Source organism: Bacillus cihuensis, assembly GCF_000504145.1.
GTDB lineage: Bacteria > Bacillota > Bacilli > Bacillales > DSM-1321 > Peribacillus > Peribacillus huizhouensis.
In genome coordinates this window covers 1,179-58,849 of record NZ_KI632499.1, presented here as the reverse complement: position 1 = coordinate 58,849, position 57,671 = coordinate 1,179, and the positions used below count along the sequence as shown (strand labels likewise).

Below are 57,671 nucleotides of genomic sequence, written 5' to 3'. Positions count from 1 at the left end.
GATACGGTTCACCCTAACGCATCTAAATGAGGTTTAACATATTATTATTATTAAAATGAATTTACTAGAAATTCAATACAGAACAATACTGATAAAAATGCTATTACCCTTTAAAGGTATTTCCAACATTCAGAAACCTTTATCTTTTCTGGGTATGCGAAAATAAGAGGGAACTGGGAACTGGCCAAACTCAAAATTATTTAGGTTTTAACTGGCACTGCTCATGGGAAGAATAAGCATAATCTCTCTTGTAAACCTTCTAAGACTTCTTCTGGCACTTCCCTGACCTTGATATCCCCACCTAGGAAGAGTAGCCAATTTGTTATTTCGGTCAATTCTTCGGGATTATTAACATTGATAAAAGTCTTTAGAATGGCTGTGGTTTGGTAAGGATTCGTATAGGAAATTGAAACTTTTAAAGGATGGTATTTTTTGAACTGGGCAATCGCCTTTGGACCAAGTTCAAGGACAAGGTTAATTACTTCTTCCTGCTTACTTAGTTTTTCTAAAATCTGTTTCTTATTTAATCTTTTTTTCGTAGGGTATGGTTTGACATTGGTGAGATTATCGACAGGGAAAATCTGCCTCTTTTCATCCTTTAAGACAAAGCCTTCAATTAGCCAAAGGCCTTTTTCATGATAAAGGTGCAAGAGATAAATTGAATAAGACCTTATTACCTTCTCTTCTTTGATGGTAATCAATAAATAGCTATCCAAAAGAAGGATTTGGATGAGTTTTTCTAACATAGGATGGGGTAGGTCTGATAAATCAAGTAGGTCGGGATTATTGGGGTTGGTACCTTCAAAAAGCAAGATTTGATTTAAAAGAACAAGGTCATCTTGCTGGTTTTCTGAGATAAGGCCAAGTAATTTTTCAGCTAAAGACTGACGACTCTTTAGATAAGGGAGTTGTTTATTTCTTGTGGCCATGAAAGCAATAAAAAGAGCTTTAATCTCATTATCGGTAAATCGAACAGTAGGTAGGACAGAATTGCTCATGACAAAATAACCCCCATCCCTTCCAACTTCAGCGACAAGTGGCATACCCATGACTTCAATTTCTCTGATATCTCTAATTGCTGTCGAACGAGAGATGTTAAATTCTCGCATGATTTCGGAAATAGTAAAGTGGGCGCGGTTGTTGATATACCGCATGATGATATTAATCCGTTCAACTTTTTTCATCGGGACCTCCTAAACAGTATCATTTTTTGACATGATTTAAGGCTATTATAAACTCATCAAGTGAAAAGAAAAACCATTTGATTAATTTAAAAAGAGGAAGGTTTTGAATATGGCAGATTATATTCTAGAAGAAAAAGACAGCTTTACCGTTTTAGGTATTGGAACTGAGCTTAAGAGTGATTACACAGACTTTGCTGGCATAACCAAGGAAAAGGCAGACTTTTGGCAAGCCATCAGTCAAGATGGAAGGCTTGATACTTTAAAAGACCTAGCCACCAATGACTACATTTTTGCTGTGAACGAAGCGGTGAATAACAAGATGATGCATTATGCTGGAGTCATGACAGAGGAATCGATACCAGAAGCAACGAGAATGATCCAATTTCCTAAAGGGGAATACCTAGTAATTAAAGGGGAAGGAAAGACAGCTGATGAGTTGAGTAATAAGCTTGCCGGCATTGCTTTTGGACAAGTCTTGCCAGAAGCAAAGAATTTTGCCTATGTTGGTGGGCCCAATGCAGCGGTTGAGATGGAGCAGCGAAACGGCTTAGTATTTGGTGAAATGTGGATTCCTGTTGTTAGGAAATAAAGAGAAAAAAGGAGGAGTGAAATTGTCCTATATCGTTGATTTTAAAAATGTGTCTACTGTTGGTTTAGAGTCTTCACCTGTTGCAGAAGCGCTTGCTGGTTTACGTGCTAATGAGGCCCGTTACTTTATGAACAAATACAAGCATGAATTTACGGTTGTACCAGCTAACGAAAGTGGGGAGACCCTTGATTATGTGAACCGAATTTTGAAAGAAGAACGTGATATTGAATTTGCGGCCAAACCTTTAGAAACGTCACGTTTTCAAGTGGAAAATATCAAATTTGCCTACGTTTTTTATGAGGATGGTCTTGCAATCAACGTCATGTATACGGTTGATGACCCTAAGCCAAAGCGGGCCGTTGGTTTTAAGCTTTCTGAGGGGATGGAGGTACCAAAAGAATTAGAAGGGAAGTTTAAGTTTGCTAGGCAGAAGTCTAAACTTGCTGGAACAATTCGGGGCTCGTTTTTTGTAATTAAAGGAGAATATTAAAGTAAGCAAAAATGACAAGTGGAGGAATTCAGTCATTTTCTGTATATGATCATTCTTTTTCTTCATTTGGATAAGAAAATCCTGATTGAGCAAAAACAACCATCCATTCAACATATGTTCATCTAGGCATTCAAATAACAAAACAGCACCTCTCCATCAAAAAGAGGGTGCTGTTACTTTTTTCGTAAAAATATCATTTACTTATGATACGGTTCACCGTGATATAGCTAAATGCATTTTTTATTTGATTGATTTTGAAGAAACACCTTAAAAGGATACAACTCTACATATCACTTTTTAAGGTCTTTTTTGCTGCATCATGTGTCTAAATCATTTCATTGATTTAACATTTAATTTTTATATTTTTCTATCCAGTGAAACTTCAATTAGTAGTGATTATCTTCATCCCCCACTGATTGTTCATCCCGTTCTACTATCGCTAAAGCAACACTACGAACTAAGGTTCAATGAATCACAGACTAAGTACGCCACTCCCTTTAGTCTTTCGTCTGTGTGACCAACATCTTGTGAGCGCAAACTTTACTACCTATGCGTAACTCTCGGTAAGTTCAACTGTATCTCCAATCAGGCTCTCACGGGTAGTTCCCCCCACCTACGCTTTTTCTGTTCCTCTAAGCCTTGAGGTGGGGGCGTTATGTCAGTTAATGCGGATTAAACTGACACCTTAGTTTTAGGCTAAATTGACACTTTTAAATATACCAATCCTTTGCTAAGGTTATCAGTAAATGCGAATACAGCCGCTTGTACAAGTTGGGACCGGGTTCGCTGATTATTTCTAGTTCTCGATAATGGTTTCTATGGTGAAGGATTCATATGATTTATCAGAATGTTCTTTCTATAGTAGAAACCCATTTGTACTATCATAAAGGTACTCCTGTTGAAGATGTATGCGATTTAGGTTCAAAGGAAACGACAACCTGACGCTACTATTCCTTGATACCTATATAGAAAAAATAAGGAAGGTTTATGAACATGCAAAAAACAACAAGTTATTCAAACACACGCACTTTTGATTTAATTCTAACATCCATGTTAATTGCACTCGTATTCGTTGCCACAGTCTTGTTAAATATCAAACTACCGATCACGGCAAATGGAGGTTTAGTTCATCTTGGAACAGCTATGCTATTTATCGCATCCATCTTATTTGGGCCTAAAAAAGGCGCCATCGCTGGTGCGGTTGGGATGGGGTTATTTGACTTAATCTCCGGTTGGACATTGTGGGCACCGTTCACCATTTTAACTCGCGGATTACAAGGGTATCTAGTTGGGAAAATTGCCTGGTCGAATGGCCGCAACGGAAGAAGTATTGGTTTCAATCTATTCGCTACAATCATTTCGGTTCCTTTTATGTTAGCGGGTTATTATATTTGTGAAAGGGTGATTTTTGGTAGTTGGATTGTACCAGCGGCCTCAATTCCCGGAAACATCATTCAAAATGTTGTAGGGATCTGTGTAGCCATTCCAGTTTGTGCTGTATTGAAAAAAATTCCACTTTTTAAATAGCTATTATTTAAAGATGCGCATAAACACAACTAGTTTCTTATAAACATTATTTTACATTACAAAAAAAGGAGAACGCTTTGTCTATCAAGCATTCTCCTTTTTTTGTTTTCATTAAACCTCAGATTTATATGCCCCCATATATTTACTTATGATACGCCGTGATAAATCTAAATGAGTTTTTTATATTTGGATTTCCATATATTCTTACTATTATCCAAAGTCAGATTTCAATATCTGTTTATTCAAGGAAAAAATCAGCAATAATGCACCGGTTTATTCATTTATATAAAATTATTTAGTTTCTCATAAATGCTTAATAAATGTTGTCTTTCCTCCTCTGTTAACTTTTCGAATAGATTTCTACGCAGTGTATTTCCTTCTTCGTGAGCTTTATTGATCATATCGATTCCCTTGTCAGTAATCGCTAAGTATATAATTCTACGATCGTCATCATCAATAAGTCGAACAGCTAATTTTTTTTGTACGAGTTTTTCAGATAAGTGAGTTAGAGAAGGAGGGGTCAAGCCTAAAGCTCTTGCGATATCTGATGGGCGACTTTTTCCGTTCCTCTTTAAGTGGCTGAGAACAAGAATATGAGAGATACCTAGGCTTTCTTTGAACATTTTATTCCACTGAATAATTAAATTGTTCGTGACCTGGTCCATGGAATGAATTAGTTCAAAAATTGTTTGCTCTTTCATGTATTTATATCCCTGCTTTCTATAATAGTAATTGCCCCCTAAAGACAATAGGGGGCCCTCACAGTATATTAATATTCTATTGAGCAGAAAACCCTCCGTCAATAACTAATTCTGAACCAGTGATGTAAGATGATTCATCTGATGCTAAGAACAATGCAGCATTTGCAATATCTTCAGGTTTACCTAAACGTTGCAGAGGAGTTGCTTGAATTAAACTCCCAAGAAGCTCTTTTGATGTGCTTAGAGATTGAGTCATCGGTGTTTCAATAATACCAGGGAAAAGAGTATTTACACGTACTCCCTGACGGCCAAAGGTCGTTGCGGCTGCTTTAGATAGCGCACGAACTGCCCCTTTTGATGCAGAATAATGATTAAAGCCTTGGCCGATCTGAGCAGTATAAGAAGAAATATTAATAATTGAACCTTCCTTTTGAGCTGCCATATATGGAGCAACATATTTAATACCAGCAAATGGACCATAACCATTAATAGATAACATCTTTTGCCAATCATCCAAATCAATATCTTGGTATGGTTTTTCTGATGAAATCCCAGCGTTGTTTACAAGAATATCAATTTTCCCGAAGCGATCGCTCACTTCCTTGGCTAATACTTCCCAATCCTCATCTAAAGCAACATTTAATTTCATTCCATATACATTTTCTTTTTGGCTTACATGTTCGAATGCTGCCTCGTTAATATCTGCAGCGATAACGATAGCACCTTCTTGACTGAAAAGATCAACCATACGTTCACCTATACCTGAAGCTCCACCAGTAATAATTGCAACCTTATTATCTAAGCGTCCCATTGTGTTTTCCTCCCTAACGTAATTTATTTGTTCCACCATCAACCATAATTGTTTGACCAGTAATATAATCCGAATCACTGCTTGCTATGAAGACAGCTGTTCTACCTTTACCAGAAGCACTACCTGTTACAATCCTAACGTTCCCTTGTATTCTCATTTACATTACTTTTTTTGTATATATTTAGACATCTAAATATTTAACATCTAAATAATAACATGCCGATTTATCGGATGCAACAAAAGTGAATTTTGAGTACAAAAATAAACACATGATATTTCTCTTTAAAAGTACGTGAAAGAGAGACAATTGGTAAACCGGCCAGCACATCCATCTTCATTGGAGTTGTCTTCTAACTCCTATTAAATTCTGTTCCTTAATCAAAATTCTTCCCCTTGTCACTCATTACCGTTCCTCCCTATAGGTATTTATTATGTAAAAACCTTACATTATTTCGTACCCAAGTAAGAGTTAGAGCAAACGGGATTTCGCAGACATTTCCTAAGTACTGCCCACATCCCTAAATTGTTTATCATTATTAAAAAAAGAATAGTGACCATAAATCGGTCACTATTCTTTATATAAATTACTTTTTCTACGATTCCGTTTTAACTTTTTAAACCTCATTTAGATTAGTTACGGTTCACCGTAACTAATCTAAATGAGATTTTTTTATTTAACAAATTCATAGTCTGTTAGTAGTATGTAAAAGCGCCTCCATAATTACTATGAAATTGAATAATGAAAAACTATAGTTAGGTATTATGTCTTATTATTCGGAATTTTCAGATAAATATTCCGAATAATAGATTTAATAGCTTATAATTATATTGTTTATATTTTACATACCATAAGGGGGAAATTAAATGAAGAAGAAACTAGCAATTCTATCTATTTGTTCGGCTTTATCATTTTCTTTACTCGTTGGGTTCCCAACAAATAAAACAAAGGCTGCACCTGAAAAGGAGCATTATGTATTAGCATATAAAGGGAAGATACCTGGTAATTTCTCAGAAACAATCTCTAAGGCGGGTGGGGCTGTTGAAAGAGTTATACCTGATATCGGGATTATTCAGGTAGCATCAGTAGATCCAACCTTCCTTTCAAAGGTGAAACAAGATACAAACATTCAATCAGCTGGAAGAGAACTTGAAGCATACTTAGAAACTGATCCGGATGACGCCGTGAATTTTACTCCAGGTACCCCAAATGGGCAGAAAGTCACTTTGGATTCAAACGTAGCAAGCTATTGGGATAAACAATGGGACATGCAGCGGATAACACATGAAGGTGATTCTTATAAGTTAAATAAAGGTAATCATGATACGGTTGTAGCAGTTATTGATACAGGAATTGACTTTAGCCATCCGGATTTGAAGGAAAATGTCGATTTCGCGGGTTCGAAAACCTTCGTACCAGGCACAAAAGATGCTTGGGACCAAAATGGCCACGGTACACATGTCGCTGGATCCATTGCAGCTAATGGGAAGGTTAAAGGTGTAGGTCCAGATTTATCGGTCAGAGCATACCGTGTTTTTGGAGCAACCGGAGGAGCACAACAATCATGGATTACCGATGCCATTGTAGCAGCAGCAAACGATGGAGTAGCAGTGATAAATATGTCAATTGGGGGCTGGAGTTGGATGGCTCAAAACTTAGATGAGAAAGGTGATTCTGCTTCAATGGTAGCCTATCACCGTGCCATTCAGTATGCTATCCAAAAAGGAGTTACTGTTGTAGTGTCTGCTGGTAATGACTCAAAAAACCTGAGTGATTTACATGATATGCAGGCATATTGGAAACAAACTTACGGTATAGACATTAAAGGTCCATCTCGTGTCGTTCCAGCCCAAATTCCAGGGGTGATTACTGTATCTTCCTCAAATGAATGGGCCAATAAGAGCATTGCCTTCTACTCTAATTACGGAAATGTCATCGACGTGGCTGGTCCTGGTGGGGATAATGGTCCATTATATGATAGTTTATACCGTCAGAACCCAGCCGGAAACTATTTAGATAAACGCGATTACACTTATCGAACATTGTCTACTTACCCTACTTATCCGGTCGCAGGTGGGAATGCAACTACACAATTCAGTGACGGACAATGGCATGGCTATTCCTATTTACATGGAACTTCTATGGCAGCACCGAAAGTCGCTGGTATAGCTGGAGTCATTAAAGCCGCCCACCCTGAGTATAATCCTTCCCAAGTGGCAGCCGCTATCAGACAAAGTTCCATTGATTTTGGCAAAGTCGGGAAAGATCCACTATACGGGGCAGGCGAATCCAACATTTATAACTTCTTATCAAAGGATAGATCTAAAAAATAATAGTAAGGCCGCTGAGTATAAACTCAGCGGTTTTATTAATGAGTTAGACTATGAATACTTCCTATTTATAGTCATATCCATTATGAAGTCAATTCTCATAACTTTACTAAGATTATCATTTTACTATAAAACCTCATTTACTTATGATACGGTTCACCGCAGTGTATCTATATGAGGTTTTTATTAAACTGGTTACTATCCCAGTAGAAACCTACTCCTATTAATAAGTTCTGGATATTTTTCGTTAATTCTAACGCAAAATAAACAGATGTGAGTATGAGTTTTTTAAAGCTTTATTAAATAGTTTTTTCAATTTAGGAGCTGTATACCCAGTACTAATCCTTATTCTGATTATTGATGTAATTAATACTTTCAAGAGAAAAAAAAGAATAAGCCTAATCTATAGCTGATAAAACCGATAATTTTACTTCCACTTGGGTCAAGTATTCCCAGATAAAAAAAGGAAGCTAGACATGACATATAACGATCAAAGGTCTATCTGTCTAGCTACTTTCTTTTCAAATTTTATATAATTCTAGTCTACTTGTAATCATTTATTGGTCCTTTATCCATTATAACTTCTACCATATTTGAAGACCCCATCCTAAGTTTAGGTCTACGCTCTGAGTCCGGTGTACTATAAAGCTCTAATGGACTTATAATAATTCCATCGTGCGTATTATGAAGGATTCCGGGCACACAGGAATAAATTCTATCATTATTATTTGCATTCTTGGCGACTATGGTAACGGAGGTTCCATTATGATTATCTATACTCATGGACACCTTGTATCTGTAGAAGGAGCCCGTTCCATTTGACTGAGCAGAATAAACCACAGGAACAACTGCAAGAATGTCATTATTTAATCTTAATTTGATTACTTCTGTCTTAGTTGAAAGACTATTTCCCCTAATATCCCCCATATGTTCCACTGCCCCGTTGCCAAAACTTCTGAGGGGAGGTGTTCCTTTCGCCCCAAACATAGCTACATCTATCTGTTTTCCATCCTTTGTATAGACTAAGGCATATATATCATAATCTGTCCCAGTCTCCCAAGATACCGTAGCAGTAATTTCTGGTGTTTTATCAATGATAACTGGCTTTTGACCTTTGTCGAGACTTATCTTCCCCTTTACCTTTTCAAGGCTTATCGATGACAACGTGTTTTGTTTATATTTATTTTCAGAAACAGTTAGAGTTTTATCAGGTTCTATTGGCGTTTGTTTTTGAATAGTTTTAGGTTCAAAAGGCTTGTTTTGCTCATCATTTTCAACCTCAACTCCGTAATTTTTACATAACCCTTCAAGCCCAGAATCAAATCCACGCCAGATTGATCTTGCCTTTGTCTGACCATTCCTTAGATATAATTCTAATACTACGATTCCATTTTCATTTGTGAAACTAGATGGGGTTAACTGGATAATCGTATTATCGGTACTTATCTCGGCCTTTAAATTCTTTACATTTGAAAATCCCGTGCTATTATCCTCTGTAAGAGTGATCGCTATTTTAGTAATACCTTCTGGGACTTTACTCATATCAAAATTAATTTTATGTACTTTTGTATTACCTACTTGCTCAGATGGTATAAGTGTAGCTACACCAGAAGAGCTCTTTGGTTGATTATAAAATATAATCCCGCTATCTCCTTGTACCTTGTCTGAATCAGTCAAAAGGAAAGCTGTTAAGGAAATATCTATCGAATTAGAAATTTCGTAGCTAACAGTAACATTACCTTTTTGGGAACTTAAAACTGCATTTGCTCCCATCTGAAGAAATTGATTCATTTAAACCACTCCCTACTCCTTTATCCATTTATCACCTAACAATTTTTTATAAATCACTACAAAATCTCTTATAGCCTTTTGCTAACCTTCTGCAAATCAAGATTATCTTGTTCTTCATATTTGATACATATTTTTTCACGTTCTACTTCTAAACTTAATTCTTCAATACTTATAATATCAAGGTCCATTAGTATATCCCCCTCAAAAAACATTACATCTATTAATAGTATATTTTAGAAAAAATAAACAGTCTAATCTTTTTAAAATTAGACTGTTCTTAAATTCCTATTTAAACCTCATTTACTTATGATACGGTTCCCCCCGATTGATCCGATAAGCCCGATAAACTTGCTCGACCAAGATTAATCTCATTAATTGGTGCGGGAAGGTCATTTTTGAAAAAGAAAGGGCTTCGTCAGCACGTTGCATCACTTCTTTGCTTAGACCTAACGATCCGCCAATTATAAAAGTAATTTTACTTTTTCCATAAGTAGCAAGCTTATCTAGTGTCTCCGCGAGTTCCTCAGAAGTTTTCATTTTCCCTTCGATTGCAAGGGCAATGACATGTGCATCGGGATTGACTTTAGCTAGAATTCTTTGTCCTTCTTTTTCTTTAATTTGCAGCATTTCAATCTCACTTAATGTTTCTGGCGCTTTTTCATCTGGAAGTTCAATAATTTCCATTTTGGCATAGGCAGACATTCTCTTCATATATTCATCAATGCCTTGTTTCAGATATTTTTCTTTTAGCTTCCCTACAGTTATAATTGATATATTCATGTTATCCTCACTTTACAAACAGCTTACAAACACGTTATCCACATAAGTTATCCACATATCCACATTTACTATCCACATCTTGTATAGGAATATTAGTTCCCTACCATATATACTGCCTTGTTTCGACAATATTCACAGATTGTTGATAACTTTTCACTAGGTACCACATCTAGGGTCGGATACGTTTCTTTCTCTACTACCACTGTATCCAGTGCCATATCAACATGATCATTACAGCAATAAATCATTTTTTTCACTCCTTTAAATCGACAAAATACATGCTTATCTTCCTCGTTAGCTTATATAAATAGTTATCCACAAATCTAATCATGGGATTCATCTTATCGCTTCTTTTCCGCTTATCCACATGCTATCTTAACAAAAAACTGAGAAAACGCAACAAAAACGAGGGTGTCCCAAAAACAAAGTGTCAGAGCCCGCAACAACTAAATACGTATAGGATGAGTGTACAAACACTATATACCTGATTTAGAATGCGAGGTCAAACCCTTATGAGGTCCCCTCGTTTTTTATCCTGCATGAATGGGCAGTAAGCCCACACTGATTGAAGTTTCTCTTTATTACATTTGCTGTTCTACTGACAAATCCATCGTTGTTTTTAATTGTTTACCGTTACGATAATAGGTTACTTCCAACTTGTCGCCAATTTTCTTTTCGCTATATAAATATTTACGTAAATCAACGACATCGGCAACTTCCTTCCCATCCAATGCAACAATAACGTCAAATTCCTCTAAACCAGCCTTTGTTGCTGGTGAATTAGATTGAACTCCGGTAATAGCTACACCACTTGTTACGTTTGGAGGCAGCTTCAATGTATTTTGTTGATGATATTGTGAAATTTCTTCGACTGAAGCTAGGCTTACTCCCATAAATGGTCGCTTTACCTCACCAAACTTTTCAAGGTCTTGAATGATTGGGATTGCTGAATCAATCGGAATAGAAAGACCAATCCCCTCCACTGCACTCTCTGCAATTTTCATTGAGTTAATTCCAATAACTTGTCCTTGCACATTAATGAGAGCACCGCCGCTATTTCCAGGGTTAATGGCTGCATCGGTTTGGATAACCTCTGCATTCCAATCAACCTGACCATCTTCATTAATATCCACTTCAATCGTACGCTCTAGTCCTGAAATAATTCCTTGTGTTACAGACCCTGAAAACTGCAGACCCAATGGATTTCCAATCGCAACGACTGGTTCACCTGGTTTTAAAGAAGATGAAGTCCCAAAGGTAGCAACCGTCGGAACGTTCGTACCATCGACTTCTACGACAGCTAAATCCATCCATGGGTCGCTTCCTTTCAACATTGCTGGAAGTTTTGTTCCATCCACTAACGTTACCTCTAATTCCGTTGCATTTTCAATAACATGATTATTCGTTACTATGTATGCTTTTCCATTTTCTTTTTTGTACACAACGCCTGATCCCGTTCCTGCTTCACGATTTTCTTGATTTCCCCAAAATTTTGATTGCTGGATATTTGTAATTCCTACAACCGCTGCACCAACCTTTTCAACCACACCTGTCACAGCTGAAGTGACATTAACTGATACTTGCTGCTGAATTTGTTCAGATTGCCCTAGTCCATTCATTTTTCCATTTTGATTCTGTACATTAGAATTTTGAAAACCTTGTAACACGAAGAAAACAAGTAATGCTCCGACAATTACACCTGCGAGCGCTGATAAAAAATATCCCCCTGAACGCCCTTTCCTTTTTTGGTTTCTGTTTTCATACATATGATCATCATAGTATCCCAAATTGTTCAATCCTCTCTTCCTTTAGAGATTAGATAAATGCATATATTAGTCTTTGTTTATACCCTCCATTATACTCATTTAAGACTAAAGGTAAAAAATATTTTCCTTCATTACCATATTGCTTTCATTTTCAACATTTCTTGTACAGCTTATACGATAGTTTTTAATCAAAAAAAGGAATGAAAGGAGTTTCCCATTTCATTCCTAAACAAGTACTAATTCAGTTGGCTTTTTTGGATCCGTATCATAGAGAGAAAATTGTTCTCCTACAACAATTCCTTTTGTTTGCAACGTTTGCTCAACAGACATACGTGCGAGGTCTTTCATATTGTTATCGAGGCTTAAATGCGCGAGATAAATTCGTTTCGTCCGATTTCCCGCTACATCACTCATGGCAAGTGCAGCATCCTCGTTTGATACATGTCCAAAATCGCTCAAAATTCGCCGCTTAATACTCCAAGGATATTTACCCATTCTAAGCATTGATACATCATGATTGCTTTCAAACACGTACATATCGGCATTTTCGATGATGCCTTTCATTCTATCACTCACATAGCCTGTATCAGTAATGATGACAAGCTTCTTCTCACCTTGATGGAACACATAAAACATTGGTTCAGCAGCATCATGGGATACACCAAATGATTCAATATTTAAATTCCCGAATGTTTTAATCTGTTCCATTTCGAATGTAAACTTTTGCTCAACCGGTACTTCACCGATTATTCTTTCCATCGCATTCCAAGTATTCATATTCGCATAAATGGGTAATTTATATTTACGTGCTAACACCCCAAGGCCTTTAACATGGTCGCTATGTTCATGCGTAACAAGAATACCAGACAGCTTAGACATATCGCGGTCGATTTCACTGAATAATGCTTCCATCGCCTTGCCGCTCAAACCGGCATCAACAAGAAAGGAGTGCTCCTCTGTCTCGACGAAAATAGCATTTCCCGTACTCCCGCTTGCGAGAACACTAAAATGCATACTCATACCTCTCACTCCATTAATATTTTGTCCTCCGTATTCATTTCAATTACTTCCCCATCAAATGCGTTTACGAACAAATCCTTTTTGTCATCTACAACGATGCGCCAAGTAGGTACTAGCAAAAACGACGAAGAGGAAGAATTGGATTGTAATGAATTATAATACCCGTGTTTCGCGGTTATTTTACTATCAGGCGGAATGTCTCCTTTTAAATAGAGAGCTTCAATGGCCTTTATCGGAGGAATCATTTCTTTCGGTTCATTAAATTCTTCTATATCTTCTAAATACGTTTGCTCGTAAGAAGTGATTTCCTTATTTTCATTTAAAAATAGAGTAACCTTACCCTTACTATTATTATAAAATAGTTTACTATTAAATGCTTGATAATAAATAATTGAATTGCTTGTTTTGTCGTGTGTCCAGTAGCGATAATCTTCTCCATGATAGATATTTTCTTTCATGAAAAGATCGATTTCACTTGATTGCAGCTTTTCACTAATTTTGGTTTTCGTTTTAAATGTGCCTACTACTTTCGTTCGATCTACATCTACAATCGTGATATCTTGATCTTTCAAAGACTTCAGATCGTCCTTTTTAAAAACTTTCGTTTTAGCCACTAAATAGTTCTCTTTCTGCTTTTGTTTCGTCATGGGAGTATATTCTATATTTTCTTCCTTTAGGAGCTCATCGATAGAGGCTTGAGCCATGTAATCATACTTATTATCACTTTTCTTCCCCATAAATTGGTCTAAAAGAAAAATATCAAGAATGAGAAATACCATGATAAATATGGTCTTCGTTCGATTCCAGTCCATTATCGATCCTCCCCTTCATGCTCAAAAGGCAAGATGATCCATGTCCCTGCATATCGGTAATACCAAGTAGGCACCAAATTGACAGATTTCGAATTAATTGTGGTCATTCGATAACCAATTTCAAGATCTTCAATCGCTTCAGGGTTGAGATTCTTGACATTTTTCAAAGCCTCTATTACTTCTTCACCAGAAGGCAGCAATTTAAATTTTGAAGGATAAGGATAAGCAAATTCCAAATAAAAATACGGACGCTGATATTGGTAGATTTCCTCATTGCCCCAAACCAGTTCAATTTCAGCCATCCCTTCTTCATTAAATACCGGAAGTCCATTGACAAATAAACGGAAGATTACTCTTTGCTCTTCTTGCGATATCCCAGAAAGTCGAAATGGACTTTTACCGCCTGTCCTTTTGTCCCAACCTGCATGGTCATTTACAGAGTTAATGCTTTGCTGCAATAAATCACTTGTACTACTAAATGCTTCTTTCTTTTGTGAAGGGTTGATGAAATTAATCATCGCCGAATCACGATCAACAGACAATAGTCTGGTCCCATCGGTAAATTCTTCAACATCGGAGTCATACTCATGACGCACAGATGTCGGATCACTAAATAAGGCATTCTTGAAGGTATTAATATTCATATATCCAAGTTGATAACTAAACTGATCCATAGAAGGAGGATCTTTTAAAAGATAGATATCCTTTCTCTTATTGACCTGATACTTTACATATTCGGGATACTCATCAGCATTTTTATAATACATTCCATAGAATCTACGAATACTTTCTCCATTGACGATCGTTTGAATAATTGTCCTATTCTCTGTTGAAATAAAGTACATCTTCGCTTCTTCCAAATTACTGTTTGAGGAATTAAATATGATTTTATCAAAAGAAAACTCAGGTATTTCATTCATTTCAACATTAAATACAGACTTATAAAGCTTGAATGGTATTTGATCAGTAAAGTTAATTTCTGTATTCGATTTTGAATGGATAAATGTCAGAAATTCTACTTCATTCACTTGATGAGAAATATCTTCCAAGCTGTATATCGACCATTTTGAGAATGCTTGCTGGATATTATTCATTTCCGTTTCACCATTCAATTGATAATGCCGCTCTCCCACATGTAAAAGCACACTCTTTGGTTTCACAACATCTGCGATAGTTTTAATATCACTTGCTACTTTAAAATACTCACTCTGATCTGAATTTTCATAGGTTGGTTGATAGGTCCAAATTTGCCAAGTTAAATAACCACTCGTAAGAACTAATATCATTAGAACAATACTTTTTATTCTCTCAAAACTCATGACCAATCATCCTCTTGCTCCAGCTCGTAAGGAAGAGTGAAATAGACAGTTGTCCCTTTTCCTTCCACACTCTCAGCCCAGATTTTCCCGCCATGTGCGACAATCATTTCCTTTGCAATCGCCAAGCCAAGTCCAGTTCCACCAAGATTCCTGGATCTAGCTTTATCTACTCGATAAAACCGCTCAAAAATCTTTTCTAAATTATTCTTCGGAATCCCGACACCTTCATCGCTAATACTAATGATAATGGACTTTTCTTCTCCTTTAACCCTAAATGTAATCTGTCCACCTTCAGGAGAGTACTTGGTCGCGTTTGAAATAATATTATAAAGAACTTGGGTTATTTTATCTTCATCAATATCAACAAAGAATGATTCTTTAGGAATATATCGTTTAAATGTAATCGTCTCTTTTTTCGACATTTCAAGTCGATCAATCAGGTGATTAAAGAAATCATTAAAATTTACCCAGCCACTTTTTAATTTATAATCCCGGCTGTCCATTTTCGATAACTGTAATAGGTCATTTACTAGCCTAATCATACGCTCTGTTTCATTTTGTGTTACATTCAGAAAGGAAGGAGCGATAGCTTCATCTTTCCATGCCCCTTCTGCTAATGCTTCCAAATAACTGCGCATCGTCGTCAACGGTGTTCGCAATTCATGGGAAACGTTTGCCACGAATTCACGACGTTCTTCCTCAATCTTTTCCTGCTCAGTAATGTCATGAAGCACTGTAATAAGACCATTGACAAAACCTGTTTCTTTTTGAATAACAGAAAAATTAGCCCGGAGAACGTAAGGCTGTTTTGGCTTACTATAGTCTAAAATGACAGAATCTCGCTCTTCTAATAAGTCCTCAAATGTGTAGTCTTCTCCAAGATCTAATAATTCAATGATGGGTTGATTTAATACTGTTTCACGTGAAACATCCAATAACTTTGCAGCAGGCTCATTAATCAAAATGACTCGCCCACGGCGATCCGTCGATATGACACCATCTGTCATATAGGAAAGAATGGAAGATAATTTTCTCCGTTCACCTTCCGTACTTGATTGGGATTCCTGTAGCCTTTTCGTTAAATTATTAAATGTAACAGCCAACTGGCCAATTTCATCATCGCCATATACTTTAACTTTTCTTGAAAAATTCCCTTTTGACATAGCAATAGCTTGTTTACGCATATCAGTCATCGGTCTCGTAATTGTTTTTGCTAACCAAACACCTAATAATGCAGTGATGCTTAATGCAATAGCTGTCCCGGTGATGAAAATATGATTGATTTCATCTAATTGATCAAAAACATTCTCCATATCAGCAATAACAAAAACTGCACCAATAACCTTTTCATTATAGTCTACTGGTACAGCTAAAACCCAGACACGCCTATTTGTTTTCTGATCAACACGTACCTCCTGATCCACTGCTCCTAAGACAAGCGTCCGTTTAATGATGTCCTCTGTTGTTTTCTTGCCAACAATGGTCTGATTTCCAGGATCAGATGACCCAAGCACACGTCGACTACGGAGATCTATAACTTGAACTTCAGTTATATTATTTGAGGATTTGTCGCGATCTTTTAAGATTGTGTTAATTGCATCTTTAAGTGTCGGGTCATCACCGTCTCTTTCCTTAACCATTTCCTCACTTATACTATACGTTAGAAGATTCACATGCCCACGGATAGATTTCTGAAAATTATTCACAAGATTATCTTCTAATTTTCCAATAAAATAAACACCAATAATTTGCATAGCAACAAAAATGAGTAGCAGATAAATCACTACAAATTTCACATGAATCGAACGGAGTAAACCAACCTTTTTCATGATCTTACTCCTGTTCAGGGTTACGAAGGTAATAGCCTACCCCTCTTCTTGTTACAATCCAACCTGGGTGGCTTGGGTTATCTTCAATTTTTTCACGTAGACGTCTAACCGTAACATCGACAGTACGCACATCGCCAAAATAATCATATCCCCATACCGTCTGTAACAAATGCTCACGCGTCATCACTTGACCAATATGTTTTGCTAAGTAATGTAGCAATTCAAATTCACGATGTGTTAATTCAATCGTATCACCGCGTTTGGAAACTACATAAGCATCTGGGTGAATAATAAGTGTACCAACCGAAATCTCTTTCGATTGTTCTTCAGTATTTGAAACCGGAGTTGATTGCTGGCGTCTTAAATTTGCCTTCACTCGGGCAATAATCTCCCGTGTACTAAAGGGCTTCGTCACATAGTCATCTGCCCCTAACTCCAGCCCTAATACTTTATCGATTTCCGAGTCCTTTGCTGTAAGCATGATGATGGGTGTTTCATATTTCTTACGTACTTCTCGGCAAACTTCCATGCCATCTCGCTGAGGTAACATAATATCTAATAAGATTAAATCAGGCTGAAGATCTTCTACCATTGTAAGAGCTTCATTACCGTCATATGCACAATAAACTTCAAATCCCTCTTTTTTTAAGTTAAATTGAAGAATGTCTGCAATTGGTTTTTCATCATCCACAACAAGAATTTTCTTTTCCATAAACATATCCCCTTTATCTACAAATCATCACGCACAATATTTACATGTATCTTTAATAAACAATTAATTTAAATTCATTCTATTTTGAAGGAATCTATTAAATTTCTCTCTACTCTACTTTATCATTTTGTGATGCTGAAATCATCCTATTCCTACTATCACCCCTTATTTACCAGACATTAGCATTCTTTTCTACATAAAAAATCTTCGAACCTAATCCGAAGACTTGTAAAAAGTGAAAGTATTGATTTACTGTTTAATAAAGCACTTCTTTAAGACTGACAGCCCTTCACTTATCAATCAGCAGGGTTTTCTTCATCCCCCGCTGATGGTTCGTCTCGTTCTAGTGTCACTAATACCTCTGCTTTCTGCCTGTTAATGCGTGATAAATTCTAACGGGTTCACAAGACGACCATTTTTCCAAATCTCAAAATGTAGATGTTCACCATTTGATTGGCCTGTCGAACCCATAATACCAATTTCTGAGCCTCCGTAAACGATATCACCAATCTTCACATCAATTGATTCAAGATGGGCATAAATTGTTTCGTACCCATTATTATGATCTATTCTAATTTTATTACCATAACCACCTGATATCCCAGCTTCAACCACAGTCCCTTGATCAGCTGCATAGATCGTTCTTGTAGTTGATTCGGCAATATCAACACCTTTATGCATTTTCCCCCAACGGCGGCCTTGTTCACTAGAAATATAACCGCCATCTGCAGGCCAGATAAAAGAACCTGTACCCTGGGATGGGACTTCGTTTGTTCTTTTATTAATCTGCTCATTCACAGCATTTTTGGTTATGTTTCCAGAATTAATTTCTTGATACTCAACTCCACTGCCAATTCTACCATCTTGTTCCGATTTGGTTCTACTTGTAAACAAGGTTTCATTTTCTTTAACCTTAGTCTCGAATGGGATATCAAATTCCTGAGGAAGTACTCTCTCAACTGCTACTTGAATATAAGGTATAATCTTAGAAATGACCACGACATCTCCCTTTTTCAGCACATCATCTGTTGATAAATGAGAGTTTAATTGTAGCATTTCTTCAATTGTTGGATGATTCGTATCAGCTATCTCCTGCAAACTTTTCTCATTTTCAACCATATAATCTGTTAAGATTAATTTTCCTTCTTTAATGATTGTTAAAGTTTCTTCAACTGAGTGTAATTGATCTGGATGAACGGAATTATATTCATACGTAATAGGCTCAGATAACTGAACATTCATGATTTTTCCCTTTTCTAAAAAACCCTTGGGGCCATAAAACTCCTCTTCTGACATATACTGAAGCATGATATTCTTCGTTACTTCCTCAGCCTCTTTTTTTGAAGACAAATACGCAATCACTTCTCCACCGATAACATATGCATACGCTTCCTCTTTGCCTTCGAATTGATTGTTTATTCCCCATATGACCTTATCGCTTACCTTGTCGGTACTAACTATTTGCTCCTCTATTAATTGATTCTTGTATAAGAAATTTTCCATATTACTGCCGACTTCATTATGCCTATATTCTTGATTAATCAGGAATGTCTCATCCGCATCTATAGCAGCTACTGAACCTTTTGGAATAATGGTCATCACAATAAGAATGATATTAGCCATTAATAATAAAGCGGAACATACATCTTTCCTACTTAACATACCCTTTATCCTCCCTATTGCCACGCAACTTAATTCATTAAAAATTAGCTCAGTTAAACTTGCCTGTTGATTGCAACGAAAGGCGTTCGCTTACCGCTCCAATCAACATAGTGCCAAAATCAACAACAAGGTTTTAACATAGCCAAAAATTTAAGAGATAAATCTAGATAAAGTGAAACTTCCCTCAGCGGGGGTTTGTTTATCTCCACTGAGGGTTAGTTGCACCAATCGGGGATTTACAGGCTGTTTATCCCTCACCTATCTATTTCGTGATTCTCTCAAAAAATTGAGGTAAGGGTATTATGGCCTGCTAAACCGGGAAAAATTGGACTAGATTCATTTTCAATTACTCTACCATAATAAAAAAAGAAACATGACATAGACGCAGTAATGTAATACAAATGTATAATTTCTGACATAGTGTTACAAAAGGATAAAATGAGTTGATACAAGTTCATAAAGTAGAACTTGTATCAGCAGGTTTTTTCACCCACGCCACCTATTCTCTTCAGATTCTCTAAACAATAATTGAGTTGAAGGGATACAGCCCATTAAACGATAAAAAAAAGACGCAAAAAAACACTCCATAAGGAGTGTTATGAAGTGGCTCAGGACGGAATCGAACCGCCGACACAAGGATTTTCAGTCCTTTGCTCTACCGACTGAGCTACTGAGCCATATAAAATTTACTTCCTAAATAAGAGACCGCTTGTCCTTTGTCCCCCAACTCAGAAGGTTCAATCAAGATGCAACTCGTTGGTTACAACTCGGAGTCAATTCAATGATGATTATGCTCGTTGCTCTACCGACTGAGCTACTGAGCCATACTAAATTCAATGTCTAAACTCTATGTATATCTCCATTTCTTATTTTCAAAAAAAGTAAATGAAGTGGCGGTCCCGACGGGAATCGAACCCGCGATCTCCTGCGTGACAGGCAGGCATGTTAACCGCTACACCACGGGACCATATTAAATATTAAGCGTACTTTTTTAAGACTTACAAATGTGTCAGCAATGTAATTTACTTCAATGTTGCTGATGACCCCTACGGGATTCGAACCCGTGTTACCGCCGTGAAAGGGCGGTGTCTTAACCGCTTGACCAAGGGGCCATATTTATAAATGGTGAGCCATGCAGGATTCGAACCTGCGACCCTCTGATTAAAAGTCAGATGCTCTACCAACTGAGCTAATGGCTCGTAAAATTTAACTCATTTATGACGACGCTTTTGATATTATCATAGTTACACTAGTTAACGCAATAGTATTTTAAAATAAAACGTTTATTTTTTAAAAAAAGACCCTTAACGTATTACATATCATAATTAAAACATTAGTATCAAGCTGATTAAACAAAAGGCTATATTAAAGCTCATTGTTGATTGTGGCACTATGTTGATTGGAGCAGAAGGCGTGTGACTCCTGCGGGAAGCGAGCGCCGTACGTTTCAATCAACAGGCAAGTTTAACAGAGCCAAACAAAAAAAGGATTGTCCAAAGGATCCGCCTCGCACTCTATACACAGTCAAATATAAACGATGTAAAGAATATGTGAGAACTGACCCTTTTGTTATGGAACAACCCCTTTAGGAGACTATTCTAACCGCCATGGGCTTCTAACAATATTGGTTTGCGTCCGGTCAGGACCTACCGAGAAAGTAGTTAACGGAATACCCGTTAGTTGAGAAATACGTTCTACATAATGTCGAGCATTTAGTGGGAGTTCATCCAAGGATCTGCAGCCTGTGATGTCTTCAGGCCAACCTGGTAGTTCTTCATAAACAGGCTCACATTCCCCAATCATTTTCAGGCTAGCTGGAAATTCATGAATGATCTGGTCTTTATATTTGTAGGCTATACAGATTTTTACTGTTTCAATCCCTGACAATACATCAATTGAATTAAGTGAAAGATCGGTAATGCCACTGACACGCCGAGCGTGACGGACGACTACTGAGTCAAACCAACCTACACGGCGCGGCCTACCTGTTGTTGTTCCGTATTCACGGCCTACTTCCCGAATTTGGTGACCGATTTCATTATCCAATTCAGTTGGGAAAGGGCCATCTCCCACACGGCTTGTATAAGCTTTACATACTCCAACCACATGGTTGATTTTTGTTGGTCCAACACCTGACCCGATTGTTACTCCTCCCGCTACCGGGTTTGATGAAGTAACGAACGGGTAAGTTCCTTGGTCTATATCAAGCATTACCCCTTGCGCACCTTCAAATAATACGCGTTTTCCTTCATCTAACGCATCATTCAGGACTACGGAAGTATCGCAAACATATTGCTTAATTTGTTGACCATATTCATAATACTCCTCAAATATATCTTCTAGTTTGAAGCCTTCTGTTTCATAAAAACGCTCAAGCATACGGTTTTTTTCCTCAAGATTAGAAATAAGTTTTTCTTCAAACACTTCTCTGTCAAGTAAATCTGCCATACGGATTCCAATCCTTGCTGCTTTGTCCATATAAGCAGGGCCGATGCCTTTTTTCGTTGTACCAATTTTATTCGCACCTTTGCGCTCTTCTTCCACTTCGTCTAATCTCAAATGATAAGGAAGAATGACATGAGCACGGTTAGAAATACGTAGATTATCTGTTGTAACTCCGTGATCATGCAAGTATGCTAATTCTGCTACAAGTGCTTTTGGGTCCACAACCATCCCATTGCCAATTACACAAATTTTTTCACTATAGAAAATCCCCGAAGGAATTAAGTGAAGTTTATACGTTTGACCATTAAATTTGATCGTATGGCCTGCATTATTCCCACCCTGATATCGAGCGATGGCTTCTGCATTTTGAGATAGAAAGTCTGTGATTTTTCCTTTTCCTTCGTCGCCCCATTGCGTTCCAACTACTACCACTGATGACATATTAGAAAAGCACCTCCGTAGGTTCACGTATTCCTGAATTATACACCGTTCTCTTATTCAACAAACCTATTTTAACAGTAAGCTGATACCACAGTCAATTATAACGCGAACATTAATCAACATTTATCAATTATCATTCGTATTATCTCAAGAATATCATCTTATTTTTCTCATTAATTGTTTAATTATACAATTTTCAAGAAAAATGATAGAGGCTATTTCACAACTATTTCGTACAGTGCAGAATAGCGATGAACACAAATACATAATATAAAGTACATAACCGCAATCTTATAAACCATCCCTATGCCCCTGGAGGCATGCCGGCATCATCAAAACGCCTTTCTAGATTTACGAACTTATTGTATTCCTTCACAAAAGCAAGAGAGACGGTCCCTACTGGACCATTACGCTGTTTAGCAATGATAATTTCAATGATATTTTTGTTTTCCGATTCTTTGTCATAATAGTCATCTCGGTATAGGAAAGCGACAATATCAGCATCCTGCTCAATACTTCCTGATTCCCGAATATCAGACATCATCGGTCGCTTGTCTTGGCGTTGTTCAACTCCACGTGAGAGCTGGGAAAGTGCAATAACTGGTACCTGAAGCTCACGAGCAAGTGACTTGAGGGAACGAGAAATTTCAGATACTTCTTGTTGACGGTTCTCACCTGAGCGACCATTTCCTTGAATTAATTGAAGATAATCAATCATGATCATCCCAAGGCCATTCTCTTGTTTAAGACGTCGGCACTTCGAGCGGATTTCACCAATCCGGACACCAGGTGTATCATCGATATAGATTCCAGCATTGGATAAGCTCCCCATCGCCATTGTCAGCTTACGCCAATCTTCATCTGTTAGTGCTCCTGTACGTAAATTCTGGGCATTGATATTTCCTTCGGCACAGAGCATACGCATTACGAGCTGTTCAGCACCCATCTCCAAACTGAAGATCGCAACATTTTCTTCTGTTTTCGTTGCTACATTCTGAGCGATATTCAAAGCAAATGCAGTCTTACCAACCGATGGACGAGCTGCAACAATAATTAAATCGTTACGCTGAAACCCAGCAGTCATCCGATCAAGCTCATCAAACCCTGTCGGAATACCTGTAACATCTCCTTTACGATTGGTCAGTTCTTCAATATTATCATATGCTCTGACAAGCACATCTTTAATGTTTTGGAAGGCACCTGAATTTTTTCTCTGAGCGACCTCCATAATACTCTTCTCAGCCTCGCCTAACAGACTTTCAACTTCATCTTCTCGGCTGTATCCTTCTTGAGCAATATTGGTTGCCGTACGAATTAATCTTCTCAATAATGATTTTTCTTCCACAATTTTCGCGTAGTATTCAACATTGGCTGCAGTAGGGACAGACGCTGCCAATTCACTTAAATAAGAAACGCCTCCGACCTCTTCTAAGATCTTTACAGCTGCTAGCTCTTCTGTAACTGTCACTAAATCGACAGCCTTTCCCATATCATTAAGCTTGAGCATGGCGTTAAATACTTTTTGATGTGAAGATCGATAAAAATCTTCAGGTATTAAAATCTCCGAAGAAACCGTTAATGACGAAGGCTCCAAAAATATGGCCCCCAAAACAGCCTGTTCCGCTTCGACATTTTGTGGCGGTATCCGATCTTGAAATGTCTCATTCATATTTTGGCCTCCTTTATACAAAGTTGCTTTACTTATTTATCCCACATTAACGGGCATTCCCCCTACCTTAAGGCTTCGAGGAATCAAAGAAGCAAAGATGGGTATAAGCCCGATCGGTCCAACTAACAATCAGCGGGTGATCACCCACTATTTGTAATACTTTATTTAAATAGTATAGATATCATACAATCAGAATAATTTCATCAAAAAAAGAAGATTGAACGTATAAGCCCGATCTCCTTTTTTATCTATACTCTATTTTATCAATTTTTTATCGATATGACAGTGCTAAAATTAGTTAATTTCTTTTACAGAAACCGTTAGTGTCGCCGTTACTTCATGGTGTAGCTTAACTGGAAGTTTCGTGTGGCCTAAAGAACGAATCCCTTCATTAAGATCCATTTTTCGTTTATCAATTTTGATGCCATGTTTCTTCTGAAGTTCTTCAGCAATTTGTTTGGTTGTAATTGAACCGAATAATCTGCCGCCATCTCCAGCTTTTGCGTGTAGCTCAACCGTTAGGTTTTCGATTTTTTCTTTCAATTCTCTTGCTTGCTGTAATTCTTCAGCTGCAAGTTGGTCTTCTTTATTTTTTTTCGCTTCTAGTGTTTTTGTATTTGCATTATTCGCTTCAACAGCTAATCCTTGTTTTAAAAGAAAGTTATGTGCATATCCATCCGCAACATTTTTAACTTCCCCTTTTTTCCCTTTTCCTTTTACGTCTTTTAAAAAGATAACTTTCATTGTTTTTTTCCTCCCTCTAAATATTCATCGATGGCTGCTTTTAATAATGATTCAGCTTCATCAATAGAACCTGCCACTTGAGCTGCCGCATTGGTTAAATGCCCTCCGCCTTCAATCATCTCCATAACGACTTGCACATTTACATCTCCTAGTGAACGAGCGCTAATACCAACCAAGTCATCTGAACGCATAGCAATGACAAAAGAGGCGACAACACCGTCCATTGTAAGCAATGTATCAGCAGTTTGCGCGATTATTACTTGGTTATGGATTTCATCAGGTTCACCAACTGCAATTGCAATACCTTCCTTATAAAAGGAGACAGCTTCAATCAGCTTCGATCGTTCAATATACGTATGAACGTCTTCTTTTAAAAACTTTTGAACGAGTACTGTGTCCGCTCCCTGAGTGCGTAAATAAGATGCTGCATCAAAGGTTCTCGATCCCGTCCTTAGTGTGAAACTCTTCGTATCGACGATAATGCCTGCAAGTAGAGAAGTTGCCTCTAACATATCCATCTTGCTTTTCTTCGGCTGATACTCAAGCAACTCAGTCACAAGCTCGGCCGTTGAAGACGCATACGGCTCCATGTAAACAAGTAAGGAATGAGAAATAAACTCATCACTGCGTCTATGATGGTCAATTACGACTACTTGATCCATTCTGTTTAACAATCGTTCATCAATAACCATCGACGGCTTGTGAGTATCAACTATGACTAGAAGTGTTTCATCCGTAATTATTTCAGAGGCATCTTCTGGTGTAATAAACCGGCCATATAAATCTGGCTTTGTTGCTTTAATTTCTTCTATTAATCGTCGAACGCTTTTATCTATATCTTGAAAATCAATTACGATATAGCCTTCACGGTCATTCGTCTGCGCAACCTTCAATATACCTATAGCTGATCCAATCGCATCCATATCAGGGCTCTTATGCCCCATCACAATGACCTTATCGCTATCGAGAACTATATCCTTCAATGCATGGGAGATAACCCTCGCCCGCACTCTAGTTCGTTTCTCCATTGGGTTCGTTTTGCCTCCATAGAACTTAACCTTTCCATTCGGCAATTTAATAGCAACTTGATCGCCACCTCGCCCTAATGCCAAATCAAGGCTTGATTGAGCAATTGACCCTAGCTCAGGTAACGAGGATACACTTGAACCAACACCGATGCTTAATGTTAGCGGTACATTATGTTTTGAAGTTGATTCGCGAATTTCATCCAGTATAGCAAATTTACCCTTTTCAAGCTGTTGCAAAATACTTTCATTAAAAATTCCAATAAAGCGATCTGAAGAAGTCCGTTTTAATAAAACTCCATTATCCTTTGCCCATTTATCAAGTAAGGAAGTAACCATACTGTTTAAACTGCTTTTGCGCTGATCGTCCATTCCTTGAGTTAAATCATCATAGTTATCAAGAAAAATTACTGCAATAGCTGTTCGTTCATTTTCATATAGTTTTTCAATTTCAATTTGTTCTGTAACATCAAAAAAGTACAGCAACCGCTCCTCAGGCTTATGCACAATCCTGAATTTACGGTTATTAAGAGTGATTGTTTCACTTTCCAATTCCTGCTTAATCAACGGAACAATTGCTTCTGCTACATCGTACAACGACCTGCCCGTTAAGGAATCTTCATCAAAGCAAGACGCTAAGTACGGATTCGTCCACTCAATATAATAATCATCGTTCATCAGCATGATGCCGATCGGCATTTCGAGTAATGCCTCTTCACCGACCTTTTTTAAACGATAGGATAGGGTTGAGATATACTCCTCAGTTTCACGCCGATTTCGCAATTCCACTTGCAGAACCAGCGCAAACAAACCAATGAAAAGTAAAAACCCTATAGAAGCGACCCACCAATTGTAATAAGCGAGGACACCTAATAACAGAATGGCTACCGAAAGCAATCCATATAAGCGGGATAGGATCTGGTACTTCTTTAAATATGATGGCATATTTTCAGCTCCTAAAAGGATCATACATTTTGCTCGTTTCAATTATTTTATGCACGTTATTTTTTTTTAGCGATATTTTGTCTTAAAGGAAAACCTAAATCGATAATACCCAAGAATCTAACGATAAATTGAAACAGTGGGCTCATGAATATAAGAATAATCATAATTATAGGTATGACCTTTAACCACCCTTATCTGACAAGAAAAAGACATGACAATCCTTGCATCAAGACAAAACATTGTAATATAAATAAAAGATTGGAGATAACAATAAATAAGAACTCACCTTGATTAGGATTGGTAGTCATCGCTACAATCATCGTAATTAAATAATACCATAAAATACTTTTTGGAAGTTGTAGATCTCTAAATAGTGGTCAATTCAATTGTTTTTCGCTAAATCGTTTTAAATACGGCTGAGCTACTAAAAGGATTAAAAAGGACATGATCAAAGAAGACTTCACAAACATAGATGGTATTAGTGTATCCAGTAAATCAATTGCTACATAAATGTTTTCTAAACTCTTATCGGTCGGGCTCTTTCCAAATGCAGCTAGTATTTCAATGGATTTGTCCAATGACGTTTTCAACATATCAATACTCTCGGTAATAACATTCATATTCAGGAACCAGACAGAAGATCCGAATATGACAATTAAACAAGCTAACATGACAATCACTGTACTAATGAATATCTTAATGGTTGAGTAATTTTTCCGCAATTGATAGCCAATTGTAATCCCTGACATCCCTGTTAATAACGCTACCGGTAGTGCCAAGACGGTCCCAAAGATCATAGTTAGTAAACATGCAATGATTAAGAACCCAAAAAGTCATACTTTGCTTAAGCGCTATTAAAATGAAAGGGATTGGTAAAATAAAAAATAGGATTGATCCAATGAAAGGAAGTTGAATCACCAAAAATAATAATATACTATACAGAGCAAGCAATACTCCGCCTTCTGCTACTTTTCCTCCGTCGTTCAACGCTTCACATCCTTTCAAAATTGACGAGGTTATCATATTCTAACTGCAATCCATATATCCTATTATTGTAGCTGTTTGTATCTTAATATTTCAAATTTCCCATCTGCTTCTTTTTCGTTTTTATAGTGAAACTTTAATCAGTGGGGTTTTCATCATCGCCACTGATTGTTATTCCCGTTCTAGTGTCGTAAGATTTTCGTTTTCACTTTGATCAATCGACAGTACGATCTAAGGTTCAATGAATCACAGACTAAGTACACCGCGCTCTGTGGCAATGTCTGTGTGACCCATATTCTGTGAGCAACGGAGACTCCATCCCATCCTGTGATAGTCCGACGAGCATAAGATGGAATACGGCGCGGCGTAGTTTGCCACAGAGTATTACAGCCTATGGCCTTAAGTAGGGGTAGGAGCCGCAACTAGATTAGGCTGTTATTCCCCCACCCACGCTTCTTTGATCCCCTAAAGCCTTGAGGTGATGGTTTTACTGCCCGTTAATGCAGGATAAAATTATATACAATAATGGGGTGAATAGCCTATGGTAGTGAAGTGTCGGGTTCTTGTAAATTTACTTGTTTGTGATAAACGTTTTAGGGATTATTGAGAGGACTTTTTAACATTCTATTTTCACTAACAAAAAACACATTAGAGAGAATCCCCAATGTGTTTTTAACTGTTATTATTCACCAGATACATATGGTAGTAATGCCATAGTACGTGAGCGTTTAATCGCAATTGTTAATTTGCGTTGGTATTTAGCACTTGTACCAGTTACACGACGTGGTAAAATTTTACCGCGTTCTGAGATGAATTTTTTAAGAAGATCCACATCTTTATAGTCGATGTGAGTGATTCCGTTTGCTGTAAAGTAACAAACCTTTTTACGCTTTCCGCGTCCTTTACGTCCACCCATTGCCATTGTTTTGTCCTCCTTATCGTTTTATTTTTTTTAAGCTGCCGATCGCTTAAAATGGTAGATCATCATCTGAAATGTCGATTGTTTTACCGTCATTTGCAAATGGGTCATCATCTACACGTGTATAGTTGTTATTGCTCCGTTGATTCTGATTTGGATTTTGTCCATACGAATTATTGTTATCATAGCCGTTATTATTGTTATAACTTCTTTGATTTCCGTAAGAACCGCCTTCATTTCTTTCACCCGCTGAACTGCTTCGTGGTTCAAGAAATTGAACGCTCTCAGCTTGAATCTCTGTCACATATACACGTTTGCCGTCTTGTCCTTCATAATTACGTGTTTGGACACGTCCATCCACGCCAGCTAAACTTCCTTTTTTCAAAAAGTTCGCCACATTTTCTGCCGGTTTTCGCCAAACTACACAGTTAATAAAGTCTGCTTCCCTTTCACCTTGCTGATTCGAAAAAGGTCGATTGACAGCTAACGTAAAAGTAGCAACAGGAACTCCATTTGGTGTGTAACGTAATTCAGGATCTTTTGTTAAGCGACCTACTAAAACTACGCGATTCATCATCAGAATCAACCCCTGTCAGATGGGAATTTATATTTATTTCAAATTAAGCTTCGATTTTAGTTACCATGTGGCGAATAATATCTTCGCTGATTTTAGCTAAACGATCAAATTCTTGAATCGCAGCTGCTTCACCATTGATTTTAAGAAGCATGTAGTAACCGTCACGGAAATCATTGATTTCGTAAGCTAGGCGGCGTTTACCCCACTCTTTTGCTTCTGTCATTTCCGCACCATTATCAGTAAGGATTGTGTTGAAACGTTCAACTAGTGCTTTCTTAGCGTCTTCCTCAATGTTTGGACGGATGATGTACATAATTTCGTACTTTCTCATCTCTGTCACCTCCTTTTGGTCTAAGCGGCCCTTTTCGGGCAAGGAGCAATTATATAATTACTCACAAGATGAAATTATAGCACAGATGTTCATTATTTGCAATGAATCTATGTAGATAAATGAATCAACAAAAAGGAGTGTCCCAAAAGCAAAGGATAGGACCTCGCAACAGCTAAATACAGTATAAGTTAAGTATACGCTACACAACTTACTGATTTAGAATACGGAGTCAAACCCTATTGAGACACCCTACATACCTTCTTATACGTTAAAACGGAAATGAATAACATCGCCGTCATTTACGATATATTCTTTTCCTTCAAGTCGAACTCTTCCTGCTTCTTTAGCTGCTGAATGACTTCCAGCTGCCAACAAATCTTCATAAGAAACCGTTTCTGCGCGGATAAAGCCACGTTCAAAGTCTGTATGAATAACACCCGCACATTGTGGTGCTTTCATCCCTTTACGGAACGTCCATGCACGAACTTCTTGTACACCCGCTGTAAAATACGTTGCAAGTCCAAGTAAATGGTATGAAGCACGTATTAATTGGTCAAGACCAGACTCTTCAATGCCAAGTTCAGATAAGAACATTTCCTTTTCCTCTCCATCAAGTTCGGAAATTTCTTCTTCTATCTTTGCACAAATGACAATAACCTCTGCGTTTTCTTTCTCAGCATATTCGCGCACTTGTTTGACATACTCATTATCATCTGCGTTTGCAACTTCATCTTCGCTTACATTTGCAACATATAACGTCGGTTTCGCTGTCAGTAGGTGCATGCCTTTCACGACTTTTAACTGTTCATCAGAAAATTCTACTGTACGAGCAGGCTTCTCTGCTTCTAAAGCTTCCTTCAAAGCAACTAGAATTTCATGCTCAAACATGGCATCTTTGTCTTTTTGCTTCGCCATTTTACCAACGCGTTCAATGCGCTTATCAACTGATTCCAAATCGGCAAGAATCAATTCAAGATTAATTACTTCAATATCATCGATTGGATTTACTTTCCCTGAAACATGCGTAATATTATCATCTGCAAAGCAGCGTACAACTTGGCAAATTGCATCTACTTGACGAATATGTGATAAGAACTTATTTCCTAGTCCTTCACCTTTACTAGCACCCTTTACAATCCCAGCAATATCTGTGAATTCAAATGCTGTCGGTACTGTTTTTTTGGGTTGTACCAATTCAGTTAATTTTTGTAGACGATGATCCGGCACTTCTACGATGCCTACGTTCGGGTCAATCGTACAAAATGGGTAGTTGGCCGATTCTGCACCAGCTTGAGTTATTGCGTTGAACAATGTAGACTTACCAACATTCGGCAAACCAACAATACCTGCCGTTAAAGCCATATTTTCTTCCACTCCTCTAATAAATTACCTTTTATCCAGGTTTAACAGGCTGTAATCTCCCGCTTCAATTTTCATGGCAAATAAAGAAAAAAATAGGTGGGGAATAAAACAGCCTGTGATCTCCGATTAGTGAGATACAGTGAAACTTACCGATGCATAAGCAGAGGTAAAGTTTGCGCCCACAGGATGTGGGTCACACAGACATTGCCGCAGGACGCGGAGCCTAAGTCTGTGATTCATTGAATCAGGTTCATAGTGTCACTGTATCGAAACTTTAGCTTCCGATTTAGCGGCACTAGAACAGGACTAGCCATCAGCGGGATAAAAAGCCATGATGGGAATTTCACTTTATTTCAAAAATATACTATATTTACAGTCGTATAGTTAAACCTTTCACAATTATAGATAGTGGACATGAAAAAGACAAGGAAATAAAGCAATCCTTTCCCATGTATCATGAAGTCACTTCGACATCGCATTATCGTAAGTAAGTTCTTACTCTTCCTCGTGCTTCTTTAATATTTTCTTCATTTTACGGCTAAATTCACGTCTTGGTAAAATGACACTATGACCGCATCCTTCACATTTAATGCGGATATCCATTCCCAAACGTATGATTTTCCAACTATTCACTCCGCATGGATGGGGCTTTTTCATTTCAACTATATCATTTAGGCCAAACACTTTCTCTTCCACTTTTCTTCCCCCTTTACTATAACAATTTATACATTACGCTTCTTCTTGGACTGTGGCTTTTAGATAGTTTTCATCGATGCAGTTCTTTAATTCTTTTCGCAAAACCCTGCCTATATAGTAGTTCCGCGTTGGGATGGTTTCTGCTGTAATTCTCAGAACTACATCACTCGGGTTGAGCGACTGAATACCTAACACTTGCGGTGTCTTCACGATATCCTCATATTTTGCCGGCAATGATTCAAGCATATGAGAAATCGTTCTTTCTGCACGCTCGATATCCCCGTCATAAGGAAGTGTAAGATCAACAACAGTGACGCTATTCAGAATGGAAAAATTAGTAACCTCTAGAATACTTCCATTTGGAATCACAAACAGTTGTCCAATTGAGCTCTTAATCTTAGTCGTCCTTAATCCAATTTCCACTACTTCCCCTTCATAGTCTTTAATCTTTATTTGGTCGCCCACCGAAAACTGGTCTTCAAATATAATAAAAAAGCCCATAATTACATCTTTCACCAAGCTTTGTGCACCGAAACCAATAGCTAACCCGATTATTCCTGCTCCAGCTAATAGTGCTTTCACTTCAATATGCACAGCTTCCAAGATCATGATGATGGTAATAAAATTAACGGTATATGTAAGAACATTCTTTAATAATCTTAATAAAGTAGCATCTCTGCGTTCCGATACCCGCAAAGGGCTTTTCTCACGCATCAGGAAAAATTTAGAGATGATTTTTTTTCCTAGCACAATAACAATACGAGATAAAATAAAAACAATTAAAATTTGCAATAAGCTCTCACCAATACCGATCCAGGTCTCTTCTGCAGAAAACTTAACAATGAATCTTTCTAACATCTTACTTGAAATAGGCAAACAGATCACCAACCAGTATATTTTTTTAATTACATTGTCCCAACTAATCATCTTAATCTCTCAGATAAAGTGAAACTTCAATCAGTGGGAATTTTACAACCCGTTAATGCGGGGTAGAAATCCTTAGGTGTCACAGAATGAATAACGAAACATTGTAATTGAATGTAACCAATGATGGTATTATACCATTTTCAAGAAGTCTCCAAACTATAATCCTTTTTAAAATTTCTTTCCCCACCTTCACGTATACCATTTCCTTTTTTTCCGTATACTGTTAGTACTAAGACAGAGGAGTGGAGTCGATGAACCTGAAATCTAGTTTATTTGACACTAAAAATAGGATTTTGCACGATGAAATAGATGCACCACGGAGAATCTCACAGGAATTAATATCGTTGCTTCCTGCAAACGGGCAGACTATCGTTATCGTGTGCATTGGAACAGATCGATCCACAGGAGATTCTCTCGGTCCACTAGTCGGAACTTTATTATTAGAGAAAACAAGCCCCTCTCCATTCTTTGTTTACGGAACGCTTGAAGAACCTATACATGCGATGAACTTAACAGAACAGCTTGCAATCATTAAGACAAAACACGATAATCCATTCATCATAGGAATCGATGCTTGCCTTGGTCGATCGAAAAGTATTGGAATTGTGCAAGTAGGTGAAGGCCCCGTTAAACCGGGAGCCGGGGTGAATAAAGATCTTCCAGCTGTAGGAGATGCCCATATTACTGGGATTGTTAATGTGAGCGGATTTATGGAATTTATGGTTTTGCAAAATACTCGCTTGAGTCTTGTTCTAAAAATGGCTAAGACAATTGCCAATGGCATTTACTTTGCCAGCTTCCATTTTGCAGCTAAACAAACAACAATCCCTCATTTTAACTTCGTGTTAGACCAAGAGAAAAGTGTGTAATGGGAGGGAAGCATTTATTCCCTTCTTTTTAAGAAATAGACATGTTAATCACCATGGTTATTAAAATGATTGTTCATTTACTTGTGTAGCACGGCAGTTTCACATTCCATATAACTAAGCGTAAAAACGTTGCTTTCATAAAGATATTTCAAAATAGTAAAAAACGAATGTAAGGATAGCTACAACCAATATGCCAGGTAAAAGGTTTGCGACTCGAATTTTTGTAACTCCCATTATATTTAAACCAATAGCGAAAATCATTACCCCTCCTGCTGCCGTCATTTCTGAAATAAAAGAATCCAAATAAGCAGCTGGAACCCATTTATCTATTTGCGTTGCAAAAAGAGCAATAATTCCTTGATAGAGCATGACAGGAATACTTGAGAAAATAACACCAATGCCAAGCGTGCTTGCTAGAATAATAGCTGTGAAACCATCAATAATTGCTTTTGTATATAACACATCATGATCATGTCTAATTCCACTATCCAGTGCACCGATAACTGCCATAGCCCCGATTAGGAAAATGAGTGTTGCGGTCACAAAACCTTGCGAAATGGAATCTCCCTCCTTTGGCCCTCCTAACTTTCTTTCTAGCCAATTTCCTAACGCATTTAACTTAGCATCTAAGTCAATCCACTCACCGAGCACAGCACCTAGGACTATACTCAATATAACAATGAGGAATTGCTGACTTTTAAAGCCCATTTGAAGTCCAAGAACCACAACAGCAAGACCTATCCCGCTCATTACTGTCTGTTTCATACTCTCAGGAATGTTTTTAAGAAACCTGCCCAGTAATGTGCCTACAATAATACATAAACCGTTAACTAATGTCCCTAACAACACCAACGCGCTCACCTTTATCTATAGATATTATGTAAAGAAGAAATCGACACCTGTCTTGGCTACAAAAACTGAATAAGTAGACAAAGACCCCAGAACTAAGAAGTCCAACTAAATTCGCTGCTTCCTGTCGATGCAAAAAAAATAGGAATCTAGGCAGTCCTTAAAGGATGTCCCATTTTCCATAATGAGTTGACTTATCAATCGAGCATGACAGGTGTACGATACATATAAAAATCTCATAACATTATTCACTTATCACTTAATAAAGAAGAGTGAATTACTTAAACCCTCCTCTTTATACTTATGAAGACAAATCTTCTTGTTGAATCAATTCCAAAATCCGTTCCAGGTCTTCACGAGAATAAAATTCAATTTCAATTTTACCTTTTTTCTTACTTTGTTTTATCGTTACCGAAGTTCCAAATCGCTCGCGTAAAACTGATTCGCGTTCTTTGATAAAAACGTCTTTTTTTGTTGGCTCTTTTTTACTTGCAGTTTCACGTGGAACATCTTGATTATAATCTTGAATGTATTGTTCTAATTGCCGAACATTCATCCCATCCTTAAGTACTTTATCAACCACAAATTGTAGTGCATCCTTATTCTTCAATGAAAGCAATGCCCGACCATGTCCCATAGATATTTCCCCTTCAGAAATATAGGTTTGAATCTCTGTTGGTAACGATAGCAGCCTAATATGATTTGCAACATGAGGACGACTTTTTCCTAAGCGCCTCGCCAATTGTTCCTGAGTAACACCTTGTCTTTCTAAAAGTTTCTGATAGGCTGAAGCTTCTTCAATTGGGTTTAAATCTTCACGTTGAAGATTTTCTAAAATAGCCAACTCCATCATTTGGTTTTCATCAAGTGTTCTAACAACGACAGGGACGGTCTTCAACCCGGCTTCCTTCGCAGCTCGAAAACGTCTTTCACCAACAACAATCTCATAGCCCTTAATACTTTTTCTAGCGATTATCGGTTGAAGAATTCCATGTAGTTCAATTGATTGTCTTAACTCTGCAAGTGTCTCTTTTCGGAATACTTTCCGCGGCTGATAAGGATTCGGGCGTAGTTCCTTGATATTTACTTCAATAACCGCATCCTCTTTTCCCGCTTCAAGATTTGTAAATAGGGCATTGATCCCTTTTCCAAGTCCCTTAGCCATTTGCTATCACTTCCTTCGCGAGGTCTAAATAAACCTCTGCTCCTTTTGATTTAGGATCATAGATAATAATAGGTTCTCCGTGGCTCGGTGCTTCACTTAATCTAACATTTCTAGGAATAATTGTTTGGTATACTTTATCCTGAAAGTATTTTTTTACTTCCTCAATTACTTGCAAGCCTAAGTTTGTCCGGGCATCGAGCATAGTGAGCAGCACCCCTTCAATTTTCAAGGACTGATTCAAGTGCTTTTGAACGAGGCGAATGGTGTTCAACAACTGACTGAGTCCTTCTAAGGCATAATATTCACATTGTACAGGAATCAATACTGCATCAGCTGCAGTTAATGAGTTTAACGTAAGCAAGCCTAAAGATGGTGGACAGTCAATAATAACATAATCATATAGATGTTCGACTTCCTCAAGTGCCCTTTTCAAACGGACTTCTCTCGAAATAGTCGGCACCAACTCTATTTCTGCGCCTGCAAGTTGAATCGTAGCTGGAATCGTGTACAGATTCTCAACCTTTGTCTCTTTAATCACCACGTTCGCACAGACATCATCGACCAGTACATCATATATACACTGTTCGACATCCGACTTATCAATCCCCACTCCACTCGTGGCATTGCCTTGAGGATCAATATCTACTATTAGTACTTTTTTTCCAATGTATGCTAAACAAGCGCCTAGATTTACTGAGGTTGTCGTTTTGCCAACCCCGCCCTTTTGATTGGCAATCGCAAGAACCTTTCCCATGATGTCACCTACTTTCGAAACAATTTCTTCTTACATCTATCATTTATATACCTATTTCATTTTCGAATTCAAAAATTTCTGACTCTAATCTTCAGATTACTAAAAAAGCAATCTATTAATCTTTTCTATTTTATCATGAATAGAGTACCTTTTAATTATTTTCTCAAAATCAAACAAAAAAAAGAATATTTTAGATAGCCTTTGAAAGTATTAATATTGAATGTTCAGCTATAGCAAAAGGAGGCTGTCCTATAACGAAAGGGTCATAAGCCCACATCTATTATATACCGATTATATGACGTCTAAATGACACTATAAACGGTGTATAAAGTGTGAGATCGGACCCTTCCTAAGACAACCTCAATAATTCTATAAGATTATGATTTCTTCTTTGGAATTTTTATCGTAAATTGATAATATTCCTCAAATTCCTCTTCCTCCGAATCAAGATTTATTCCATTATCGGTTACCATTGTAAGAGATTGTCTAATTGTGTTGAGAGCAATTCGCATATCTTTACTGAAAGCCTTTCGCTTCGGTTTCGGTTTATTATCTATGCTGCTGAGCAATTTCACAACTCGCTCTTCCGTTTGCTTCACATTCCAATTCTTCTCAATAATTTCTGCAAGAAGTTTTACTTGTTTCTCTGGATCTTTCAAAGGAATTAATGAGCGAGCATGGCGTTCGGTAATCTGTTTTTGTAAAATGGCATCTTGCACTTCTTGGGGCAACTTCAATAACCTTAACTTATTCGCCACCGTTGATTGACCAATCCCTAGCCTTTGCGCAAGTGCTTCCTGTGTAAGTTGATGTAGTTCCAATAACTTACCATAAGCGAGAGCTTCTTCAATTGGCGTAAGCTCTTCCCTTTGTAAATTCTCTATAAGTGCTACTGATGCCGTTTCTGTATCATTGAAGTCCTTAACAATTGCCGGTGCCGACTCCCAACCGAGTTTTTGCATAGCCCTAAATCTACGTTCACCTGCAATAATTTCAAACTTACCTTGTTCATATTCCCTGACAACAATCGGTTGAATGATACCATGTGTGTGAATAGTCTGAGCCAATTCCGCAATCTTATTTTCATTAAATACCGTTCTTGGTTGGTACCGGTTTGCTACTATATCAGAAATGGCTATTTGTTTTATTTCTTCATTTTTACTAGGTGTCTCCATATCTACTTGCTCTTCTTCTTTTTCGCCTAACCCAAAGAACCGCGAAAAAGGATGCTTCATTTCCCTACACCACCTTTAAAAAGCTCCCATTTATCATATTCTCTATAAAAATGACAAGTCCTTCTAATATCCATACATATTTACTCGAAAAATACAAGAGGATGTCTCTTATCAAAAGACTCAAACCTCACAATTACAATATATCATTCAAAATATTATTCCTCAAAAATCGTGAAAAATAATGAAATTTGTAATCTTGTAATAATTACACGCCCTAGTATTCGTTATTCAATAGGCATTTTATTCGGTGTACCTGGCTTACGTGGATACTTTTTAGGCGTTGTTTTCACTTTACTAATCGTGATAACAGTTCTCTCACTATTTTCTTCTGGCAGCAAAAAGTGATGAATTTCTTCTACTTTACCACCTAATGTAAAGATTGCCTTCTTACCTGCGTCCAATTCATCATTGGTGCTGGCAGCCTTCATTGCAATAAATGTACCGTTCTGTTTAACGAGTGGCAAGCAAAGTTCACTCAAAACGGACATTCGTGCAACGGCTCTTGCCATAACAATATCATAAACTTCACGATGCTCTTGTTTCTGCGCAAACGTTTCAGCACGGTCGTGATAAAATTGAGTATGTGAAAGTTTCAAAGTCTTAGCCAAGTGCTCAAGGAAGGAAATTCGTTTATTAAGAGAATCTACAATGGAAATATGTAACTCTGGAAAACAGATTTTTAATGGGATGCTAGGAAAACCTGCGCCCGCTCCTACATCACAAATCTTATACGGCTTAGTAAAATCAAAGTAGAATGCTGCACTAATGGAATCATAAAAATGCTTTAGATATACTTCTTCTTTATTTGTAATGGCCGTTAAATTCATTTTTTCGTTCCATTCAACTAATAATTCGTAGTACGTTTCAAATTGCTGAAGCTGCAAAGGAGAAAGCGCAATGCCTCTCTCTTTCAGCTCCGTTTGAAATTGTTCAATATTCATTGGCTTCAATCCTTTACATTCCATTTAGCTTTGGGGAATTCGGGCAATCTTTCCTTGTTCTAAATAAACAAGTAAAATCGACACATCAGCAGGGTTAACTCCTGCAATTCTCGAAGCCTGTGCCACTGATAGCGGATGGACTTGTTTTAGTTTTTGACGTGCCTCAGTAGCTAAACCGCTGATGGCATCATAATCAATATTTTCTGGGATCTTTTTATTCTCCATTTTTTTCAGACGATCTACTTGCTGAAGTGACTTTTCAATATATCCTTCATATTTAACTTGGATTTCTACTTGTTCTGTCACTTCCGCATCCAATTGTTCTTTACTAGGAATAAGCAATTGAATGTGTTCATAGTTCATTTCCGGTCGTTTCAATAAATCAGCAGCTCTGATTCCATCCTTTAATTCCGTTCCACCTTGTTCAATAATTAATTGCTGTACTTGTTGGGTAGGTTTAATAAATACCGATTGCAGACGTTCCTTTTCTGCTTCGACGGCTGCCTTTTTCAATAAGAAACGTTGATAACGCTCTTCTTTAATCATTCCAATCGCATGACCAATCTCTGTTAAACGCAAATCAGCATTGTCATGGCGTAAAAGGAGTCGATATTCAGCACGTGAAGTAAGCAGGCGATACGGCTCGCTCGTTCCTTTTGTTACAAGATCGTCAATCAATACTCCGATATAGGCATCTGAGCGGCTTAAGATTAACTCTTCTTTCCCCAATGCGTTTAGGCTGGCATTAATACCTGCCATTAATCCTTGTCCGGCAGCTTCTTCATAACCGGATGTTCCGTTAATTTGCCCTGCTGTATATAGATTTTTTACTTTTTTTGTTTCTAATGTAGGCCATAACTGTGTCGGAACAATTGCATCGTATTCGATTGCATACCCTGCACGCATCAATTCTGCCTTTTCCAATCCTGGAATACTTGCGAGAAGTCTTCGTTGTACGTCTTCTGGTAGACTTGTCGATAATCCTTGTACATAGACTTCTTGTGTATTTCTTCCTTCAGGTTCAAGGAAAATTTGATGGCGTGGTTTATCATTGAAACGAACCACCTTATCTTCAATTGAAGGACAATAACGCGGACCTGTTCCTTTAATCATCCCTGAATACATAGGAGAACGATGTAAATTCTCATCAATAATCTGATGGGTTTCTTCATTCGTATATGTTAGCCAGCATGGCAATTGATCTGTGATGAATTTTGTAGTTTCATAAGAAAATGCCCGTGGAACATCATCTCCAGGCTGAATTTCTGTTTTGCTATAATCAATGGAATGGCTGTTAATCCGCGGCGGTGTGCCTGTTTTAAATCGAACTAAGTCGAATCCAATTTCCTCTAAATGTTCGGACAATCGAATAGACGGTTGTTGATTATTCGGACCACTTGAATATTTCAATTCACCAAGAATGATTTCTCCACGGAGGAATGTTCCTGTTGTAATAACAACAGTTTTTGCCTGATAAACTGCACCAGTCTGAGTGATAACTCCTTTACATACATCATCTTCAACGATAAGCCGCTCAACCATACCTTGGATTAATGTTAGATTTGGTTGATTTTCAATCGTATTCTTCATTTCCTGTTGATATAAGGTTTTATCTGCCTGCGCTCGTAAAGCACGTACAGCTGGCCCTTTTCCAGTATTCAACATTCTCATTTGGATATGTGTTTTATCAATATTTTTCCCCATTTCACCGCCTAAAGCATCAATTTCCCTTACGACGATTCCTTTTGCCGGGCCACCAACAGAAGGATTACATGGCATAAAAGCAACCATATCCAAATTTATCGTAATCATTAGCGTTTTTGCTCCAACACGAGCTGCTGCAAGACCAGCTTCACACCCTGCATGCCCTGCACCAATGACAATTACATCATAGCTTCCTGCTTCATATTGCATACTTTCACTCCTTACATCATTTCCCTAAACAGAACTGAGAAAATAATTGATTAATTAATCCTTCATGTACACTGTCTCCTATGATTTCCCCAAGTAACTCCCAGGCTTTCGTGAAATCAATTTGTACTAAATCAACTGGCGTGCCTGCTTCAATCGCTTCACTTGCATCTTCGATAGACTGTAGTGCTTGTCCGAGAAGTGCAATATGGCGTGAATTCGATACATATGTTAAATCGCCTGTCTCTAATGAACCGGCAAAGAATAATGAGGCAATCGCTTCTTCTAGCTCATCCACACCTTGATCTTCTAATAAAGATGTTGTAACGAGTCGATGCTCACCTGTAAGCTCTTTTACACGATTCAAATTTATTTTTCTTGGTAAATCGGTTTTATTGACGATTACAATAACGTCCATACCACTAACCGCTTCAAATAACTTCTCATCTTCCTTGGTTAAATCATCAGAATAGTTTAAAACGAGCAAAATTAAATCGGCATCTTTTAATACCGCTCTTGATCGTTCTACACCGATTCTTTCAACAATATCTTCAGTCTCTCGAATCCCTGCTGTATCCAAAAGTCGCAAAGGTACACCACGCACATTTACATATTCCTCTATTACATCACGGGTTGTTCCCGGAATATCCGTTACAATCGCCTTATTTTCTTGAACTAAACTATTTAATAATGAAGATTTACCGACATTTGGACGACCGACAATAACCGTTGATAGTCCATCACGTAAAATCTTCCCTTGTTGTGAAGTTCGCAGCAACTTCTCTAATTCTATTTTAACCAGATTTGCCTTTTCCAAAAACATACGATGTGTCATTTCCTCAACATCATCATATTCTGGATAATCTATATTAACCTCAACTTGAGCGAGAGTTTCTAAAATCTCCTGACGCAGCTTGCGAATCAGCTGTGATAATCTTCCTTCCATTTGTCCTAATGCCATATTCATTGCCTTGTCCGTTTTAGCACGAATCAAATCCATCACAGCTTCTGCCTGAGAAAGGTCAATTCTTCCGTTCAAAAAAGCACGTTTTGTAAATTCTCCTGGCTCAGCTAGTCTCGCTCCTTGCGATAGAACAAGCTGAAGAACTCGGTTAACTGAAACGATACCTCCGTGACAGTTAATTTCTACAACATCTTCACGTGTAAATGTCTTTGGTCCACGCATAATGGAAATCATGACTTCCTCCACCGTATCTCCCGTTTTCGGTTGAACCAGGTGTCCATAATGAATGGTGTGAGAAGTGGCATCTATTAGCCGTTTTCCTTGCGGGCCTCTATATATACGGTCGGCAATAGCAAACGCCTCATCACCACTTAACCGGACGATTGCAATTGCACCTTCACCCATAGGTGTCGAAATCGCTGTAATCGTATCGAATTCCATTTCTTCACCTTCTTTAATAATTTCAATATAAATATATAAGAAACATCCATAAGCGTCTGCTCAAAATCAATCGATGAAAGATATTCAGGTTCTAAGAACTGTATCAACTTATGAAGGTGATGGTGCGGAGCTGTTTTTAGAAAGCCACCGCACTATTGGCCAAAAAAAGAGTATACAACTATGAACCTAAACACATGCAAATTTCATCTATATTGCATCACAATCATCGCTCTCTATTAAATCGATAAAGTGGAACTTTCTATTCCCCAAAATACTACAATATCATAGTCCAGATACGAAAAAAAGTGGATAGCTATTTCCAAAAAAGAATTATCCACAATCAGCAAAAGAATCTTATGCTTAATTTTAACTTATCCACATGTGAATAACAACAACTCAAGCATAAGCTAGAAAAAAGTACACTTTTCCTCAATTGTTCTAATCTAATCTATAAAGTATGTTAAATAAGAAAGCGCTACAAGTAGACTCTCAAAGAACATATTGATTAACTCTTACCAGGGGATATTCACCTACTTCGCCCCATAATCATGACCTGTCCAGAGCTGCAAAACTTGTTATTCTAACATAAAGTATGAGACAAAGAAACACAAAGACAATTTTATACGTCTTACACATTAAACACTAGGCATTAAAGAAATACTAATTTCAAACAGATTTATTGCATAAACAGGACTAACAATCAGTGGAAATGAAGAAAAAAACACTAATTGAAGTCCCACTTTATTCTTCAAAATGATTCAGTCAAAAATCGACAAAAAAAAGAAGTGATCTACTTTCATAGATCAACTTCTTTCTATTGGTGAAATAATTAAATGACGATATGGTTCGGTCCCACTTGATGTAGTTTTGATTTTATGGTAATTCATTAAAGCTGTATGAATCACCTTTCGCTCATATGAAGGCATAGGTTCTAAACTAATACTTGTTCTCGTCTTTAAAGCCTTATTAGCCATTCTTTCCGCTAACTGAATCAGAGTTTCATTCCTTCTTACTCGATAGTCTTCTGCATCAAGTAAGATCGTTAAGTACTGCTTCGAATTACGATTGGCTACAAGCTGGACTAAGTATTGAAGAGAATTCAATGTTTGTCCCCTTTTTCCAATCAGGAGTGCAATCTTATCACCCGATAATTGAAATAAAACTTGTTTTCCATCTCGTTTCACAGAAATATCTGATTCCACGCCCATCTTGTTGCACACACTTTTTAAAAACAGCAATGCTTCTTCAACAGGGTCAGGCACGATCGTCACTGTGACGACTGCCTTTCGATTCCCAATTAGACCAAGAAACCCTTTTTTACCTTCATCTACAACATCAATTTCTACTTTTTCTCTAGTGGTGTTAAGCTGAGCTAAAGCTGATTCTACTGCTTCTTCGACATTTTGTCCTGTAGCAGTTATTAGTTTCACTTTTTCTTGGCTCCTCCCGCACTTTCTGCAGTTACCTTTTTCATATCCGGTCCTTTAATGATCCATGTCTGGATAATCATAAATATATTACCTACAACCCAGTATAATGCAAGAGCAGCAGGGAAATTAAATGCAAAAACCATAATCATGATTGGCATGATATATAACATCATTGTCATTTGTGCAGCCATCTGAGGATTCGATGTCATGCCCACCATTGTAATTTTTTGTTGAATAAATGTTGTAATACCAGCAACAATCGGCAATACATAAATTGGATCTGGACTACCTAAGTCAAACCACAAAAAGCTGTGCTCTGCAATTGCTCGAGTACGACTAATTGCATGATAAAAACCGATTAATATCGGCATCTGTACAATTAACGGAAAACAACCAGCCAATGGGTTTACATTATATTTTGTGAAAAGAGCCATCGTTTCTTGTTGTAATTTTTGTTGAGTTGCCGCATCTTTTGACGGATATTTTTCCTTAAGTTTTTGCATTTCCGGCTGTAAAGCTTGCATAGCTTTTGAGTTTTTCGTTTGTTTAATCATCAGTGGTAATAAAACAAAACGAAGTAAGAGTGTTACCACAATAATTCCTAAGCCGTAATTTTCGCCTAACAATTCTGATATTTTAATAATAAGCCACGATAATGGATAAACAATGTATGAATTCCAAATACCTGTGCTTTCTTTAGTAATTGGTTCGCCTACTTCCGTACAACCAGTTAGAAGCATCATGAGCGAGGCAAGTCCAATCATGAATACTATTCGTTTCTTCAACCGCCTTTTCCTCCTGTCAGCAAAAAATTCTAGCTTTACTTTTGAACACTCTGTTTTTCTTCATTTTTTCAAACACATGGCAACTGTAACTAACCATGTTTGTCTATACATATAAAATAACTGATTACACCAATATTTTCTATGTATTATATTTCAATTTGAGAAATTTTTATCGTGATGACTTATATGAGGAAGATTTGCTTTTTTTGAAATTAAGCGATTTGGCCCTTTTTAAAACATGGATTAAACTGCTCTTCACTTCAAATAAATCCATAGTTGCCGCTGGTTTACGTGCAATAATCACATAATCCTTTCCCTCTTTGATATCGTCTTTCAATTCAAGAAAAGATTGTCGAATGTATCTCTTTATTTGATTTCTTACGACAGCGTTTCCTACTTTTTTGCTTACAGAAAGGCCAATTCGAAAGAAATCTTGGCTGGGCTTATCAAGGACATAGACGACAAATTGTCTATTACCGAATGATTCTCCTTTTTGAAACACAAGTTGGAATTCATCATTCTTTTTTATCCTTAGCTTTTTTTTCATTCTTTACACCTTCATTAAACTGAATTGGGGTATATTTTTAGGTCCTTTATGGAAAAAAAAGACCACTGAGACTTATCAGTGGTCTATGCAGATAATACTTTTCTGCCCTTACGGCGACGTGCAGCTAACACTCTACGTCCAGTTTTTGAACTCATACGGCTACGGAAACCATGAACTTTACTGTGTTTGCGTTTTTTTGGTTGATATGTGCGTTTCATTATATGACACCTCCCTGAGGAATAACAGTTAAAGACAGTCTAGATAATTATATAGATGAAGTATGAAAAATGTCAACCTTTCATTAAAATTTTATTAAAGCTTCGCACATAAGCGTTGTAAAGTAATTGAATAAAATGAGTTTTTTAGAGGAAATATGTATTAATTTTTCAAATTTCGTTGGGTTAGAGGGTGGTACGCTGTATTAAATAGGCTGTTTTCACATTCATTGTTGCTTTTCAATCATTTTTACACTAATAACCCGGGTTGATTTCCGTTGCAGGTCCTCGCTTTCCGCGGGCGGTCTCAGAAGCCTCCTCAGTGCTTTGCACTTGCGGGGTCTCCCTCAACACGCTTTTCCCGCAGGAGTCTCGCACCTGTAACGAAGATCAACATCTGTTCGAATTGGTTTCATGCTAAAAACAACAATCTTTACGAAAAGAGCCTTTAAATAAAAGCTAGATCCACTTACAAACTCGATTCGCCCATTCATCATGATTTCGTTCCGTTTATCCCGCATTAGTTGGAAGTGCCCTTTGAAATGAATGATTGATTTCCTAGTTCCATAATCCAGCATCCTTCTTTTAGCTATTCAACTCCCAAACGATTTGTGGATATCTTTTCGACACTTTTTTTACTATCCACAGTTACTTTTTGACCTTTTGCACAGAATAATACCTTGTGGAAAAGTATGTTCCACAATGATACAATCTTGTGGATAAAGTTTTAATAGCCATTGCAACAAGCTGTGATTTCTGATATTATATTTGTGTTTTCACTCTGAATAACTTTATCAACAACTTTCACTTATCCACAAACTGTTGATAACATGTGGATAGTTTATACACCTTGTGGGTATTTTATTATCCACAGCACGTGGATATTGTCGAAATATCCTCTTTCTTCTTTATTATATATTTATCAATAATTCCTGTTGATGAATATTTATAATAGCATTCTTAAATAGTCTAAATTAACTTGTACATGCCTTATATAAAAGCTTTGTTTCACTTAATAATAAATGAAATAAATTTGATTTTTGTCTGCTAAAATCACGGCAATCAGGCCGTATTTATTGTTATTTCATATAAAACTGAAAAGGAGGGATTTTATTGGATAATATCGAAAGTTTATGGGATCAATCACTAAAAAGCATGCAAAATAAAATAAGTAAACCAAGCTTTGAAACTTGGTTAAAATCCACCAAAGCCCATATGCTGCAAGGAGATAGACTGACGGTCATTGCACCAAATGAATTTGCTCGTGACTGGCTTGAAGAACGATATTCCCACCTTATTTCAGAAGTTTTACTTGAACTTACAGGTGAAGAATTAGAAGTTAAATTTATCATCCCCTCCAATCAAGGGGATGATTCAATGACTGTTTCAACTCGAGTCAAAAAACCAAAAAAGATTGATGACGATTCAGCTGACTTTCCGCAGTTTATGTTGAATACGAAAAATACATTTGATACATTTGTCATTGGTTCGGGCAACCGTTTTGCCCATGCCGCCTCACTCGCAGTAGCTGAAGCTCCAGCTAAAGCATATAACCCTCTATTTATTTATGGAGGGGTCGGACTTGGGAAAACACATCTTATGCATGCGATTGGCCAATATGTTCTTGAACATAATCCCCATGCTAAAGTTGTGTACCTATCATCAGAGAAATTCATGAATGAATTTATCAACTCAATACGAGATAACAAAGCTGGTGAGTTCCGAGACAAATATCGTACTGTAGACGTGCTTCTCATAGATGATATTCAATTTTTAGCTGGAAAAGAATCAACCCAAGAAGAATTTTTCCATACATTTAATGCCCTTCATGAAGAAAGTAAACAAATTGTTATTTCAAGTGACCGTCCGCCAAAGGAAATTCCTACCTTAGAAGACCGCTTGCGCTCACGTTTTGAATGGGGATTAATTACCGATATTACACCGCCTGATTTGGAAACGAGGATTGCTATTCTTAGGAAGAAAGCAAAAGCAGATGGATTAGATATTCCAAATGAGGTTATGCTTTATATTGCCAATCAAATTGATTCCAATATTCGTGAGCTTGAAGGGGCATTGATTCGAGTAGTTGCTTATTCATCATTGATAAATAAAGATATCAATGCTGACTTAGCTGCAGAGGCATTAAAAGATATTATTCCAAGTTCAAAACCTAAAATCATTACGATTCTTGAAATCCAAAAGACAGTTGGCGAGCATTACAATATTAAATTAGAAGATTTCAAAGCCAAAAAGCGAACAAAGACTTTAGCTTTCCCACGGCAAATCGCTATGTACTTATCAAGGGAATTAACTGACTTTTCCCTCCCTAAAATAGGCGATGAATTCGGCGGTCGTGATCATACAACAGTTATCCATGCCCATGAAAAAATTTCAAAGCTTCTACAAACCGACCCTGTACTTCAGAGGCAGGTTAAAGAAATACAGGAACAGCTAAAAGTATAGATACTCTTAATTATGTGTATAACACGCTGCCACTTACACACAGTCTGTCCACATGTGGATAGACTGTTTTTCCTTATCTTTCTCTAGGTTATCCACATACTCACAGGCCCTACTACTATTACTACTATCTTTTAAATAAAAAAATATATAAATAAAATATGCCATTAGGCTATAAAGTAGAACTTTATTGGAGGATGAAAAATGAGATTTATTATTCAAAGAGATCGGTTAGTCCATAGTGTTCAAGAAGTAATGAAGGCTGTTACATCAAGAACAACGATTCCCATTTTAACGGGAATAAAAATAACAGCAACAGAAGAAGGTGTAACCTTAACAGGAAGTGACTCTGATATATCTATTCAGTCATTTATCCCGATTGAGGAAGAAGACAACGAAATTGTTGAAATTAAGCAAAGTGGTAGCATTGTCTTAAATGCCAGATTTTTTGGAGATATCGTAAGAAAACTACCAATGGATACTGTTGATATCGAGATATTAAATGGATTTCAAACTATTATTCGTTCAGGGAAAGCTGAATTTAATCTAAATGGACTTGATGCTGAAGAGTACCCTCATCTGCCAATCATAGAAGAAGATCAAATATTTAAATTACCTGCAGATTTATTAAAGACATTAATACGTCAAACAGTATTTGCGGTGTCCACCTCAGAAACACGCCCTATCTTGACAGGTGTAAACTTGAAGGTGGAAGACGATGAATTAATCTGTATTGCAACAGATAGTCATAGATTAGCCATGAGAAAGGCAAAGATCGATAATAATGTAGTTGGTTCTTATAGTGTTGTAATTCCTGGAAAAAGTTTAAATGAATTAAGTAAACTACTTGATGATACAAATGAATTAATTGAAATGGTTATTACGGAGAATCAAGTATTATTTAAAGCGAAAAATTTATTATTCTATTCGCGTCTACTTGAAGGGAATTATCCTGATACATCACGTTTAATTCCAAATGAAAGCAAAACTTCAATTACCGTGCACGCGAAAGATTTTCTTCAAGCGATTGACCGTGCTTCATTATTGGCTAAAGAGGGGAAAAATAATGTTGTTAAGCTGACCACTCTAGAACGTGGGATTATTGAGGTATCATCAAATACGCCCGAAATTGGAAAAGTAAGTGAAGAGCTACAAGCTGAATCCATTGAAGGAGAAGAATTAAAAATTTCCTTTAGCGCTAAGTTTGTAATGGATGCCTTAAAAGCTTTAGAGGGAACAGATATTACAATTAATTTTACTGGAGCAATGCGTCCATTTATTATTCGTTCACTTCATGACGACACAATGTTACAGTTGATTTTACCAGTAAGAACTTATTAAGAAATAAGATGGGGATTGCTTATTTACTAGGCAAATCTGGATAGAAAATTAAACGGTTAGCATCAATAATTTCATAATGAATCCTAAGCGAGAAAAGGATGTCCGAAAAGGTCTGATCTACACTCTATACCCGTTTATAGTGTTATTAACACGTATATAAGCGATATAGTAAATGTGGGATCCGACCTTTTTGTTAAGAGTGGGCTGCTTTGAAAAAGGTAAAGAAAGAGTATCATCTTTTCGGCCCAATTCTTATGTCTAGTATTTAGAATAAATTGACTATTTTTCAAAGTTCTTATGCTTTGTTCATGTTAATTTTGTCTTTATCCAATTTATTTAGTACAATAAAATATTAGAGACTACTTTGAAAGAAGTGATGAACGGATGACTAAAATTCAGATTGATACAGAATATATTACGCTTGGTCAATTTTTAAAATTAGCTGAAATTATTCAGAGCGGCGGAATGGCTAAATGGTTTTTAAGTGAATATGAAATTTTTATCAACGGTGAATTAGATAATAGACGGGGAAAGAAACTTAGAGATGGAGACAAAATTGATATTCCCTCGTTCGGTAGTTTTACTATTACGCGTTAAAGTAAAGGGAAGAAGCGCTTATGTATATTGAACAACTAAAACTGAAAAACTATCGGAACTATATAGATATGGAACTGCACTTCGAAAATAATGTAAATGTCATCCTAGGAGAAAATGCCCAGGGGAAAACGAATGTGATGGAATCGATCTTCGTTTTAGCTATGGCAAAGTCCCATCGGACGTCGAATGATAAAGAACTTATTCGTTGGGATGAAGAGTATGCTAAAATAGATGGTAGGGTGAAAAAGAGAAATACCTCGATTCCGCTTGAACTGGTTATATCAAAAAAAGGCAAAAAGGCAAAAAGCAATCATATTGAACAGCAAAAGTTAAGCCAATATGTTGGTAATATGAATGTGGTCATGTTTGCACCGGAAGATCTTCACCTAGTAAAGGGGAGTCCACAAGGAAGACGCCGGTTCATTGATATGGAAATTGGCCAAGTATCTCCAGTTTACCTTCATGATATGAGTCAATATCAAAAAATTCTTCAACAAAGAAACCATTATTTGAAATTGCTCCAGACGCGTAAACAAGTTGATAAAGCGATGCTCGATGTATTAACTGAACAATTTATACAATATGCAGTAAAAATTTTACAAAGAAGATTTCAATTTCTTACTTTGCTTCAAAAATGGGCTGAGCCGATACACTCTGGAATCTCTCGCGGCTTAGAAATGCTGAAAATTGAATATAAACCATCCTTGGATGTATCAGAAAGTAGTAATTTGTCGAAAATGATAGAAGTATTCCAGGAAAAGTTTGTTAAAATTCAAGGGAGAGAAATCGAACGGGGAATTACACTTATAGGTCCACATCGTGATGACCTAGTTTTTTTTGTGAATGGACGAGATGTTCAAACGTACGGTTCTCAAGGTCAACAACGGACTACAGCACTTTCTCTGAAGCTTGCAGAAATTGAATTAATTCATTCAGAAATGGGTGAGTACCCCATTTTATTATTAGATGATGTATTATCTGAGCTAGATGATTATCGGCAATCACACTTGTTAAATACTATTCAAGGGAAGGTCCAAACCTTCGTAACAACAACTTCAGTGGAGGGAATTGATCACCAAACTTTACGTGATGCCTCTACTTTCCATGTGAATCAGGGGAATGTGACTAAAGTTAAATGATGGGGTGAATGCATGTATCTTCATATTGGTGAGGACATTCTTGTAAAAACGGATGACGTAATTGCGATTCTGGATAAAAATTTACTCAACTCATCTCCAATCATGGAGGAATTTATACAAAAAAAAGAGGGAGTTATACAGAACTTAGCAAAGAGTTCAATTAAATCAATCGTTATTACAAATGAGATTGTTTATTATTCACCACTTGCATCAGCGACGTTAAAGCGGCGATCATTGCAACGAACGATATTATTTGATGATAGCCAATAAAAATCGCTGTAAGTTCTTGACTATGTAAAACTAGTTATTCTACCATAATTTATTACCGAGGAAATGCGATTGAAAGCATAAGCACCTCAATACATGGATGGTTTTGCAGGTGATAAGGTTAGTCATCAAAATGTCCAAAAAAACTTATACATTCGTTAGTGGAACTGTAGAGAAGGCGAACGACATCTAACAGATTTTTCGTAAATCTTAAGAAAAGTAAATGTTTTTCAGACTTCTGAATTGTTCTTGACTTCAGAAGTTGGAGTTACTTGAACTCAAGTAGTTAAGTGTTGGACACTAAAACTACTTTTTTAAAATATTTGATTATATTTTTTGAACAAGCTAATCAATGCAAAAAGAAAAGTGTAGGTGAAATCGTATGACAATGGATCAAAAGGAAGTACAAGGTCAGGCATATGATGAAAATCAGATACAAGTTTTAGAAGGACTTGAGGCAGTACGTAAACGTCCGGGGATGTATATTGGTTCTACATCAGGAAAGGGACTTCATCATCTCGTTTGGGAAATTGTTGATAATAGTATTGACGAAGCACTTGCAGGGTTTTGTGACCACATTCAAGTGATTATTGAAGAAGATAACAGTATTACAGTTATTGATAACGGCCGAGGAATTCCAGTTGGGATTCAAGAAAAAATGGGTCGTCCAGCGGTTGAAGTTATTCTGACAGTATTGCATGCTGGAGGGAAGTTTGGCGGCGGAGGTTATAAAGTATCAGGTGGTTTACACGGTGTAGGTGCATCGGTAGTTAATGCTCTTTCAACAGTTTTAGAAGTGTATGTTCATCGTGAAGGGAGTATTCACTATCAAAAATTTATGCGCGGTGTTCCACAAGCTGATTTAGCGGTAATTGGTGAAACCGACCATACGGGAACGACAATTCGTTTTAAACCAGATGGTGAAATTTTCACAGAAACACTCGAGTATGATTTCGATACTTTAGCAACACGTGTCCGAGAGCTTGCTTTTTTAAATAAAGGGATTTTGCTCAGTATCGAAGATAAACGTGGTGAAGGTAAGAAAAATGAATATCATTACGAAGGCGGAATTAAGTCATATGTTGAACACTTAAACCGTTCTAAAGAAGTGATCCATGAAGAACCGATATTCATGGAAGGTGAAAAGGACGGTATTTCCGTAGAGATTGCAATGCAATACAATGAAAGTTATATAAGTAATTTATTTACATTTGCAAATAACATTCACACATATGAGGGTGGCACGCATGAGTCTGGTTTTAAAACAGGACTGACGCGTGTTATTAATGACTATGCGCGTAAAAATGGGTTAATTAAAGAGGCTGATGCAAACTTGTCAGGGGACGATGTCCGCGAAGGTTTAACTGCGATTGTCTCTATTAAGCACCCAGATCCACAATTTGAAGGGCAAACGAAAACAAAGCTAGGAAACTCAGAAGTAAGAGCGGCAACGGATTCCATTTTATCGGAAAGACTTGACTCCTTCCTATACGAAAACCCTTCTGTAGCTAGAAAAATTGTTGATAAGGGCCTTATGGCAGCTAGAGCACGGATGGCTGCTAAAAAGGCGCGGGAATTAACAAGAAGAAAGAGTGCCCTAGAGGTTTCGAGTCTACCGGGTAAATTAGCAGATTGTTCATCAAAGGACCCTTCTATCAGTGAACTTTATATAGTTGAGGGTAACTCAGCTGGTGGTTCAGCTAAGCAAGGTCGTGATCGACATTTCCAAGCCATTTTACCCCTTAGAGGTAAAATCTTGAACGTTGAGAAGGCACGTTTAGATCGAATTCTAAATAATGTTGAAATTGGTACGATTATTACAGCGCTTGGTACTGGGATTGGTGAAGAATTTGACATTTCCAAAGCGCGATATCATAAAATTGTCATTATGACAGATGCAGATGTAGATGGAGCTCATATCCGTACATTGATGCTGACGTTTTTTTATCGTTATATGAGAAATATTCTTGAGCATGGTTATATCTATATTGCTCAGCCGCCTCTTTATAAGATTCAACAAGGTAAGAGAGTTGAATATGCTTATAATGATCGCCAACTTAATGAAATTATGGCGAGTCTACCGAGTACACCTAAACCTAATCTACAGCGTTATAAAGGACTCGGTGAGATGAATCCAGAGCAACTATGGGAAACGACTATGAGCCCCGAAACGAGAACGCTACTACAGGTTAGTTTGAGTGATGCGATTGAAGCGGATGAAACATTTGAAATGTTGATGGGTGACAAGGTCGAACCACGTCGTAATTTCATTGAGGAAAATGCCATATATGTTAAAAATCTTGATATTTAATAATTAAAGGTTGTCCCAAATCAAATTAGCCCCTGCAATTAACCATTCCATGAATAGCGCTATAAACTGCGCTCAATGTGGGGGCAGGCCCCTTTGGGACATGCCATTTACATATCGTCCTACCGGTTAGACAAACTGAGGTTACAGCTTTTATAAGGAGGTCTGCTCCATGTCAGAAAATCAAAAAGAAAATGTTCAAGAAATTAATATTAGTACTGAGATGCGAACGTCATTTTTAGACTACGCAATGAGTGTTATTGTTTCCCGAGCTTTACCTGACGTCAGGGACGGTTTGAAACCAGTACACCGGAGAATTCTTTATGCAATGAATGATCTTGGCATGACATCTGATAAACCGTTTAAGAAGTCTGCACGTATCGTCGGAGAAGTTATTGGTAAGTATCATCCGCACGGTGATTCTGCTGTGTATGAAACAATGGTACGGATGGCTCAGCCATTCAATTATCGTCATATGCTTGTTGATGGCCATGGGAATTTTGGGTCTGTAGATGGTGATCAGGCTGCGGCAATGCGTTACACAGAAGCGAGAATGTCGAAAATTTCGATGGAATTACTTCGTGATTTGAATAAAGATACAGTGGATTACCAAGATAACTATGATGGTTCTGAAAAGGAACCTGTTGTCATGCCAGCTCGTTTTCCTAACTTACTAGTAAATGGTTCATCTGGAATTGCAGTTGGTATGGCAACTAATATTCCCCCACATAATTTAGGGGAAGTAATTGACGCCGTATTGGCTTTGAGCAAAAATCCTGATATTACGATTGCAGAATTAATGGAGTATATACCAGGCCCAGATTTTCCAACAGCAGCGTATATTTTGGGGCGCAGTGGCATTCGAAAAGCCTACGAAACTGGAAGAGGCTCGATTATTCAGCGAGCAAAGGTCGAGATTGAAACGAAATCAAATGGCAAACAAGTAATTCTTGTTACTGAAATCCCTTATCAAGTCAATAAAGCAAGGCTAATTGAAAAAATTGCCGAACTTGCTCGAGATAAGAAAATTGAAGGTATTACAGACTTACGAGATGAATCAGACCGGAATGGTATGCGGATTGTCATGGAAATTCGGAAGGAAGCTAATGCAAATGTGTTATTGAACAATTTGTATAAACACACTTCTATGCAGACGACATTCGGGGTTAATTTACTTGCCCTTGTTGATGGCCAACCAAAAGTATTGAATTTAAAGGAATGCTTGTATTATTACTTAGAACATCAAAAAGTAGTGATTCGCAGAAGAACTGAGTTTGAATTACGAAAAGCAGAAGCACGTGCTCACATTCTTGAAGGTTTACGAATTGCTCTCGATAATCTGGATGCCATTATCAAATTAATTCGTGGGTCGCAAACAACGGATATTGCACGCGAAGGATTAATGACACAATTTTCGCTTTCAGAAAAGCAAGCTCAAGCCATCTTAGATATGCGATTACAACGCTTGACAGGACTAGAGCGTGAAAAAATTGAAGAAGAATATCAAGCTTTAGTTGCCCTTATTGCTGAATTAAAGGCTGTTCTCGCTGATGAAGAGAAGGTACTACAAATTATCCGTGAAGAGTTGCTGGAAATTAAAGAACGCTTCGATGATGAACGTCGTACTGAAATCTTATTGAGTGGATTTGAAAGTATTGAGGATGAAGATTTAATACCAGTAGAAACAACCATCGTAACTTTGACGCATAATGGATACATTAAACGATTACCAGTAACTACCTACCGTAGTCAAAAGCGTGGTGGACGAGGAATACAAGGAATGGGAACGAATGAAGATGACTTCGTAAACCATCTCTTAACGACATCTACACATGATACGTTGTTATTCTTCACGAATAAAGGAAAAGTATACCGTGCAAAAGGGTATGAAATTCCTGAGTACGGTAGAACTGCAAAAGGATTACCTTTAATCAACTTGCTTGAAATTGAAAAAGGTGAATGGGTAAACGCCATTATTCCAGTAAAGGAATTTACCGATGGCGATTTCTTATTCTTTACAACTAAGTTCGGTATTTCTAAAAGATCGCCATTATCCTCTTTTGCTAACATTCGTAATAACGGTTTAATTGCTGTAGGGTTACACGAAGGGGATGAATTAATCTCAGTTCGACTTACAGATGGTGATAAACAAATCGTCATTGGTACAAAAGACGGTATGCTGATTAGATTCCCTGAAACGGATGTTCGTTCTATGGGTCGAACAGCAGCTGGGGTTAAAGGGATTTCCTTGAGGGAAGATGATGAAGTTGTAGGCATGGAGATTCTTGAGGAAAATGAAGAAGTGCTAATTGTAACTAAATTTGGTTATGGAAAACGAACTCCTGCAGAAGAATATAGAATCCAAAGCCGTGGTGGAGTTGGAATTAAAACGTGCAATGTAACGGATAAAAATGGTGAGCTAGTTGCAGTCAAAACAGTAACTGGGGAAGAAGATATCATGATTATCACAGCAGAGGGCGTATTGATTCGTATGGCTGTTGGAGATATCTCAACAACTGGACGTAATACTCAGGGAGTTAAACTGATCCGTCTTGAAAATACAGAAAATGAATTCGTAGCTACAGTAGCGATGGCTGAACGTGAAGAAGTAAAAGAGATTGAAGACAGTCTCGATGAAGCTCAGCCAAACGAAGCGATTGACGAAATAGAAGTTAATGATACGGAAGAATGATAAAAACAAGTGGGTGTCTCATAAGGGTCTGATCTCGCACTCTAAATCAGTATTAGTGTTTCATACACTTATCGTATACTGAATTTAGTTGTTGCGGGGTCTGACCCTTTGCTTTTTGGATACCTCCGTTTTTTAGCGTTTTACAGGTAAGATAAACAATTAGAGGAAAGTTAATTTTGTCCCGCATTAACTGGCAGTACCTCCAAAACCTCGAGAATTAGAGGAACCGAAGAAGCGTAGCTAGGAGATGATTAACAATAAGTGGGAGATGAAGAACCCCCACTTATTTAATTTTTTACTTTATCATCTGCTACATGGCTTTTTTTTGTTCAAACAAAGTAATATTATGGTAATGTAATGAAAAGATGTAAATTAAGAGGTGAAGAACTTGCTGGTAAAAACAAAAAACTTAGTAGCGGGATGTATCCTTAGTAAGGATATTAGCGGTTTAACAAGTTATCCGTTAATGAACAAAAAAACAATCCTAACAGAAGATTTGTTAGAAGTACTTAAAGCTTTTTTTATCACTGAAGTTAGCGTAGAGAAAACCCTTGTTGATGGAACAAAATTTACACCTCGAGAAATAATTGACGATGAAGGGGAAGGAGCTCAAGAGAACTCTAGCTTTATTGCGGATTACCTAAAGGCTGTTCAATCATATAAACGTCAATTCCAAAATTGGCAGGCAGGAAGTGCTGTTGATGTAGCTAAAATAAGGGAAATTATGATCCCACTCTTTGAAAGGTCTCTAGAGAAACCATTAGAAATTTTCTCGCTACATCATTATTCTAATAAAGAAGATTACTTGTATCATCATACTGTTTCCATCGGTCTTTTAAGTGGATATCTTGCAAAAAAAATGGATTATGATGTTGCGGATGTGTATCAAATCACACTTGCGGGAAGTCTAGCAGATTGTGGGATGGCTAAAATCCCTCCAGAAATATTAGGGAAAAGTACAAGCCTTACCGCCTTAGAATATGAGGAGGTTAGAAAACATCCAATTTATAGTCTGAGAATGCTTCAAAGAAGTACTATTTTAAAAGAGTCAGTTAAATATGCAATTCTTCAACATCATGAAAGATTGGATGGCAGCGGGTACCCACGGGGCAAAAGTGAACGAACACCGCATGCTTTTGCGAAAATTGTCGCAGTAGCGGATGCCTATCATGCTATGACATCTGAAAGGGCCTATAGAAAGAAACAATCCCCATTTAAAGTAATGGAGATGATTATGCAAGATGATTTCGGGAAGTTCGATATTACTGTTATAAATATACTTTTGTCTTGTATTATGAATTACTCAATGGGAAGTAGGGTACGATTATCAAATGGATATATTGCTGAGATTGTATTTATTGATAAACAATCTCCGACAAGACCGTTAATTAAAGTTATTGATACAGGTGAGATGATTCACTTAAACAACTATCGGGATTTATTTATTGAGGAAGTCTTATAAAAATTTATATGTGTAACTTAACTTAATTAAGATAGATGGAAATCTTATTCTGATAATAGGGGAACAGTTATATATCGCTTGGTATCTTTTTAAAATTTTATTTCTAATAATGCTTGTAATTTTAAAAGATACCATATATAATAATCAAGTCGTCAACAAATATTAGTATTAATAACAAATGTTATATTATTATAAATTAATTGTTGATTTTAAAATTGAAGTATGCTATATTGATAAAGTCGCTTCTGAGAGGTTAGCGAAATTGCTCTTTGAAAACTGAACAAAACAAAGCGCCAACGTTTAAATTTAAGTGAGTACACACTATAAAAACAAATGAGCAAGTCAAACACTTTTTGGAGAGTTTGATCCTGGCTCAGGACGAACGCTGGCGGCGTGCCTAATACATGCAAGTCGAGCGAATGATTGGGAGCTTGCTCCCATGATTTAGCGGCGGACGGGTGAGTAACACGTGGGCAACCTACCTGTAAGACTGGGATAACTTCGGGAAACCGGAGCTAATACCGGATAATTTCTTTTCTCGCATGAGAAGAGATGGAAAGACGGTTTCGGCTGTCACTTACAGATGGGCCCGCGGCGCATTAGCTAGTTGGTGAGGTAACGGCTCACCAAGGCCACGATGCGTAGCCGACCTGAGAGGGTGATCGGCCACACTGGGACTGAGACACGGCCCAGACTCCTACGGGAGGCAGCAGTAGGGAATCTTCCGCAATGGACGAAAGTCTGACGGAGCAACGCCGCGTGAGCGAAGAAGGCCTTCGGGTCGTAAAGCTCTGTTGTTAGGGAAGAACAAGTACCAGAGTAACTGCTGGTACCTTGACGGTACCTAACCAGAAAGCCACGGCTAACTACGTGCCAGCAGCCGCGGTAATACGTAGGTGGCAAGCGTTGTCCG

The 57,671-nt window shown here is 37.4% G+C and carries 47 protein-coding genes, 4 tRNA genes, 2 pseudogenes and 1 other annotated feature; of the genes and pseudogenes, 13 read left to right on the top strand and 40 right to left on the bottom strand.

Annotated features, from left to right (window positions below; genetic code table 11):
* Positions 1 to 221 precede the first annotated feature (221 nt).
* Entirely contained in the window at positions 222 to 1,184 is a 963-nt protein-coding gene (locus V179_RS0124585) for a helix-turn-helix transcriptional regulator (protein ID WP_028393820.1), read from the bottom strand.
* A gap of 109 nt (positions 1,185 to 1,293) precedes the next feature.
* On the opposite strand from V179_RS0124585, the gene V179_RS0124580 reads away from it, so the two are divergent.
* From V179_RS0124580 to V179_RS0124570, 3 genes are all read left to right on the top strand, one after another.
* Positions 1,294 to 1,773 (top strand): GyrI-like domain-containing protein, encoded by a 480-nt coding sequence (locus tag V179_RS0124580; RefSeq protein WP_028393819.1) that lies wholly within the window; start codon positions 1,294 to 1,296, stop codon positions 1,771 to 1,773.
* A gap of 22 nt (positions 1,774 to 1,795) precedes the next feature.
* Positions 1,796 to 2,263 (top strand): hypothetical protein, encoded by a 468-nt coding sequence (locus V179_RS0124575; RefSeq protein ID WP_028393818.1) that lies wholly within the window; start codon positions 1,796 to 1,798, stop codon positions 2,261 to 2,263.
* Positions 2,264 to 3,256: 993 nt separating this feature from the next.
* Positions 3,257 to 3,790, top strand: a complete 534-nt coding sequence (locus V179_RS0124570) for an ECF transporter S component (RefSeq protein ID WP_028393817.1) — start codon at positions 3,257 to 3,259, stop codon at positions 3,788 to 3,790.
* A gap of 281 nt (positions 3,791 to 4,071) precedes the next feature.
* Here V179_RS0124570 and V179_RS0124565 read toward each other — a convergent pair whose 3' ends face one another.
* The 3 genes and pseudogenes from V179_RS0124565 to V179_RS30855 form a co-directional block, all read right to left on the bottom strand.
* Entirely contained in the window at positions 4,072 to 4,491 is a 420-nt protein-coding gene (locus V179_RS0124565) for a MarR family winged helix-turn-helix transcriptional regulator (RefSeq protein WP_028393816.1), read from the bottom strand.
* Positions 4,492 to 4,567: 76 nt separating this feature from the next.
* Positions 4,568 to 5,302 carry an SDR family NAD(P)-dependent oxidoreductase gene (locus V179_RS0124560; RefSeq protein WP_028393815.1) on the bottom strand — a complete coding sequence of 245 codons (735 nt, stop codon included), beginning with the start codon at positions 5,300 to 5,302 and terminating at the stop codon, positions 4,568 to 4,570.
* A 13-nt stretch (positions 5,303 to 5,315) separates the two neighbouring features.
* Positions 5,316 to 5,408, bottom strand: a pseudogene (locus V179_RS30855) (SDR family oxidoreductase); the annotation flags it as partial.
* A 758-nt stretch (positions 5,409 to 6,166) separates the two neighbouring features.
* Here V179_RS30855 and V179_RS0124550 point away from each other — a divergent pair.
* Positions 6,167 to 7,633: a S8 family serine peptidase gene (locus tag V179_RS0124550; RefSeq protein WP_028393814.1), complete on the top strand. Its 1,467-nt coding sequence runs from the start codon at positions 6,167 to 6,169 to the stop codon at positions 7,631 to 7,633.
* Between the two features lie 540 nt (positions 7,634 to 8,173).
* Here the strand turns inward: V179_RS0124550 and V179_RS0124545 are convergent.
* The 25 genes and pseudogenes from V179_RS0124545 to V179_RS28675 all read right to left on the bottom strand — a co-directional run bounded on the left by V179_RS0124545 (position 8,174) and on the right by V179_RS28675 (position 32,335).
* Positions 8,174 to 9,421 (bottom strand): TerD family protein, encoded by a 1,248-nt coding sequence (locus V179_RS0124545; RefSeq protein WP_028393813.1) that lies wholly within the window; start codon positions 9,419 to 9,421, stop codon positions 8,174 to 8,176.
* A gap of 300 nt (positions 9,422 to 9,721) precedes the next feature.
* Positions 9,722 to 10,201 carry a 23S rRNA (pseudouridine(1915)-N(3))-methyltransferase RlmH gene (gene rlmH, locus V179_RS0124535; protein ID WP_028393812.1) on the bottom strand — a complete coding sequence of 160 codons (480 nt, stop codon included), beginning with the start codon at positions 10,199 to 10,201 and terminating at the stop codon, positions 9,722 to 9,724.
* 92 nt (positions 10,202 to 10,293) lie between these two features.
* The gene (locus V179_RS30335) at positions 10,294 to 10,449 is read right to left on the bottom strand and encodes a CxxH/CxxC protein (RefSeq protein ID WP_084552486.1); all 156 of its coding nucleotides are present in this window, start codon (positions 10,447 to 10,449) and stop codon (positions 10,294 to 10,296) included.
* A gap of 333 nt (positions 10,450 to 10,782) precedes the next feature.
* Positions 10,783 to 11,988 carry a S1C family serine protease gene (locus V179_RS0124525; protein ID WP_028393811.1) on the bottom strand — a complete coding sequence of 402 codons (1,206 nt, stop codon included), beginning with the start codon at positions 11,986 to 11,988 and terminating at the stop codon, positions 10,783 to 10,785.
* A 204-nt stretch (positions 11,989 to 12,192) separates the two neighbouring features.
* The gene (locus V179_RS0124520) at positions 12,193 to 12,987 is read right to left on the bottom strand and encodes an MBL fold metallo-hydrolase (protein ID WP_028393810.1); all 795 of its coding nucleotides are present in this window, start codon (positions 12,985 to 12,987) and stop codon (positions 12,193 to 12,195) included.
* 5 nt (positions 12,988 to 12,992) lie between these two features.
* Positions 12,993 to 13,799, bottom strand: a complete 807-nt coding sequence (locus tag V179_RS0124515) for a two-component system regulatory protein YycI (protein ID WP_028393809.1) — start codon at positions 13,797 to 13,799, stop codon at positions 12,993 to 12,995.
* Positions 13,799 to 15,118, bottom strand: coding sequence for a YycH family regulatory protein (locus V179_RS0124510; protein WP_028393808.1), 1,320 nt, complete (start codon positions 15,116 to 15,118; stop codon positions 13,799 to 13,801). Before V179_RS0124510 ends, V179_RS0124515 begins: the two co-directional genes overlap by 1 nt.
* Positions 15,115 to 16,947 carry a cell wall metabolism sensor histidine kinase WalK gene (walK, locus tag V179_RS0124505; RefSeq protein WP_028393807.1) on the bottom strand — a complete coding sequence of 611 codons (1,833 nt, stop codon included), beginning with the start codon at positions 16,945 to 16,947 and terminating at the stop codon, positions 15,115 to 15,117. Before walK ends, V179_RS0124510 begins: the two co-directional genes overlap by 4 nt.
* 4 nt (positions 16,948 to 16,951) lie before the next feature.
* Positions 16,952 to 17,659, bottom strand: a complete 708-nt coding sequence (gene yycF, locus V179_RS0124500; protein WP_028393806.1) for a response regulator YycF — start codon at positions 17,657 to 17,659, stop codon at positions 16,952 to 16,954.
* A 375-nt stretch (positions 17,660 to 18,034) separates the two neighbouring features.
* Positions 18,035 to 19,321 carry a peptidoglycan DD-metalloendopeptidase family protein gene (locus V179_RS28685; RefSeq protein WP_028393805.1) on the bottom strand — a complete coding sequence of 429 codons (1,287 nt, stop codon included), beginning with the start codon at positions 19,319 to 19,321 and terminating at the stop codon, positions 18,035 to 18,037.
* 604 nt (positions 19,322 to 19,925) lie between these two features.
* Positions 19,926 to 19,998, bottom strand: a tRNA-Phe gene (locus V179_RS0124490).
* A gap of 214 nt (positions 19,999 to 20,212) precedes the next feature.
* Positions 20,213 to 20,288 (bottom strand) — tRNA-Asp (locus V179_RS0124485).
* Positions 20,289 to 20,361: 73 nt separating this feature from the next.
* Positions 20,362 to 20,433, bottom strand: a tRNA-Glu gene (locus V179_RS0124480).
* A gap of 11 nt (positions 20,434 to 20,444) precedes the next feature.
* Positions 20,445 to 20,520, bottom strand: a tRNA-Lys gene (locus V179_RS0124475).
* A 394-nt stretch (positions 20,521 to 20,914) separates the two neighbouring features.
* A complete protein-coding gene (locus V179_RS0124470; protein ID WP_028393804.1) occupies positions 20,915 to 22,207 on the bottom strand; it encodes an adenylosuccinate synthase in 1,293 nt (430 codons plus the stop codon).
* Between the two features lie 304 nt (positions 22,208 to 22,511).
* Complete coding sequence (dnaB, locus tag V179_RS0124465) at positions 22,512 to 23,876, bottom strand: replicative DNA helicase (RefSeq protein ID WP_028393803.1); 1,365 nt, start codon at positions 23,874 to 23,876, stop codon at positions 22,512 to 22,514.
* Positions 23,877 to 24,170: 294 nt separating this feature from the next.
* Positions 24,171 to 24,620, bottom strand: coding sequence for a 50S ribosomal protein L9 (rplI, locus tag V179_RS0124460; protein ID WP_028393802.1), 450 nt, complete (start codon positions 24,618 to 24,620; stop codon positions 24,171 to 24,173).
* Entirely contained in the window at positions 24,617 to 26,590 is a 1,974-nt protein-coding gene (locus V179_RS0124455) for a DHH family phosphoesterase (protein WP_028393801.1), read from the bottom strand. The genes rplI and V179_RS0124455 overlap by 4 nt, the downstream gene beginning before the upstream one ends.
* Before the next feature lie 191 nt (positions 26,591 to 26,781).
* Positions 26,782 to 27,405 (bottom strand): annotated as a pseudogene (locus V179_RS30325) (DUF2232 domain-containing protein).
* 851 nt (positions 27,406 to 28,256) lie between these two features.
* Positions 28,257 to 28,496: a 30S ribosomal protein S18 gene (rpsR, locus tag V179_RS0124440; RefSeq protein ID WP_028393798.1), complete on the bottom strand. Its 240-nt coding sequence runs from the start codon at positions 28,494 to 28,496 to the stop codon at positions 28,257 to 28,259.
* 46 nt (positions 28,497 to 28,542) lie between these two features.
* Entirely contained in the window at positions 28,543 to 29,070 is a 528-nt protein-coding gene (gene ssb, locus V179_RS0124435; RefSeq protein WP_028393797.1) for a single-stranded DNA-binding protein, read from the bottom strand.
* 43 nt (positions 29,071 to 29,113) lie between these two features.
* Positions 29,114 to 29,401, bottom strand: coding sequence for a 30S ribosomal protein S6 (gene rpsF / locus V179_RS0124430; RefSeq protein ID WP_028393796.1), 288 nt, complete (start codon positions 29,399 to 29,401; stop codon positions 29,114 to 29,116).
* A gap of 261 nt (positions 29,402 to 29,662) precedes the next feature.
* On the bottom strand, positions 29,663 to 30,763 hold the full coding sequence (gene ychF / locus V179_RS0124425; protein WP_028393795.1) for a redox-regulated ATPase YchF: 1,101 nt from the start codon (positions 30,761 to 30,763) through the stop codon (positions 29,663 to 29,665).
* 495 nt (positions 30,764 to 31,258) lie between these two features.
* On the bottom strand, positions 31,259 to 31,459 hold the full coding sequence (locus V179_RS0124420) for a DUF951 domain-containing protein (protein WP_028393794.1): 201 nt from the start codon (positions 31,457 to 31,459) through the stop codon (positions 31,259 to 31,261).
* 33 nt (positions 31,460 to 31,492) lie between these two features.
* A complete protein-coding gene (locus tag V179_RS28675) occupies positions 31,493 to 32,335 on the bottom strand; it encodes a mechanosensitive ion channel family protein (protein WP_235179246.1) in 843 nt (280 codons plus the stop codon).
* Positions 32,336 to 32,637: 302 nt separating this feature from the next.
* On the opposite strand from V179_RS28675, the gene yyaC reads away from it, so the two are divergent.
* The gene (gene yyaC / locus V179_RS0124410) at positions 32,638 to 33,255 is read left to right on the top strand and encodes a spore protease YyaC (RefSeq protein ID WP_028393793.1); all 618 of its coding nucleotides are present in this window, start codon (positions 32,638 to 32,640) and stop codon (positions 33,253 to 33,255) included.
* Between the two features lie 135 nt (positions 33,256 to 33,390).
* Here yyaC and V179_RS0124405 read toward each other — a convergent pair whose 3' ends face one another.
* The 11 genes from V179_RS0124405 to rpmH all read right to left on the bottom strand — a co-directional run bounded on the left by V179_RS0124405 (position 33,391) and on the right by rpmH (position 44,495).
* Positions 33,391 to 34,107 (bottom strand): DUF554 domain-containing protein, encoded by a 717-nt coding sequence (locus V179_RS0124405; RefSeq protein ID WP_028393792.1) that lies wholly within the window; start codon positions 34,105 to 34,107, stop codon positions 33,391 to 33,393.
* A 298-nt stretch (positions 34,108 to 34,405) separates the two neighbouring features.
* The gene (locus tag V179_RS0124400; protein WP_028393791.1) at positions 34,406 to 35,269 is read right to left on the bottom strand and encodes a ParB/RepB/Spo0J family partition protein; all 864 of its coding nucleotides are present in this window, start codon (positions 35,267 to 35,269) and stop codon (positions 34,406 to 34,408) included.
* Entirely contained in the window at positions 35,262 to 36,023 is a 762-nt protein-coding gene (locus V179_RS0124395; protein WP_028393790.1) for a ParA family protein, read from the bottom strand. The genes V179_RS0124400 and V179_RS0124395 overlap by 8 nt, the downstream gene beginning before the upstream one ends.
* A 377-nt stretch (positions 36,024 to 36,400) precedes the next feature.
* Positions 36,401 to 37,258 (bottom strand): nucleoid occlusion protein, encoded by an 858-nt coding sequence (gene noc / locus V179_RS0124390; protein ID WP_028393789.1) that lies wholly within the window; start codon positions 37,256 to 37,258, stop codon positions 36,401 to 36,403.
* 224 nt (positions 37,259 to 37,482) lie between these two features.
* Entirely contained in the window at positions 37,483 to 38,199 is a 717-nt protein-coding gene (rsmG, locus tag V179_RS0124385; RefSeq protein WP_028393788.1) for a 16S rRNA (guanine(527)-N(7))-methyltransferase RsmG, read from the bottom strand.
* 24 nt (positions 38,200 to 38,223) lie between these two features.
* Positions 38,224 to 40,113, bottom strand: coding sequence for a tRNA uridine-5-carboxymethylaminomethyl(34) synthesis enzyme MnmG (gene mnmG, locus V179_RS0124380; protein ID WP_028393787.1), 1,890 nt, complete (start codon positions 40,111 to 40,113; stop codon positions 38,224 to 38,226).
* A 16-nt stretch (positions 40,114 to 40,129) separates the two neighbouring features.
* On the bottom strand, positions 40,130 to 41,515 hold the full coding sequence (gene mnmE / locus V179_RS0124375) for a tRNA uridine-5-carboxymethylaminomethyl(34) synthesis GTPase MnmE (RefSeq protein WP_028393786.1): 1,386 nt from the start codon (positions 41,513 to 41,515) through the stop codon (positions 40,130 to 40,132).
* 803 nt (positions 41,516 to 42,318) lie between these two features.
* Complete coding sequence (gene jag / locus V179_RS0124370) at positions 42,319 to 42,945, bottom strand: RNA-binding cell elongation regulator Jag/EloR (RefSeq protein WP_028393785.1); 627 nt, start codon at positions 42,943 to 42,945, stop codon at positions 42,319 to 42,321.
* Complete coding sequence (gene spoIIIJ / locus V179_RS0124365; RefSeq protein WP_028393784.1) at positions 42,942 to 43,730, bottom strand: YidC family membrane integrase SpoIIIJ; 789 nt, start codon at positions 43,728 to 43,730, stop codon at positions 42,942 to 42,944. Before spoIIIJ ends, jag begins: the two co-directional genes overlap by 4 nt.
* A gap of 169 nt (positions 43,731 to 43,899) precedes the next feature.
* Positions 43,900 to 44,277: a ribonuclease P protein component gene (gene rnpA, locus V179_RS0124360; protein ID WP_028393783.1), complete on the bottom strand. Its 378-nt coding sequence runs from the start codon at positions 44,275 to 44,277 to the stop codon at positions 43,900 to 43,902.
* Positions 44,278 to 44,360: 83 nt separating this feature from the next.
* Positions 44,361 to 44,495, bottom strand: a complete 135-nt coding sequence (gene rpmH, locus V179_RS0124355; protein ID WP_034302547.1) for a 50S ribosomal protein L34 — start codon at positions 44,493 to 44,495, stop codon at positions 44,361 to 44,363.
* A gap of 1,110 nt (positions 44,496 to 45,605) precedes the next feature.
* On the opposite strand from rpmH, the gene dnaA reads away from it, so the two are divergent.
* The 8 genes from dnaA to V179_RS0124305 all read left to right on the top strand — a co-directional run bounded on the left by dnaA (position 45,606) and on the right by V179_RS0124305 (position 56,758).
* Positions 45,606 to 46,955, top strand: coding sequence for a chromosomal replication initiator protein DnaA (gene dnaA, locus V179_RS0124345; RefSeq protein WP_028393780.1), 1,350 nt, complete (start codon positions 45,606 to 45,608; stop codon positions 46,953 to 46,955).
* A gap of 201 nt (positions 46,956 to 47,156) precedes the next feature.
* The gene (gene dnaN / locus V179_RS0124340; protein ID WP_028393779.1) at positions 47,157 to 48,293 is read left to right on the top strand and encodes a DNA polymerase III subunit beta; all 1,137 of its coding nucleotides are present in this window, start codon (positions 47,157 to 47,159) and stop codon (positions 48,291 to 48,293) included.
* Positions 48,294 to 48,677: 384 nt separating this feature from the next.
* On the top strand, positions 48,678 to 48,890 hold the full coding sequence (gene yaaA / locus V179_RS0124335) for a S4 domain-containing protein YaaA (RefSeq protein WP_028393778.1): 213 nt from the start codon (positions 48,678 to 48,680) through the stop codon (positions 48,888 to 48,890).
* Between the two features lie 20 nt (positions 48,891 to 48,910).
* Positions 48,911 to 50,029, top strand: a complete 1,119-nt coding sequence (gene recF, locus V179_RS0124330) for a DNA replication/repair protein RecF (protein ID WP_028393777.1) — start codon at positions 48,911 to 48,913, stop codon at positions 50,027 to 50,029.
* A 12-nt stretch (positions 50,030 to 50,041) separates the two neighbouring features.
* Complete coding sequence (gene remB / locus V179_RS0124325; protein ID WP_028393776.1) at positions 50,042 to 50,299, top strand: extracellular matrix regulator RemB; 258 nt, start codon at positions 50,042 to 50,044, stop codon at positions 50,297 to 50,299.
* 385 nt (positions 50,300 to 50,684) lie between these two features.
* A complete protein-coding gene (gene gyrB, locus V179_RS0124320; protein ID WP_028393775.1) occupies positions 50,685 to 52,607 on the top strand; it encodes a DNA topoisomerase (ATP-hydrolyzing) subunit B in 1,923 nt (640 codons plus the stop codon).
* A gap of 169 nt (positions 52,608 to 52,776) precedes the next feature.
* Positions 52,777 to 55,296 (top strand): DNA gyrase subunit A, encoded by a 2,520-nt coding sequence (gene gyrA / locus V179_RS0124315; RefSeq protein ID WP_028393774.1) that lies wholly within the window; start codon positions 52,777 to 52,779, stop codon positions 55,294 to 55,296.
* A gap of 379 nt (positions 55,297 to 55,675) precedes the next feature.
* A complete protein-coding gene (locus V179_RS0124305; RefSeq protein WP_407637275.1) occupies positions 55,676 to 56,758 on the top strand; it encodes an HD-GYP domain-containing protein in 1,083 nt (360 codons plus the stop codon).
* Positions 56,759 to 57,116: 358 nt separating this feature from the next.
* Positions 57,117 to 57,670: a sequence feature (16S ribosomal RNA rRNA prediction is too short), on the top strand.
* Position 57,671: the final 1 nt, after the last annotated feature.

Coding starts and splice junctions, on each gene's coding strand:
- V179_RS0124585 (WP_028393820.1), bottom strand. CDS start 1,184: ATGAAAAAAGTTGAACGGATTAATATCATCATGCGGTATATCAACAAC.
- V179_RS0124580 (WP_028393819.1), top strand. CDS start 1,294: ATGGCAGATTATATTCTAGAAGAAAAAGACAGCTTTACCGTTTTAGGT.
- V179_RS0124570 (WP_028393817.1), top strand. CDS start 3,257: ATGCAAAAAACAACAAGTTATTCAAACACACGCACTTTTGATTTAATT.
- V179_RS0124565 (WP_028393816.1), bottom strand. CDS start 4,491: ATGAAAGAGCAAACAATTTTTGAACTAATTCATTCCATGGACCAGGTC.
- V179_RS0124560 (WP_028393815.1), bottom strand. CDS start 5,302: ATGGGACGCTTAGATAATAAGGTTGCAATTATTACTGGTGGAGCTTCA.
- V179_RS0124550 (WP_028393814.1), top strand. CDS start 6,167: ATGAAGAAGAAACTAGCAATTCTATCTATTTGTTCGGCTTTATCATTT.
- V179_RS0124545 (WP_028393813.1), bottom strand. CDS start 9,421: ATGAATCAATTTCTTCAGATGGGAGCAAATGCAGTTTTAAGTTCCCAA.
- rlmH (WP_028393812.1), bottom strand. CDS start 10,201: ATGAATATATCAATTATAACTGTAGGGAAGCTAAAAGAAAAATATCTG.
- V179_RS30335 (WP_084552486.1), bottom strand. CDS start 10,449: ATGATTTATTGCTGTAATGATCATGTTGATATGGCACTGGATACAGTG.
- V179_RS0124520 (WP_028393810.1), bottom strand. CDS start 12,987: ATGAGTATGCATTTTAGTGTTCTCGCAAGCGGGAGTACGGGAAATGCT.
- V179_RS0124515 (WP_028393809.1), bottom strand. CDS start 13,799: ATGGACTGGAATCGAACGAAGACCATATTTATCATGGTATTTCTCATT.
- V179_RS0124510 (WP_028393808.1), bottom strand. CDS start 15,118: ATGAGTTTTGAGAGAATAAAAAGTATTGTTCTAATGATATTAGTTCTT.
- walK (WP_028393807.1), bottom strand. CDS start 16,947: ATGAAAAAGGTTGGTTTACTCCGTTCGATTCATGTGAAATTTGTAGTG.
- yycF (WP_028393806.1), bottom strand. CDS start 17,659: ATGGAAAAGAAAATTCTTGTTGTGGATGATGAAAAACCAATTGCAGAC.
- V179_RS28685 (WP_028393805.1), bottom strand. CDS start 19,321: ATGTTAAGTAGGAAAGATGTATGTTCCGCTTTATTATTAATGGCTAAT.
- V179_RS0124470 (WP_028393804.1), bottom strand. CDS start 22,207: ATGTCATCAGTGGTAGTAGTTGGAACGCAATGGGGCGACGAAGGAAAA.
- dnaB (WP_028393803.1), bottom strand. CDS start 23,876: ATGAATGAGACATTTCAAGATCGGATACCGCCACAAAATGTCGAAGCG.
- rplI (WP_028393802.1), bottom strand. CDS start 24,620: ATGAAAGTTATCTTTTTAAAAGACGTAAAAGGAAAAGGGAAAAAAGGG.
- V179_RS0124455 (WP_028393801.1), bottom strand. CDS start 26,590: ATGCCATCATATTTAAAGAAGTACCAGATCCTATCCCGCTTATATGGA.
- rpsR (WP_028393798.1), bottom strand. CDS start 28,496: ATGGCAATGGGTGGACGTAAAGGACGCGGAAAGCGTAAAAAGGTTTGT.
- ssb (WP_028393797.1), bottom strand. CDS start 29,070: ATGATGAATCGCGTAGTTTTAGTAGGTCGCTTAACAAAAGATCCTGAA.
- rpsF (WP_028393796.1), bottom strand. CDS start 29,401: ATGAGAAAGTACGAAATTATGTACATCATCCGTCCAAACATTGAGGAA.
- ychF (WP_028393795.1), bottom strand. CDS start 30,763: ATGGCTTTAACGGCAGGTATTGTTGGTTTGCCGAATGTTGGTAAGTCT.
- yyaC (WP_028393793.1), top strand. CDS start 32,638: ATGAACCTGAAATCTAGTTTATTTGACACTAAAAATAGGATTTTGCAC.
- V179_RS0124400 (WP_028393791.1), bottom strand. CDS start 35,269: ATGGCTAAGGGACTTGGAAAAGGGATCAATGCCCTATTTACAAATCTT.
- V179_RS0124395 (WP_028393790.1), bottom strand. CDS start 36,023: ATGGGAAAGGTTCTTGCGATTGCCAATCAAAAGGGCGGGGTTGGCAAA.
- noc (WP_028393789.1), bottom strand. CDS start 37,258: ATGAAGCATCCTTTTTCGCGGTTCTTTGGGTTAGGCGAAAAAGAAGAA.
- rsmG (WP_028393788.1), bottom strand. CDS start 38,199: ATGAATATTGAACAATTTCAAACGGAGCTGAAAGAGAGAGGCATTGCG.
- mnmG (WP_028393787.1), bottom strand. CDS start 40,113: ATGCAATATGAAGCAGGAAGCTATGATGTAATTGTCATTGGTGCAGGG.
- mnmE (WP_028393786.1), bottom strand. CDS start 41,515: ATGGAATTCGATACGATTACAGCGATTTCGACACCTATGGGTGAAGGT.
- rnpA (WP_028393783.1), bottom strand. CDS start 44,277: ATGAAAAAAAAGCTAAGGATAAAAAAGAATGATGAATTCCAACTTGTG.
- rpmH (WP_034302547.1), bottom strand. CDS start 44,495: ATGAAACGCACATATCAACCAAAAAAACGCAAACACAGTAAAGTTCAT.
- dnaN (WP_028393779.1), top strand. CDS start 47,157: ATGAGATTTATTATTCAAAGAGATCGGTTAGTCCATAGTGTTCAAGAA.
- yaaA (WP_028393778.1), top strand. CDS start 48,678: ATGACTAAAATTCAGATTGATACAGAATATATTACGCTTGGTCAATTT.
- recF (WP_028393777.1), top strand. CDS start 48,911: ATGTATATTGAACAACTAAAACTGAAAAACTATCGGAACTATATAGAT.
- remB (WP_028393776.1), top strand. CDS start 50,042: ATGTATCTTCATATTGGTGAGGACATTCTTGTAAAAACGGATGACGTA.
- gyrB (WP_028393775.1), top strand. CDS start 50,685: ATGGATCAAAAGGAAGTACAAGGTCAGGCATATGATGAAAATCAGATA.
- gyrA (WP_028393774.1), top strand. CDS start 52,777: ATGTCAGAAAATCAAAAAGAAAATGTTCAAGAAATTAATATTAGTACT.